The sequence below is a fragment of the Chitinophaga skermanii genome (assembly GCF_003259335.1).
GTDB classification, from domain to species: domain Bacteria; phylum Bacteroidota; class Bacteroidia; order Chitinophagales; family Chitinophagaceae; genus Chitinophaga; species Chitinophaga skermanii.
The window spans coordinates 57,672-115,342 of sequence record NZ_QLLL01000012.1 but is presented as its reverse complement, the minus strand read 5'-3'; the positions used below and the strand labels follow the sequence as shown (position 1 = coordinate 115,342).

The 57,671-nt window shown below is 42.3% G+C and carries 54 protein-coding genes (2 of these 54 cut by a window edge); 33 read left to right on the top strand and 21 right to left on the bottom strand.

Translation table 11 applies throughout. The features are described 5' to 3' along the window. From LX64_RS24000 to LX64_RS23930, 14 genes are all read left to right on the top strand, one after another. A protein-coding gene (locus LX64_RS24000; protein WP_111600245.1) for an NADH-quinone oxidoreductase subunit D crosses the window boundary here: on the top strand, window positions 1-444 show its 3' portion. Its footprint begins 774 nt before the window's first position; only the last 444 of its 1,218 coding nucleotides appear in the window; its start codon lies beyond the left edge, outside the window; its stop codon occupies window positions 442-444. Between the two features lie 60 nt (window positions 445-504). Next, window positions 505-999, top strand: a complete 495-nt coding sequence (locus tag LX64_RS23995) for an NADH-quinone oxidoreductase subunit NuoE family protein (RefSeq protein WP_111600244.1) — start codon at window positions 505-507, stop codon at window positions 997-999. 148 nt (window positions 1,000-1,147) lie between these two features. After that, window positions 1,148-2,512 carry an NADH-quinone oxidoreductase subunit NuoF gene (nuoF, locus tag LX64_RS23990; protein WP_111600243.1) on the top strand — a complete coding sequence of 455 codons (1,365 nt, stop codon included), beginning with the start codon at window positions 1,148-1,150 and terminating at the stop codon, window positions 2,510-2,512. A gap of 78 nt (window positions 2,513-2,590) precedes the next feature. Further along, window positions 2,591-3,679, top strand: a complete 1,089-nt coding sequence (locus LX64_RS23985) for a 2Fe-2S iron-sulfur cluster-binding protein (protein WP_111600242.1) — start codon at window positions 2,591-2,593, stop codon at window positions 3,677-3,679. 24 nt (window positions 3,680-3,703) lie between these two features. Next, on the top strand, window positions 3,704-4,771 hold the full coding sequence (gene nuoH / locus LX64_RS23980; protein WP_245952810.1) for an NADH-quinone oxidoreductase subunit NuoH: 1,068 nt from the start codon (window positions 3,704-3,706) through the stop codon (window positions 4,769-4,771). Continuing rightward, the gene (locus LX64_RS23975) at window positions 4,771-5,109 is read left to right on the top strand and encodes a cupin domain-containing protein (RefSeq protein WP_111600241.1); all 339 of its coding nucleotides are present in this window, start codon (window positions 4,771-4,773) and stop codon (window positions 5,107-5,109) included. Before nuoH ends, LX64_RS23975 begins: the two co-directional genes overlap by 1 nt. Before the next feature lie 51 nt (window positions 5,110-5,160). Further along, window positions 5,161-5,664 (top strand): NADH-quinone oxidoreductase subunit NuoI, encoded by a 504-nt coding sequence (gene nuoI / locus LX64_RS23970; RefSeq protein ID WP_111600240.1) that lies wholly within the window; start codon window positions 5,161-5,163, stop codon window positions 5,662-5,664. 49 nt (window positions 5,665-5,713) lie between these two features. Continuing rightward, entirely contained in the window at window positions 5,714-6,208 is a 495-nt protein-coding gene (locus LX64_RS23965; protein WP_111600239.1) for an NADH-quinone oxidoreductase subunit J family protein, read from the top strand. Window positions 6,209-6,231: 23 nt separating this feature from the next. Continuing rightward, complete coding sequence (gene nuoK, locus LX64_RS23960; protein WP_111600238.1) at window positions 6,232-6,549, top strand: NADH-quinone oxidoreductase subunit NuoK; 318 nt, start codon at window positions 6,232-6,234, stop codon at window positions 6,547-6,549. A 52-nt stretch (window positions 6,550-6,601) separates the two neighbouring features. Then, window positions 6,602-8,500 (top strand): NADH-quinone oxidoreductase subunit L, encoded by a 1,899-nt coding sequence (gene nuoL / locus LX64_RS23955; RefSeq protein WP_111600237.1) that lies wholly within the window; start codon window positions 6,602-6,604, stop codon window positions 8,498-8,500. Window positions 8,501-8,531: 31 nt separating this feature from the next. Next, complete coding sequence (locus tag LX64_RS23950) at window positions 8,532-9,962, top strand: complex I subunit 4 family protein (RefSeq protein ID WP_111600236.1); 1,431 nt, start codon at window positions 8,532-8,534, stop codon at window positions 9,960-9,962. 36 nt (window positions 9,963-9,998) lie between these two features. After that, window positions 9,999-11,375, top strand: a complete 1,377-nt coding sequence (locus tag LX64_RS23945) for an NADH-quinone oxidoreductase subunit N (protein ID WP_111600235.1) — start codon at window positions 9,999-10,001, stop codon at window positions 11,373-11,375. Between the two features lie 482 nt (window positions 11,376-11,857). Beyond that, complete coding sequence (locus tag LX64_RS23935) at window positions 11,858-13,135, top strand: ABC transporter permease (RefSeq protein ID WP_111600233.1); 1,278 nt, start codon at window positions 11,858-11,860, stop codon at window positions 13,133-13,135. Between the two features lie 35 nt (window positions 13,136-13,170). After that, window positions 13,171-14,484, top strand: coding sequence for a MutS-related protein (locus LX64_RS23930; protein WP_111600232.1), 1,314 nt, complete (start codon window positions 13,171-13,173; stop codon window positions 14,482-14,484). Here LX64_RS23930 and LX64_RS23925 read toward each other — a convergent pair. The 4 genes from LX64_RS23925 to rpsF all read right to left on the bottom strand — a co-directional run bounded on the left by LX64_RS23925 (window position 14,481) and on the right by rpsF (window position 16,221). Further along, complete coding sequence (locus LX64_RS23925; RefSeq protein ID WP_111600231.1) at window positions 14,481-14,870, bottom strand: hypothetical protein; 390 nt, start codon at window positions 14,868-14,870, stop codon at window positions 14,481-14,483. The genes LX64_RS23930 and LX64_RS23925 overlap by 4 nt on opposite strands. Before the next feature lie 125 nt (window positions 14,871-14,995). Further along, window positions 14,996-15,442 (bottom strand): 50S ribosomal protein L9, encoded by a 447-nt coding sequence (gene rplI / locus LX64_RS23920; RefSeq protein ID WP_111600230.1) that lies wholly within the window; start codon window positions 15,440-15,442, stop codon window positions 14,996-14,998. Between the two features lie 6 nt (window positions 15,443-15,448). After that, window positions 15,449-15,715 (bottom strand): 30S ribosomal protein S18, encoded by a 267-nt coding sequence (gene rpsR, locus LX64_RS23915; RefSeq protein WP_111600229.1) that lies wholly within the window; start codon window positions 15,713-15,715, stop codon window positions 15,449-15,451. A 5-nt stretch (window positions 15,716-15,720) separates the two neighbouring features. After that, window positions 15,721-16,221, bottom strand: coding sequence for a 30S ribosomal protein S6 (gene rpsF / locus LX64_RS23910; protein WP_245952808.1), 501 nt, complete (start codon window positions 16,219-16,221; stop codon window positions 15,721-15,723). 617 nt (window positions 16,222-16,838) lie between these two features. On the opposite strand from rpsF, the gene htpG reads away from it, so the two are divergent. The 3 genes from htpG to LX64_RS23895 all read left to right on the top strand — a co-directional run bounded on the left by htpG (window position 16,839) and on the right by LX64_RS23895 (window position 20,572). Beyond that, window positions 16,839-18,668 (top strand): molecular chaperone HtpG, encoded by a 1,830-nt coding sequence (gene htpG / locus LX64_RS23905; protein ID WP_211324883.1) that lies wholly within the window; start codon window positions 16,839-16,841, stop codon window positions 18,666-18,668. Between the two features lie 228 nt (window positions 18,669-18,896). After that, the gene (locus LX64_RS23900; protein WP_111600227.1) at window positions 18,897-19,751 is read left to right on the top strand and encodes a carboxylesterase family protein; all 855 of its coding nucleotides are present in this window, start codon (window positions 18,897-18,899) and stop codon (window positions 19,749-19,751) included. Window positions 19,752-19,813: 62 nt separating this feature from the next. Continuing rightward, window positions 19,814-20,572 (top strand): carboxylesterase family protein, encoded by a 759-nt coding sequence (locus LX64_RS23895; RefSeq protein ID WP_111600226.1) that lies wholly within the window; start codon window positions 19,814-19,816, stop codon window positions 20,570-20,572. 59 nt (window positions 20,573-20,631) lie between these two features. Here the strand turns inward: LX64_RS23895 and recJ are convergent, their stop codons facing one another. Beyond that, entirely contained in the window at window positions 20,632-22,341 is a 1,710-nt protein-coding gene (gene recJ / locus LX64_RS23890; RefSeq protein WP_111600225.1) for a single-stranded-DNA-specific exonuclease RecJ, read from the bottom strand. A 15-nt stretch (window positions 22,342-22,356) separates the two neighbouring features. Further along, window positions 22,357-23,322 carry a polyprenyl synthetase family protein gene (locus LX64_RS23885; RefSeq protein ID WP_111600224.1) on the bottom strand — a complete coding sequence of 322 codons (966 nt, stop codon included), beginning with the start codon at window positions 23,320-23,322 and terminating at the stop codon, window positions 22,357-22,359. Between the two features lie 261 nt (window positions 23,323-23,583). On the opposite strand from LX64_RS23885, the gene LX64_RS23880 reads away from it, so the two are divergent. The 5 genes from LX64_RS23880 (at window position 23,584) to LX64_RS23860 (ending at window position 30,564) form a co-directional block, all read left to right on the top strand. Next, window positions 23,584-25,131 carry an OmpA family protein gene (locus LX64_RS23880; protein ID WP_111600223.1) on the top strand — a complete coding sequence of 516 codons (1,548 nt, stop codon included), beginning with the start codon at window positions 23,584-23,586 and terminating at the stop codon, window positions 25,129-25,131. 231 nt (window positions 25,132-25,362) lie between these two features. After that, window positions 25,363-27,324 carry a KUP/HAK/KT family potassium transporter gene (locus LX64_RS23875; protein ID WP_111600222.1) on the top strand — a complete coding sequence of 654 codons (1,962 nt, stop codon included), beginning with the start codon at window positions 25,363-25,365 and terminating at the stop codon, window positions 27,322-27,324. Between the two features lie 159 nt (window positions 27,325-27,483). Further along, on the top strand, window positions 27,484-28,050 hold the full coding sequence (locus LX64_RS23870; protein WP_148707439.1) for a hypothetical protein: 567 nt from the start codon (window positions 27,484-27,486) through the stop codon (window positions 28,048-28,050). 121 nt (window positions 28,051-28,171) lie between these two features. Further along, a complete protein-coding gene (locus tag LX64_RS23865) occupies window positions 28,172-28,669 on the top strand; it encodes a hypothetical protein (RefSeq protein WP_111600220.1) in 498 nt (165 codons plus the stop codon). Between the two features lie 143 nt (window positions 28,670-28,812). Beyond that, window positions 28,813-30,564 (top strand): DUF4091 domain-containing protein, encoded by a 1,752-nt coding sequence (locus tag LX64_RS23860; protein WP_111600219.1) that lies wholly within the window; start codon window positions 28,813-28,815, stop codon window positions 30,562-30,564. 110 nt (window positions 30,565-30,674) lie between these two features. Here the strand turns inward: LX64_RS23860 and ftsZ are convergent, their stop codons facing one another. The 13 genes from ftsZ to mraZ form a co-directional block, all read right to left on the bottom strand. After that, entirely contained in the window at window positions 30,675-32,360 is a 1,686-nt protein-coding gene (gene ftsZ / locus LX64_RS23855; RefSeq protein ID WP_111600218.1) for a cell division protein FtsZ, read from the bottom strand. Window positions 32,361-32,603: 243 nt separating this feature from the next. Next, complete coding sequence (gene ftsA / locus LX64_RS23850; protein ID WP_111600217.1) at window positions 32,604-34,019, bottom strand: cell division protein FtsA; 1,416 nt, start codon at window positions 34,017-34,019, stop codon at window positions 32,604-32,606. 31 nt (window positions 34,020-34,050) lie between these two features. Continuing rightward, on the bottom strand, window positions 34,051-35,076 hold the full coding sequence (locus LX64_RS23845) for a cell division protein FtsQ/DivIB (protein ID WP_111600216.1): 1,026 nt from the start codon (window positions 35,074-35,076) through the stop codon (window positions 34,051-34,053). A 7-nt stretch (window positions 35,077-35,083) separates the two neighbouring features. Further along, window positions 35,084-36,442 carry a UDP-N-acetylmuramate--L-alanine ligase gene (murC, locus tag LX64_RS23840; protein ID WP_111600215.1) on the bottom strand — a complete coding sequence of 453 codons (1,359 nt, stop codon included), beginning with the start codon at window positions 36,440-36,442 and terminating at the stop codon, window positions 35,084-35,086. A gap of 27 nt (window positions 36,443-36,469) precedes the next feature. Beyond that, the gene (gene murG / locus LX64_RS23835) at window positions 36,470-37,567 is read right to left on the bottom strand and encodes an undecaprenyldiphospho-muramoylpentapeptide beta-N-acetylglucosaminyltransferase (RefSeq protein WP_111600214.1); all 1,098 of its coding nucleotides are present in this window, start codon (window positions 37,565-37,567) and stop codon (window positions 36,470-36,472) included. Between the two features lie 39 nt (window positions 37,568-37,606). Then, complete coding sequence (locus LX64_RS23830) at window positions 37,607-38,815, bottom strand: FtsW/RodA/SpoVE family cell cycle protein (RefSeq protein WP_111600213.1); 1,209 nt, start codon at window positions 38,813-38,815, stop codon at window positions 37,607-37,609. A 29-nt stretch (window positions 38,816-38,844) separates the two neighbouring features. Further along, on the bottom strand, window positions 38,845-40,218 hold the full coding sequence (gene murD, locus LX64_RS23825) for a UDP-N-acetylmuramoyl-L-alanine--D-glutamate ligase (RefSeq protein WP_111600212.1): 1,374 nt from the start codon (window positions 40,216-40,218) through the stop codon (window positions 38,845-38,847). A gap of 23 nt (window positions 40,219-40,241) precedes the next feature. Beyond that, entirely contained in the window at window positions 40,242-41,492 is a 1,251-nt protein-coding gene (gene mraY, locus LX64_RS23820) for a phospho-N-acetylmuramoyl-pentapeptide-transferase (protein WP_111600211.1), read from the bottom strand. Window positions 41,493-41,525: 33 nt separating this feature from the next. Further along, window positions 41,526-42,992 (bottom strand): UDP-N-acetylmuramoyl-L-alanyl-D-glutamate--2,6-diaminopimelate ligase, encoded by a 1,467-nt coding sequence (locus LX64_RS23815; protein WP_111600210.1) that lies wholly within the window; start codon window positions 42,990-42,992, stop codon window positions 41,526-41,528. Beyond that, complete coding sequence (locus LX64_RS23810; protein WP_245952807.1) at window positions 42,992-45,046, bottom strand: penicillin-binding protein; 2,055 nt, start codon at window positions 45,044-45,046, stop codon at window positions 42,992-42,994. Before LX64_RS23810 ends, LX64_RS23815 begins: the two co-directional genes overlap by 1 nt. Window positions 45,047-45,255: 209 nt before the next feature. Beyond that, window positions 45,256-45,615 carry an FtsL-like putative cell division protein gene (locus tag LX64_RS23805; RefSeq protein ID WP_245952805.1) on the bottom strand — a complete coding sequence of 120 codons (360 nt, stop codon included), beginning with the start codon at window positions 45,613-45,615 and terminating at the stop codon, window positions 45,256-45,258. An 89-nt stretch (window positions 45,616-45,704) separates the two neighbouring features. After that, window positions 45,705-46,616, bottom strand: a complete 912-nt coding sequence (rsmH, locus tag LX64_RS23800) for a 16S rRNA (cytosine(1402)-N(4))-methyltransferase RsmH (protein ID WP_111600264.1) — start codon at window positions 46,614-46,616, stop codon at window positions 45,705-45,707. 13 nt (window positions 46,617-46,629) lie between these two features. After that, window positions 46,630-47,100: a division/cell wall cluster transcriptional repressor MraZ gene (gene mraZ, locus LX64_RS23795; RefSeq protein WP_111600208.1), complete on the bottom strand. Its 471-nt coding sequence runs from the start codon at window positions 47,098-47,100 to the stop codon at window positions 46,630-46,632. 408 nt (window positions 47,101-47,508) lie between these two features. Here mraZ and LX64_RS23790 point away from each other — a divergent pair, with 408 nt between their 5' ends. From LX64_RS23790 to LX64_RS23750, 9 genes are all read left to right on the top strand, one after another. After that, the gene (locus LX64_RS23790; protein WP_111600207.1) at window positions 47,509-48,339 is read left to right on the top strand and encodes an outer membrane protein assembly factor BamD; all 831 of its coding nucleotides are present in this window, start codon (window positions 47,509-47,511) and stop codon (window positions 48,337-48,339) included. Next, entirely contained in the window at window positions 48,308-48,649 is a 342-nt protein-coding gene (locus LX64_RS23785; protein WP_111600206.1) for a DNA-directed RNA polymerase subunit omega, read from the top strand. The genes LX64_RS23790 and LX64_RS23785 overlap by 32 nt, the downstream gene beginning before the upstream one ends. An 83-nt stretch (window positions 48,650-48,732) precedes the next feature. Then, window positions 48,733-49,941 (top strand): bifunctional phosphopantothenoylcysteine decarboxylase/phosphopantothenate--cysteine ligase CoaBC, encoded by a 1,209-nt coding sequence (coaBC, locus tag LX64_RS23780; protein WP_111600205.1) that lies wholly within the window; start codon window positions 48,733-48,735, stop codon window positions 49,939-49,941. Next, a complete protein-coding gene (porD, locus tag LX64_RS23775; protein ID WP_111600204.1) occupies window positions 49,934-50,869 on the top strand; it encodes a type IX secretion system protein PorD in 936 nt (311 codons plus the stop codon). Before coaBC ends, porD begins: the two co-directional genes overlap by 8 nt. A 56-nt stretch (window positions 50,870-50,925) precedes the next feature. Beyond that, window positions 50,926-51,588, top strand: coding sequence for a DUF4296 domain-containing protein (locus LX64_RS23770; protein WP_111600203.1), 663 nt, complete (start codon window positions 50,926-50,928; stop codon window positions 51,586-51,588). Between the two features lie 162 nt (window positions 51,589-51,750). Beyond that, window positions 51,751-52,443 carry a CoA transferase subunit A gene (locus tag LX64_RS23765; protein WP_111600202.1) on the top strand — a complete coding sequence of 231 codons (693 nt, stop codon included), beginning with the start codon at window positions 51,751-51,753 and terminating at the stop codon, window positions 52,441-52,443. A gap of 3 nt (window positions 52,444-52,446) precedes the next feature. After that, complete coding sequence (locus LX64_RS23760; RefSeq protein ID WP_111600201.1) at window positions 52,447-53,103, top strand: 3-oxoacid CoA-transferase subunit B; 657 nt, start codon at window positions 52,447-52,449, stop codon at window positions 53,101-53,103. 63 nt (window positions 53,104-53,166) lie between these two features. After that, a complete protein-coding gene (locus LX64_RS23755) occupies window positions 53,167-53,997 on the top strand; it encodes an aminotransferase class IV (RefSeq protein ID WP_111600200.1) in 831 nt (276 codons plus the stop codon). Between the two features lie 32 nt (window positions 53,998-54,029). Next, a complete protein-coding gene (locus tag LX64_RS23750; protein WP_111600199.1) occupies window positions 54,030-55,325 on the top strand; it encodes a cryptochrome/photolyase family protein in 1,296 nt (431 codons plus the stop codon). A 1-nt stretch (window position 55,326) separates the two neighbouring features. Here the strand turns inward: LX64_RS23750 and LX64_RS23745 are convergent, their stop codons facing one another. Further along, window positions 55,327-56,112, bottom strand: coding sequence for a 1,4-dihydroxy-6-naphthoate synthase (locus LX64_RS23745; RefSeq protein ID WP_111600198.1), 786 nt, complete (start codon window positions 56,110-56,112; stop codon window positions 55,327-55,329). Window positions 56,113-56,154: 42 nt separating this feature from the next. Continuing rightward, window positions 56,155-56,823, bottom strand: coding sequence for a futalosine hydrolase (gene mqnB, locus LX64_RS23740; RefSeq protein WP_158538726.1), 669 nt, complete (start codon window positions 56,821-56,823; stop codon window positions 56,155-56,157). A 147-nt stretch (window positions 56,824-56,970) separates the two neighbouring features. Here mqnB and LX64_RS23735 point away from each other — a divergent pair, with 147 nt between their 5' ends. Together LX64_RS23735 and folE are read left to right on the top strand one after the other, a co-directional pair. Beyond that, window positions 56,971-57,384: a 6-pyruvoyl trahydropterin synthase family protein gene (locus LX64_RS23735; protein ID WP_111600196.1), complete on the top strand. Its 414-nt coding sequence runs from the start codon at window positions 56,971-56,973 to the stop codon at window positions 57,382-57,384. Between the two features lie 68 nt (window positions 57,385-57,452). Next, a protein-coding gene (gene folE / locus LX64_RS23730; protein WP_111600195.1) for a GTP cyclohydrolase I FolE crosses the window boundary here: on the top strand, window positions 57,453-57,671 show its 5' end (the start). It continues 378 nt past the right edge of the window; 219 of the gene's 597 nt are visible here — the first part of the coding sequence; the start codon lies at window positions 57,453-57,455; its stop codon lies beyond the right edge, outside the window.

The following is a 57,671-nucleotide window of genomic DNA, read 5'->3' as shown; positions in this document are numbered from 1 at the left end:
GTAGGTACAACCGGCGATGTATACGACCGTTTCTTGGTGCGTAACGCCGAAATGTGGGAATCGCTTAGCATCATTAAACAAGCAATGGAAAAATTGAAAGATTTGCCATCTGATGTTTACCATGCTGATGTGCCAGCCTACTACTTACCTGAAAAAGACGACGTATATACAAAGATGGAAGCCTTAATCTATCACTTTAAAATTGTGATGGGTGAAACGGATATTTTACCGGGCGAAATCTACAACGCGATTGAAGGTGCAAATGGCGAATTGGGGTATTACTTGATCTCCGATGGTGGTCGTAGCCCTTACCGCTTACACTTCCGTCGTCCTTGCTTTATTTACTACCAAGCTTACCCAGAAATTATCAAAGGATCGATGTTGAGTGATGCCATCTTAACGATGAGTAGCATGAACTTGATTGCGGGTGAGTTGGATGCGTAATAAACGCTGGAAGCACAAGAGAGAAAACAAAGCATTAACGAACAAAAATCTAATATAGCCGTGGCTCAATTTTCGGAAGAGAAACTGCAAAAAGTAAATGAAATCATCGCGCGTTACCCGCAAGGGAAACAAAAGAGCGCATTGATACCGGTATTGCACCTGGCGCAAGAACAATTTGATGGCTGGTTAAGCGCAGAAACCATGGATTACGTGGCTTCGCTCTTGCAATTAACATCCATCGAAGTGTACGAGGTGGCTACTTTCTATAGCATGTTCAACTTAAAACCTGTTGGGAAATACATCTTCGAAGTATGCCATACAGGCCCATGCATGCTAAATGGTTCTGATAACATCGTTGATTACATCAAGAATAAATTGGGTATTAGCGTTGGCGAAACCACGCCAGATGGTATGTTCACATTGAAAACAGTGGAATGCTTAGGTGCTTGTGGTTATGCCCCGATGATGCAACTCGGCAAATTCTACAGGGAACATTTAACCCCTGCGAAAGTAGATGCTATTATCGACGAATGTAGAAAAGCACAAGGCAACTAAAACGCCGAAGTGTGCGACGCAACAGAAGTTCGTCGAGCATTCAACAGCTCAGTTCAACAGAAAGAATCCGCAAACCCAACAGGTTTGTATCAAGATAAATAACGCTAACGGCTATACGACAGCATAGCACAAAGCAAAACGCTCAACAATGGGACGTAAATTATTACTCGACAAAGCGCATATTGAAGGAATCAGGTATTATAAAACTTACCGTGAAAACGGTGGTTATGCCGCTGCTGAAAAGGTGTTTAAAACCATGAAGCCCGACGAAGTTACCGAGGAAGTGAAGAAGAGTGGTTTAAGAGGCCGTGGTGGTGCGGGTTTCCCTACCGGTTTGAAATGGAGTTTCTTAGCAAAACCAGAAGGTGTTCCTCGTTACCTCGTTTGTAATGCCGATGAATCTGAGCCAGGTACGTTTAAAGATCGTTACTTGATGGAGTTTCTTCCACACCTGCTCATCGAAGGTTTATTGATCTCGAGTTATGCACTAGGTGCAAATACAACTTACATCTATATCCGTGGTGAATACGCCTGGATCCCAGATATTTTAGAAGAAGCCATCAGGGACGCAAAAGCTGCCGGCTGGTTAGGTAAAAACATCCAAGGTTCTGGTTTCGACTTAGAAATCTACGTACAACGTGGTGCCGGTGCTTATATCTGTGGTGAAGAAACGGCTTTACTTGAATCGTTGGAAGGTAAACGCGGTACGCCTCGTATTAAACCTCCATTCCCAGCGGTAAAAGGTTTATACCAATGTCCTACGGTAGTAAACAACGTGGAAACGTTGGCTACTGTAGTGCCGATTATCAACATCGGTGGCGAAGAATACGCTAAATACGGTACAGGCAAGTCAACCGGTACAAAATTGATTTCTGCATGTGGTAATATCAACAAACCAGGTGTATATGAAATTGAAATGAATATTTCGGTGGAAGAATTTATTTATTCTGAAGAATACTGTGGCGGTATTCCAAACGGTAAACGTTTGAAAGCCTGCATCCCGGGTGGTTCTTCAGTACCAATTGTTCCAGCGAACTTGTTACTCACTACAGCAAAAGGTGAGAAACGTATGATGACCTACGAAAGCTTGAGCGATGGTGGTTTCCAAACAGGTACCATGATGGGTTCGGGTGGTTTCATTGTATTGGATGAAGACCAATGCGTAGTACGTCATACGCTTACATTAGCACGTTTCTACCACCACGAAAGCTGCGGCCAATGCAGCCCTTGCCGTGAAGGTACAGGTTGGATGGAGAAAGTGTTGAAAAACATCGAGAATGGTAAAGGTAAAATGAGTGATATCGACTTGTTATGGGATATCCAACGCAGGATCGAGGGTAACACTATTTGCCCATTAGGTGATGCTGCAGCTTGGCCTGTAGCAGCGGCTATCCGCCATTTCCGCGATGAATTCGAATGGCACGTAAATAATCCTAGCGAAGCATTAACGCGCAATTTTGGTTTAGCTCATTACGCTGATCCATTACCGGTTCCTGCTCCTGCTGCTGTATAAAAAATTTTTTCTTGCTCCCCGGCTTGCACGTTTTCACTAAAAGCCTTGGCGCAATGGAATAGCTAAGTTGTTATAACAATGTCTGAAGAGAAAAAATTATTCAAGGTTAAGATCGACAACATCACCGTTGAGGTGGAGCCAGGTACTACCATTTTGAACGCTGCTCGTCAAATCGGTGGCGAGGTGGTGCCTCCTGCTATGTGCTACTACTCTAAGTTGCAAGGCAGCGGCGGTAAATGTCGTACTTGCTTGGTGAAAGTAAGTAAAGGTTCTGATGCAGATCCTCGCCCAATGCCGAAACTCGTTGCTAGCTGTAGAACTACAGTGATGGACGGTATGGAAGTGGCGAACATCACTTCTCCAGAAGTGTTGGATGCACGTAAAGGTGTTGTTGAATTCTTGTTACTCAACCACCCGCTCGATTGCCCAATCTGCGACCAAGCCGGTGAGTGCGATTTGCAAAACCTTAGCTACGAACACGGTGCAGATGCTACCCGCTACGAATTCAAACGTAGAACGTTCGATAAAATCGATATCGGCGATAAGATCCAATTACACATGACGCGTTGTATCCTTTGCTACCGTTGCGTTTTCACAGCGGATCAATTGACCAACAAACGCGAACACGGTATATTAGGTCGTGGCGATGTTTCCGAAATCAGTACCTACATTCATAAAAACCTCGACAACGACTTCATCGGTAATGTTATCGATGTATGTCCTGTTGGCGCGTTAACTGATAAAACATTCCGTTTCAAAAACCGTGTATGGTTCTTGAAACCTGTGGATGCACATTGCAAATGCGATAAATGTTCTGGTAAAGTGGCATTGTGGATGCGCGGTAACGAAGTGTTCCGTGTAACTGCTCGTAAAGATAAATACGGTGAAGTAGAAGAGTTTATCTGTGATACTTGTCGTTTTGATCGTAAAGACGTGAAAGATTGGGTAATTGAAGGTCCACGTAATATCGACCGTCATAGCGTTATCTCTCAAGGCCATTACGTAGGTGTTCAACAGCCGAAAGAAACCTTTAAAGCAGTAATGGACGGTCGCGATCCTAAGTTACTGATGGATATTCACGCGGTGAGCGAGGTGAACAGGCCGGATGTTGATTTGAGCAAGATTGAAGGGCCGGCACATTCTAACGATTTCGATAAAAAGCAATAGAGTTAAATAATTAGGAACGTAAAAATGATGTTATTAGATCTTAACATAGATTGGGCATTTCTCTTAGAGAAAATATTGCTTATTTCGGCCGTATTAGCCGTTTCATTGGTAATTGCCATGTACGAAACTTGGGCTGAACGTAAAGTGGCGGCTTGGATTCAAGATCGTCGCGGTCCGAGTAGAGCGGGTCCATTGGGGCTTTTCCAGCCTTTGGCAGATGGTGGTAAATTGTTCTTTAAAGAAGAAATTATCCCTGCTAATTCGAATCGTTTCTTGTTCGTACTAGGTCCTTCCTTGGCGATGTTAGTAGCTTGTTTAACAGGCGCTGTTATTCCTTGGGGTGATACATTGGAGATGTTTGGTCGCCAAGTATCCTTACAAGTAACCGATGTGAACGTAGGTGTATTGTACATCTTCGCGATTGTGAGCTTTGGTGTATACGGTATCATGTTAGGCGGTTGGGCATCGAACAACAAGTTCTCCTTGTTGGCAGCTATCCGTGGTGCATCTCAAATCATCTCTTACGAATTAGCATTGGGTCTTTCTTTGATCGCTTTGTTGATGGTAACAGGTACGTTGAGTTTGAAAGAGATCGTTGAACAACAAGTGGATCAAGGTTTCTGGAACGTATTCAAACAACCACTAGGTTTCTTGATCTTCTTGATCTGTGCGTTCGCAGAATGTAACCGTGCTCCTTTCGATTTACCAGAAGCAGAAAACGAATTGAACGGTGGTTACCACTTGGAATACTCTTCCATGAAATTGGGTTTCTTCTTGTTCGCTGAATATATTAACATGTTCATCAGCTCGGCGTTGATGGCAACATTGTACTTCGGTGGTTACAGCATTCCATTCCAACATGCCTTGCATTTGGATACGATGTTGAGCCCGAATATGTTGACACTCCTCGGTATGTTGTTCATGTTCTTGAAAACGTTTGGTTTCATCTTCTTCTTCATGTGGGTTCGTTGGACATTACCACGTTTCCGTTACGATCAATTAATGCGTATTGGTTGGAAAGTGTTAATTCCATTAGCGATCTTCAACATGTTGGCAACAGGTGGTGCCATCCTTGCTTGGTTCAATAAGTAATGAAGAAAACGTTAGCAAACGTAGTGTACTATAATTGGGGTGAAGCCTGTGAAGGTTGGCGCCTTGTGGATACACCAGGGTTATCGGTGATACACGAAGCCATGCCGCCGGGCACTTCAGAAGCACTACACTACCACGAAAAGGCGCAACAGTTCTTTTACATTTTACAAGGAAGCGCAACTTTCGAAATAGAGGGAGAGAAAACCGTGGTGTTTGCAGGTGAAGGAATACACATCCTTCCAACCCTTCAACACCGCATTATCAATCACACCGAAGAAAAGATATTTTTCACGGTAACCTCGCAACCGAATACAAGTGGCGACCGGGTGAATTGCTAAACAAAAACAAAAAATCGCTCTACCTAGTAGAGACTCAATAAAATTTGCCGTATGCAAAATTTAACTAACAGGGCAGCTGCAGTAGATAGAAGGCCGATGAACTTCGCGGAAAGACTTTACCTTCCTGCGATCGGTAAAGGGCTTGGTATTACCATCAAGCACCTTTTCAAGAAAAAAGTAACCGTTTCTTTCCCAGAAGAAAAAAGAGCATTCTCGCCGGTATTCCGCGGTTTACACATTTTGAACCGTGATGAAGAAGGTCGTGAAAGATGTACAGCTTGCGGTTTGTGTGCCGTAGCTTGTCCTGCTGAAGCGATTACCATGGAAGCGGCAGAACGCAAGCCGGGTGAAGAGCATTTGTACCGTGAAGAGAAATATGCAGCGCGCTATGAAATCAACATGTTGCGTTGTATTTTCTGTGGATTCTGTGAAGAAGCTTGTCCTAAGCAAGCTATTTATTTAACTGAAACGTTTGCACCATCTCATTACAAACGTTCAGGATTCATTTATGGAAAAGATGATTTGTTGATTCCTGAAGTTCCAACCAAAGGATAATTAACATTAAACCTGTAACAGCGTATACATTTCAAAATAGAAGAAGGGAATGGATTTACAACTTATACTTTTCATACTGCTTTCAGCCGTTGCCATTATTTCGGCATTAGGGGTTGTTTTCAGCAAGAACCCGGTTAGCAGCGTATTGTGCCTTATTGTTACGTTTATTGCAATAGCCGGCCACTACATTTTGCTCAACGCGCAATTCTTAGCCGTAGTGCATATCATTGTGTATACCGGTGCCATCATGGTATTGTTCCTTTTCGTGATCATGCTCATGAATTTGAATGCCGATATTGAACCACAGAAACGCAACTGGATGAAATATGCCGGTGTTATTAGTGGTGGTGTGATGTTCTTAGTATTATTAGCAGCTGTACGCGATGCGAATATGCCTGCATTAAGTACTACATCAACCGACATCGGGTTAATTGAGAACTTGGGTAAAACCCTGTTCACCACCTACGTAGTACCGTTCGAAATTTCGAGCATACTGTTCTTAAGCGCTATGGTGGGTGCAGTAATCATTGGTAAAAAGGATTAATCAACAAAGAAAATATTGAGCATATGCCTATTCAATACTATATATTTTTAAGCATAGCACTGTTCTGCATAGGTATCATGGGTGTGTTGATGCGTAGAAACGCCATCATCATCTTCATGTGCATCGAGATGATGTTGAACGCTGTGAACTTGTTATTGGTGTCCTTCTCGAAAATGTGGGCCGATGCAGGCAGGGTAGATGCAGGTTCCGCCCAAATATTCGTATTCTTTATTATGGTGGTAGCCGCGGCAGAAGTAGCTGTAGGACTTGCTATTATCGTGATGATGTATCGTAATTCTCACTCGGTGGATGTAAATCTCCTCAGCCGTTTGAAAAACTAATACTGTACATCCGTTTAAATAATTATCAAGCAATAATTCTAATAGAAGATCAATGATAAATCTCGTTTGGCTGGTACCATTATTACCATTGTTAGGATTCCTGGTCAATGGATTGGGCAGGAAGGTTTTATCTAAAGGCCTCGTAGGTGTAATTGGCAGTGGTACTGTGCTCGCCGGTTTTGTAGTCAGCTTACTCATTTTCTTAGAAGTAAGAACAGAAGGTTTCAATCAGCAGATTGTGCATTTGTTCGACTTCATCAGCGTGGGTTCGCTTAAAATTCCTTTCGCATTCCAAGTAGATCGCTTGAGTGCGTTATTCCTATTAGTGATCACGGGCGTTGGTTCGTTGATTCACATATACTCTACCTCCTACATGCACGATGAGAGCAATGAAGGCTTCGCACGTTATTTCGCGTACCTCAACCTCTTCGTGTTCTCCATGTTGCTCTTAGTACTCGGTGCCAACTACGTGATGATGTTCATTGGTTGGGAAGGTGTAGGTTTATGTTCTTACTTATTGATCGGTTTCTGGTTTAAAAACCCAGCCTATAATAAAGCCGCTAACAAAGCGTTCATCATGAACCGTATAGGTGACCTTGGGTTCCTGCTCGGTATTTTCTTGATGATCACGCAATTCGGCTCTGTTTCCTTTAACGATGTATTCAGCCAAGTGCCTGCACTCGGTTCTAATGCTGGTGTATTGGTAGCGATCGCTATGTTACTCTTCGTAGGTGCGATGGGTAAATCGGCGCAGTTGCCTTTATACACATGGTTACCAGACGCGATGGCGGGTCCAACCCCGGTATCTGCCCTTATCCACGCGGCAACGATGGTAACAGCGGGTATTTACATGATTGCCCGCAGCAACGTTATCTACACCCTCGCTCCATCTATTCAAATGGTAGTAGCGATCGTAGGTTTAGCTACAGCGGTATTCGCTGCAAGCATCGCGTTGAAACAAAATGATATTAAGAAAGTGTTGGCTTATTCAACCGTGAGCCAACTCGGTTATATGTTCTTAGCATTGGGCGTTGGTGCTTACACCGCGGCCGTGTTCCACGTAATGACGCACGCTTTCTTCAAAGCGTTGTTGTTCCTAGGTTCTGGTTCAGTTATCCACGCAATGGGTGGCGAACAAGATATTCGCAAAATGGGTGGCTTGAAAAAGTACATGCCTATCACGAACATCACGTTCCTCATTGGTTGCTTGGCTATTGCCGGTATCCCAGGTTTCGCGGGCTTCTTCTCTAAAGATGAAATCTTAGCGAATGCATTCGTTTCTAGCCCTGTGTTCTACGCGGTAGGTTTATTCGGCGCGTTAATGACAGCCTTCTATATGTTCCGCTTGTACTACATGACATTCTCTGGTACATTCCGCGGCACACACGAACAAGAACATCACTTACACGAAAGTCCTGCTGCCATTACTTTCCCATTAATCGTATTAGCGATATTAAGTATCGTTGGCGGTTGGGTAGGCATGCCGGAAGTATTCCATGTGAAAAACTTCTTAGCAGCATACTTAGCACCGATCTTCGCACCATCTGCACCATATTTACACGAACATCATTTAAGTCACAGCATGGAATGGATCCTGATGGGTATCTCTACCGTGTTAGTTATTGTGATGATCTTCTGGGCACGTGCTAAATACGTGGCATGGAAAGATGAAGGAGTTGAGAATACCGGTTTAGCAAAAGTGTTGGAAAACAAATGGTATGTAGATGAGTTGTACGATGCTATTATCGTGAAACCATTGTATTCATTATCTAAGTTCTTCCAAGACGGTATTGAGAAATCGGGTATCGATGCCTTGGTAAATGGCGTAGGCAAAGGCGTACAATGGGGAAGCCAACAAATTCGCTTGTTACAAAGCGGCCAAGTAGGTTTCTACATCTTTGCCATGGTGATAGGTATGATCGTGTTGTTGTTGATTAGTTTGTTCATTTAATAGAAGCGGATTCTACAGATAAGATAAAATTATGTTGACAGTTTTATTCATATTGATTCCTTTAGTTGCGGGCCTTATCTCGTTTGGCCTTAAAGGATCGGGACCAAAAGTGCTGAGCATTATTTCGGCTTTAGCCACTTTGGCGGTAACAGTTGCAGCGTGGTGCCAATTTAAAACTGCGCCCGAAGCATTGCAGTTTACTGCGAGTTGGATACCACAACTAGGAAGTAGTTTTAGCCTGGGCTTAGATGGCATGGCAGTAATGTTGTGCTTATTAACAGCTATTTCTTTTCCGCTCATTTTCATTACTATCTTCAATAAGAACTACGAAAACGCGAATAGCTTCTACGGCTTAATGTTGTTATCACAAGCCGGTTTGATGGGTGTTTTCACTTCTTATGATGCATTATTATTCTACGTATTTTGGGAGTTAGCATTGATTCCTGTTTACTTCTTGTGCTCTATGTGGGGTGGCGAGAAGCGGATTCCGGTTACTTTCAAATTCTTCGTATACACGTTCGCTGGTTCGTTGTTGATGTTGGTTGGTTTGATCTACATCTACACCCAAACAAGCGATCATTCCTTCTCTTATAGCACATTCACTAGTTTAGCATTGGCGCCAAACGAACAGGCTTGGTTATTCTGGTTATTCTTCATCGCTTTCGCGATCAAGATGCCGGTATTCCCTTTCCACACTTGGCAGCCAGATACTTACGAACAATCACCTACCCCGGTTACCATGGTACTGTCTGGTATTATGGTGAAAATGGGTTTATTTGGTGTAATTCGCTGGGTATTGCCGGTGTTACCATTAGGGGCAGATATGTGGGCTGAAGTTGCGATTGTATTATCTATCATCGGTATCGTTTACGCATCGTGCATTGCCATCTTGCAAAACGATATTAAGCGCATGATTGCTTACTCTTCCATTGCGCACATTGGCTTAATGGCTGCAGCTATATTCGTTAAGAACGAACAAAGCTTAGATGGTGTGATGTTGCAAATGTTCAACCACGGTATCAACATTATTGGTTTGTGGATGATTGTAGAAGTGATTGAAAGCCGTTTGAAAGTGAAAACGATGAGCGACCTGGGCGGTTTAGCATCGTATGCACCGAAAATGAGCATCTTCTTAGTAATTATCAGCTTAGCTAACATTGCCTTACCATTAACGAATGGTTTCGTGGGTGAGTTCTTAATGTTCAGCGGCTTGTTCCAATATAACTATTGGTTTATGGCAATTGCGGGATTGGGTATTATCCTCGCAGCGGTTTACATGTTGAACATGATTCAACGCGTGATCTTCGGCGAAGCCAACCCATTAACGCAAACATTTACCGACTTAAGCACAGGTGAATTTGTAGCCTTGAGTGTTGTAGTACTCATCATTTTCGTGTTGGGTGTACACCCTCAACCAATGCTCGATCTCGTACACAATACAACGGCAGCATTGTTGAAATAAACCAATATTCTATCAGATTTTTTGTAACGCAATAATATGAACGCATTAATTACAACGGCTTTACTGGGAGTTGTCCTGATGTTTACCGGGTTGTTTGTAAAGAACAAGCAGCAAATAAAGTACATTGCTATTTTGGGTGCATTATTGGCATTCGTCGCTAATATCGTCGACTTGCAAACGATCTCCGGTGGTGGTAGCAAGGTGTTGTTTGGCATGTTGGAAGTAAGCCATTTTTCTATCCTTTTTAATGCGATAGCAATTGGCGCCACATTACTGTACTTCATCTTATGCGGTAGCGCATTCGAAAAAGTAGGAGAGCACGTAGCAGATTATTTCGCCCTTATATTCTTTATCCTCGCGGGTATTACTATGACGGGTGCATTTAGCAACTTGTTGATTCTTTTCATCTCCATCGAAATTTTATCTATCCCGCAATACATCTTAGCAGGTGCCGATAAACAAAACTTGAAAAGTAACGAAGCATCTTTGAAGTACTTCTTGATGGGTTCTTTCTCTACAGGTATTTTATTGATGGGTATCGCGTTGATCTATGGTGCTACAGGTACCTTCAACGTAACAGAAATGGCTTTGGGTACAGGAGAATTGAACCCAATGGCGCTGATCGGCATCACCTTACTTGGTTTTGCATTATCCTTCAAAGTATCTGCAGCTCCTTTCCACTTTTGGACACCGGATGTATACGATGGTTCACCCACCGTATTCACAGCCTTCATGGCAACCGTTGTAAAAGCAGCAGGTTTCATCGCATTCTTACGTTTGTTCCATGTAACTTTCAATGGTGGAAACATGAGCAGTCACTGGCAATTAGTGTTAGCGATCATTACAGCCGCTACATTAATCATCGGTAACTTCACCGCTGTTTTCCAAATCAGTGTAAAGCGCATGTTAGCATATTCTTCTATTGCGCAAGCAGGCTTCATGTTGTTCGGTGTTATTTCCCTGAACCAATTAGCCGTGCAAGGTATCATGTTATATGCTATCGCTTATAGTGTAGGCACCATTGGTATCTTCGCCATCTTGCTCAAAATGAAAGATTACACCTTCGACGGTTTCAATGGCCTTGCTAAAAAGCAACCATTTGTAGCTTGCGTAGCCACTATCTTCTTAATGTCTTTAGCAGGTATCCCGCTTACAGCAGGTTTCTTCGCTAAATACTTGGTACTATCTGCCGCTATCCAACAAGGCAATCTCTTGTGGTTAGTGATCATCGCCGTATTATGCGCCGCTGTCAGCGCCTACTACTATTTCCGCGTGATCATCGCTATGTACTTTAAACAAGGCGACGCTAACGTAGAAAACGTAACACCAGGCTTCAAAGTAGCCCTCTTCGTTACCGCCGCTATCGTTATCATCTTGGGTATCTTCCCAGGCCTCCTATTACAACTGATCTAATTCAAGTTTTCAATAAGTAAAGAACGTCGACCAAAAGTCGGCGTTTTTTATTGCCCCCAACTTTCATTGATATATCAATATTCGCCCCCTCGATAACTTTTTTGTCGTCAACATTTATCTTCTTCCTCAACTTTCCCTTCACCTCTCCACAAAAAAACACAACACCATCTCCTCCACCAATAAAGCACCCCAACGCCCGGCAGCACAGTACCCCCATCGCCCAATCAACGCTCCGATAAAACGCCCCCGCCGTTCACGGGGCGTTTTTCGCCTTTCTTTGGTTACTTGCTTTGGCGAGCAAAGAAAGTAACAATTAGAATAAAAGATAAATTAGTATGCCCGCTATTCCCCCAAAGAATCACTTTAAAAATCTTCCCCAAATCTCCTTTAAAACACCCTCCTCACACCCCTTATTAAACCTTTCATCCACAATAAGTATAAGTAGTAAAGAATTTTATTAACTTTAGTACGAACCGGTTATTATGAACTTTCGCGATATATTCTCTCTAGCCTTTAGATCCGTTACCGCAAGTCGTTTGCGTACCTCGCTTACTGTTGCTATTATAGCATTGGGTATCACTGCCATAGTAGGTATTTTCACCGCCATCGACAGTTTGAAAAATGGTATTTTCGATAGTTTCTCGGCCATGGGTGCGAATGGTTTTATGATCCGTAACCGTGAAATGAACGTGCGTATCGGCGGCGGCGGAGGTAGTGGTGCTACGAAAGGAACCGCTTCTAAAAAAAGAGTCAAAACTTCCAATAAAAATAAAGTCATCACCTTCCAAGAAGCCATGGATTTCAAAAAGCGTTTTGATTTTCCTTCGATGGTAAGCATTTGGTATAGGCCGGGGTCGGTAACCGTGTATAGCGGTTCAAAGAAAACGAATCCCAATATCGCCGTTATTGGCGGTGATGAGAATTACCTCAAATACACGAATTACGATCTCCAAGCCGGCCGCGATTTCAACGAAGCCGATATGGAATCGGCCCGCAACGTAGCCATCATAGGGCCAGATATTGCGAAGAAGTTATTTGGTGAAGAAATGCGCAACGTAGTAGGTTCGCCGATTAGGTTGGGTAACGTGCGTTACCGCGTAATTGGAGTGTTAACATCCAAAGGCTCCAGCAATTTATTTTCGCCTGATAATATCGTTATTACAACAGTAACAAACGTACGACGCGTATTTAACCGCCCGAATGCATCGTACAACATCAACGTATCGATCAACGATCCGAAAATGATGGATGCCGGTATTGGTGAAGCAACTGGCTTATTACGTATTATCCGTCATATTGGGATGGACGAGGAAAGTAATTTTTATATCACGAAGAACGATAGCATCGCCGAGATGCTTTTTAATAGCTTAGCCTTTGTAACCATTGCGGCCATTGTAATTGGGGCTATTACCCTTATTGGATCGGCGATTGGATTAATGAATATCATGTTGGTATCGGTAGCAGAGCGTACCCGTGAGATTGGGGTGAGCAAGGCTTTAGGTGCCACCTCCAAAACAATCCGTACACAATTCTTGTACGAAGCCATTATCATCAGCGTACTGGGCGGCTTTGTAGGCGTCTTCTTTGGTATGTTGGTGGGCAACGTAGTTTCCCTGATTTTAAAAACCAGCTTTGTTGTTCCTTGGTTATGGATCGGCATTGGCGTTGGTTTGTGCGCAATCGTGGGACTATTATCGGGTATTTTACCGGCGATTAAAGCGTCGAAACTCGATCCTATCCAAGCTTTGCGCTTCGAATAACGCGACCCATATATTTACTAACACCACCCATTTTTATGCTCGATAAGCATAGTTTGTTCGACCTAGGTATTTTTAACCGAAATGACCCGGCTGCCGCTATATTTGCCATCGTAGATCATACGAAAACCCAAAACGGCCGAGATCAATTGCGCACACGCATGCAATCGCCCATCGGCGATTACAATACCCTGCAAGCCACGCAAGCAGCCATCCGCTTTATTGCGGGTAACTTGGCCGCATGCGACCTGCATGTAGCGGAAGACCAAGTGTATTACCTACAACACTACCTCAAAAGCGGAGATCCCATCCTGTACAGCGATGATAAGCTACGCTTCTATACCCGGTTCAGCTGGTATAAAATTGCTAAAAACAATACCTACACCCGCATTATTGATGCGGCCCGTAGAACCTTGTATACGCTCGATAACGTAGCCAAATGGATCGATCGCATGCATGCGAAGAACCCGCCACAGCTCGTATTACAATACATCCAAGAAGTACAAGATATGCTCGCCACCTTCTCGGTGCGGAAGTTTGCGCTCGACGAATCACTGCCACAACAGCATTACTTCTTCATCGATCACCTGGTGCGTGTTAAACATACAAAGGCGGTAGAACGACTGCTTACGATACTGGCAGATTGGGATGCCTTGTATGCCCTTGCTACTTTTACAGCCGAGCGCCAATTGGTATTCCCCAAAATAAGCCTCGAGCCCGGTGCTGCCCTTAAATTGGAGCGGGTGTACCATGTACAATTGAAGCAACCGGTAAAAAACGACTTCTCCTTGCAAGCCCCCGCGCAGTCGATGTTTTTAACAGGCGCGAATATGACGGGGAAATCGACTCTTTTACGGGCCGTTAGCCAAGCAATATACTTTGCCCACCTTGGGATGGGCGTGCCCGCTATGGCCGCTCAAATACCGTTTATCGACCATCTATACATCGCCATCAATAAAACGGATGATCTACAGAAGGGATACAGTCATTTTATGCAGGAAATCCAGCGGGTAAAAGAAGTAATTGCCATTGTGAAGGAAGGCAAGCGCGTGATGGCGGTATTTGATGAATTATTTTCCGGTACTAACCAGGACGATGCCCAGAAGTGTTTGCAAACAGTATTGCAGGGACTATCGGGGCGAAAGAATGGGTATTTTATCTTCTCTAGTCATCTTACTTCCTTATTCTCCAGTGTATCGGCCATGCCGGAGGTGAGTTGTTATTATATGGACGCCTTGGTGCAAGACGAGCAGGTGAAATGTAATTACATCTTACAGCAAGGCGTTGCCAAGCAGCAATTGGGCTGGCAGATATTGGTGAACGAGGGAATTCCCGCGATGTTAACTACTTAAAAGAATAGGACGGCGAGTAAGGCCGTGGTAGTTTTAGGCTTCAATCCTAGCATTTTCGAATATTGGCGAATGGTCATAGTTCGCTTCATTTTCTTGAACATTTTGTTTTGATTGGAGGCATTTTGCTTTTTATAGCTGGTGGGATTGAGGGTTTTGAGGCCATTGTAGGAGTTTTTTTGTGTAAGGTAGGAGGAAACGGCGCTTTGTACTTCCTCGGCTTGTTGATTGTTGAGATCAAGCGTTGGGGTAAGTTCGGCCATAATGGCGGCGGTGGTTGAATCAACAGCAATGGTATTTGGAGGGGGTGTTTCGGTTTCTTGTTGTTGTGCGAAAGAGAGGAGTGGTGCGATACAACATACAACGAAAAGGAAGAATAACTTCTGCATAATCAAATGGTTAAGGAATAGTGAGCGAATACAAATACAACAGGTGTGGAGGAGGAATTGTTTTTTGGGGGCATAAAAAAGGCCTCACCGAGGTGAAGCCTTTTAAAAATGTATTCAGAGGAAGCTTATTCAGCAACAACTTCGAATTCCAATTCAGTTTCGTTGCCTTTACCGAAATCGATTTTCGCTTTGTAAGCACCCAATTCTTTAACATCATCAAGGATGTGAATACGACGACGGTCGATTTCATAACCTTTTTGTTCTTTAATAGCGCGAGCGATTTGAACGCTAGTAACGCTACCGAAGATTTTACCAGAAGTACCGGTTTTAGCACCGATTTTTACTGGAGATGCTTTTAACACTTCTACCACTTTCGCGATTTCAGCTAACATCTTCTCTTCTTTTACCTTTTTAACTTTCAAACGCTCTTCAAGCAATTTCAAGTTAGTTTGGCTTGCTTCAACAGCAAATTTTTGTGGGATCAAGAAGTTCCTAGCGTAACCGTTTTTCACAGCAACGAGTTCATTCTTTTGACCCAAATTATCAACGTCTTGTATTAAGATTACTTGCATTGCTTCTTACTTTAAAAGGTCAGTTACATAAGGCAATAACGCCATTTGACGCGCTTTTTTGATCGCTTGAGATACCTTGCGCTGGAACTTCAAAGAGTTACCTGTGATACGACGAGGTAACATTTTACCTTGTTCGTTCAAGAATTTCTTCAGAAACTCGGCGTCTTTGTAATCTACATACTTAATACCCATTTTCTTGAAACGGCAGTATTTCTTCTGGCGTTTCTCGGTTTTTACGGCTGTTAAGTATTTAATTTCTTGTTTTACTGCCATAACTATTAAGCTTCTGTGGTTTTAGATTCAGCATTCAAGGCACCTCTTTTCTTAGCATTGTACTCAGCTGCGTACTTATCTATAGAAGTAACCATGTAACGCAATACATTTTCATCGCGATTAAGCTGGATTTTCAGCTTCTCATTGAGGTCGGTTGGCGCACTGTATTCCACAACAACATACATACCTGTTGTTTTCTTTTGGATTGGGTACGCCAGTGATCTTAATCCCCAGGGATTTTCGTGCACAATCTGTCCGCCGTTATCTTTAATGATATCAACGAACTTTTTCTGAGCAGCTTTAAAGTCTTCTTCAGAAAGCACAGGGGTAAAGATCACCATCAATTCGTAGTTTGACATAAATTCCCTGTTTATTGATTTGTTTAAAAAAATTAAGGATTGCAAAGATAGGTGGTTTCCTGGGATAATCGGCAATATTTCTTCGCCTTTAACAAATAAAAAGGCCCTAGTAATACCAGGACCTTTCCCTTGCATGGTTTTCTTCAAAAGATGAGTGGTTAACTAAAGTTTCTTTTTCATCATCTGCCTAAAAATGAACTACTTATACATTTTCATCATTTCTACAGCAAATATTTATGATATATAATGAATAATTCTATTTGTATTCGCTTGACGCAAATTACATTCTTTTCAACTTTTTCTATTCCCCTTTTCAACTTTTTCCCGGCTTTTTCTCATTTAGCCACCTTGTAGTGTGAAAAAACACCCTTTATGGGGGCTATTTGGATTTTTCTTCCCCCATTCAAACCAGTCATCTACCCCGGTTAAGAATGTACCGAGCCTTTGAAAAGCCTTTAACTTGCCTTTGACAACCCTTTGAAATGCCTTTGACGACCCTTTAAAAGACTTTAACCTGCCTTTGAAAGACTTTGACTTGCCTTTGAAAATAGCTACCGAATATATCCAAGATATAGGTGGAATATATCTCCATATAGCAACGACGCATGTTTACCATTAGAAGAACATTAAACTAACATTGGGAGATATTATAAAATGCCGTATTACTGCATTTTGTCAACCCAATCGTCAAGAAATTGTCAACTTGTCACACTCTTACCTGGTGGCACACACTTTGAACCCCATCCCTCAAAAAAAATATTATTATGCAGAAAGGTGCCATTCGCGTACAAACAGAGAATATTTTCCCCATCATTAAGAAATTCCTGTACTCAGATCACGAAATCTTCATTCGCGAGCTCGTTAGTAATGCCGTTGATGCTACCCAAAAATTAAAAACGCTTGCCAGAACAGGCGAATTCAAAGAAGAATTGGGCGACATCGCCATCGAAGTTATCCTCGATAAAGAAAACAAAACCATTACGATCAGCGACCGTGGTATTGGTATGACGGCTGAAGAAGTGGATAAATATATCAACCAAGTTGCCTTCTCGGGCGCTGAAGAGTTCTTGAACAAGTATAAAGGTCAAGGCGAAAACGTGAACATCATCGGCCATTTTGGCCTTGGTTTCTATTCTTCATTCATGGTAAGTAAACAAGTTGACATACTTACGAAGTCGTGGAAACCCGGCACGCAAGCCGTTAAATGGGAATGTGATGGTTCTCCAGAATTCACGATCACCGATATCGAAAAACCAACACGTGGAACAGATATCGTGATGCACATCAATGAAGAAAGCGAAGAATTCCTCGACGATACCCGTATTGGCGCTATTTTACAGAAGTTCTGTAAGTTCTTGCCGGTACCTATCAAGTACAACGGTAGCCAAATTAATAACCCTACCCCGGCGTGGACAAAGAAACCATCGGAATTAACAGCAGAAGATTATCAAAATTTCTATAAAGAATTATACCCATTCGCGGAAGCACCGTTGTTCTGGATTCACTTGAATGTTGACTTCCCGTTCAATTTGACAGGTATCCTGTACTTCCCGAAAATTTCTAAAACACACGAAATTCAGAAAGACAAGATCAACCTTTACAGCAACCAAGTATATGTTACGGATGAAGTGAAAGACATTGTACCTGAATTCTTGATGTTGTTACATGGTGTAATTGATTCGCCGGATATTCCGTTGAACGTTAGCCGTAGTTACTTGCAAGGCGATCCAAACGTGCGAAAAATCAATGCCCACATCACGAAGAAAGTGGCCGATAAGTTGGACGAAATGTTCCGCAACGACCGTCCTTCTTTCGAAGAAAAATGGGAAAGCATTGGTTTGTTCGTGAAATACGGTATGATTACCGACGATAAATTCTTAGACAAAGCCAACAAATTCCACCTCATGGAAGACGTGGATGGCGGTAAGTTTTACACGGTAGAAGAATACAAAGCGGAAACAGCTGCTCTTCAAACCAATAAAGAAGGCAAGCAAGTGATTTTGTATGCTACCGCCCCGGTGCAACAGGATAGCTACATCCAAGCAGCCAAAGCGAAAGGATTCAAAATTGTAAAATTCGAAACCATTATCGATGCCGCGTTTATCAACACCATTGAAACGAAATGGGAGAATGTACAATTTACCCGCGTAGATGCCGATATCGCCGATCATTTGATTGATACAGAAGATAAAAAGGACAGTGTATTAACGGCAGACCAAGAGAAGAGCTTAACCGATCTGTTTGGTACACAAATCACGCAGTCGAACATCAAAGTAACCTTGCAAGGTTTAAGTGCCGATGCACAACCTGTGATTGTTACCCGCTCGGAATTTATGCGCCGTATGAAAGATATGGCATCCGTTGGTGGTGCAGCTGCAGCGTGGTATGCTAATATGCCAGATGAAATTACCATGACGGTGAACGCGAATCACCCGATTTACTTGAATATCCTGGAACAAGGCAATGTAGAGAAACAACAAAAGCTCGTTCGCAACTTAGCCGATTTGGCTTTGTTATCGCAAAATCTTTTAACAGGAGCCGACCTTACTGCTTTTGTAAATAGGAGCGTAGAGTTGATGGGAACAGAAAAATAACCCTCTTTTTATAGCATTGGGAGAAGGTCGTCGTATGACGACCTTTTTTCATTTATAAACTTTATACATGCGATTAAAATATATATAAATACATTATCAATCGTTTACGCTGAAACGCAATATTGACGTGCATTAGCGGCATTTTATTTGTTCAAAAAATTATAGACGGGAGCGTATGAAATGCACCGTAGTTTATTATTTTTAACCATATAATTGAATTGCCGACTTATGTTTTTAGCCACCTCGCAAATGCGTAGATATGCGCGTTTTACCAGCTTTATTATGGCCTGTGCTGCTGCTTTTACCTTACTGGTTAGTTGCGGGAAAAGTGAAACATCCACTATTATTGATGAAGGGAACCCTCCTAAAACAGATACGACTGTTAACAACGGGGGTGGAGGAAACAGCAATCCCCCGAAAGATACTACTGTGCGTACGTTGGGTATTACTACTCAACAGGTTGTAAATGCCGGTAGTGGATTGAACCAATTTGTACTATTCCTGCCAAAGAATTACAACACGCAAAAAACGAAACGTTGGCCGGTGATTATCGCCTTGCATGGTATTGGTGAACGTGGTAGTAACATCAACATCATTAAAAACACGCCGGTGCCTCAATACGCCGCGAAGAATGCCGACTTTGGGTATATAGTGGTAGCGCCACAATGTAAAGACAATACATGGTGGGATGTGCCAAGTTTAAGAGTGTTGTACGATCAAATTATGTCGCAATACAATGTTGATTCATCGCGCGTTTATTTAACCGGTTTAAGCATGGGTGGTTACGGTGTATGGGATTGGGCGCAGAAAGACCCGGGCAAGTTTGCAGCTATTGTGCCTATTTGTGGGGGCGGTACGCCGAATAAAGCGTGTCCATTGAAAAGTAAGCCTATTTGGGTTTTCCATAATGCCGATGATCCCACTGTAAACGTGAACGAATCGCGTACGATGGTGAAAGCGGTGAAAGATTGTGGAAATACGATTATCAAGTATACGGAGAACACAACTGGTGGTCATGACGCATGGACCAAAGCCTACAATAGTGCTGCTTTATACGAATGGTTAAACCAACAACATTTATAATTAGCATCATCGTTTAGACATTACCGTTAGATTGATTTTTAGAATAACAGAAAAATTTTCCTATGCCCTTCAAACAATTGCTCCTAGCAGCTTTCTTATTGCTCAACTTGCGGGTATTAGCTGCCGATACAACGGCTGCTGATATTCCAATAACCGATGAATTACCTGCAGCTGGTTTTACCGTGAAGAAGATTGAAAGGCCAGGTGCTTACGTGGATCAGTACATGGTGTTTATGCCCAGTACAAAGTTCAAGCGTAAAGGCAACGTAGACAAATGGCCGGTATTGTTTTTCTTACATGGAAAAGGCGAACGAGGCGATAACATATCGTTGGTGCAAAACATGGGTATCCCGCATATGTTGAAAGGTAGGCCACAGTTCCCGTTTATCGTGATAGCACCGCAATGTAAGGGCACAACGAAAACGTGGGATGTGGAAAGTTTGAATGCTTTGTATAAAGAAGTGATGGAGAAGTACCCGGTAGATACTTCGCGTATTTACTTAACGGGGTTAAGCATGGGGGGCAATGGTACTTGGAAATGGGCGATGAGTAACCCCGAGAAGTTTACGGCAATTGCACCAATTTGTGGATATGGAAAGCCGGTAAACCCATGTGGTTTAAGGAACGTGGCGATTTGGGCATTTCATAATGCCGATGATGATACAATACCTGTAAGTGCGTCGCGCACCTTGGTAAACGCCGTTAGAAGTTGTGGAAACGAAAAAGTAATTTATACTGAATCGGCCACGGGTGGCCACGATGCATGGGGGTATGCATATTATGAATCCAAATTATTTGAATGGTTCTTAGAACAACAATAAAACAAAAAAGGGAAGAAAATATTTCTTCCCTTTTTTTATGTTGATACTTTTTCTCTCCTTTAAGAAGCCTGGTGCGGGCGGATGTCTACCACTTTTAATTGAAGGCTAACAGTACCGTTCCATTCATTTTCATCTACCGTAAAAGCAATATCGAAAGGTTGTTGATTACTGATAATGGCGTATTTGTCTTTCATGAAAAAGCCGATGCCGCTAAAGATATTGGAATTGTCTTGTTTCACGGAAAGTTTCAAATGTTCATCTTTTACAATCCTTGAGTAACCTGTATCAACCACATTTTTAGCCACGAAAACGGGGCGGAGGTTATCGGGACCAAGTGGTTCGAATTGTTTTAGCTTTTTGAAGAAAGCGGGGGTAATGTCGTTGAGATGAATTTCGGTATCGATAATAATTTGCGGTGTAAGCATATCGGGGCCGATGGTATTGGCTACGATGAGCTCGAACTTCTCTTTGAAAGCTTCTACGTTTTCGGGTTTCATGGTCATACCCGCAGCATAGAAGTGTCCACCATAGTTTTCGAGTAAATCCCGGCATTGGTGAATAGCTTCGTATACATTAAAGCCCATAACGCTACGCGCAGATCCGGCCACTTTATCGTTTGATTGTGTGAGGATAACGGTAGGCCTGTAGTAATGTTTATCGATTAACCGGGAGGCTACGATACCTACTACACCTTTATGCCAGTGAGGTTGGAAGAGAACAGTTGTTTTCTTTTCCAGCCCGGCATGGTCGTTTTTAATGATATCGATGGCTTCATTGGTAATTGTAAGGTCGATTTCTTTCCGACCTGAATTATCTTCTGTTAGTTTTTGTGCGTATTGAATAGCCGTATCAAGGTCTTTCTCGAGGAAAAGCTGCACAGCTTTACGGGCATCGTCCATTCTGCCGGCGGCATTTACGCGTGGGGCAATAACGAAGACGAGGTTGCTGGTGGTGAGTTTTTCTTTGAGTTTACTTAATTCGATCAGTGCCTTAATACCTGGGTTCGGGTGGGCGTTTACTTGTTCCAAGCCGTAGTAGGTCATAATTCTATTTTCCCCGCTCATTGGAACGATATCTGCCGCGATGCTGGTGGCAACGAGGTCGAGATACGGGTAAACTGTTTCCATGGCGATACCTCGTTTTTGAGCGAGGGCGCAGATGAGTTTGAAGCCGATGCCACAGCCACTAAGTTCTTTGTAGGGGTATGGGCAATCGTGCTGTTTGGGGTTGAGAATAGCCACAGCCGGGGGTAAAACATCATCGGGCAGGTGGTGATCACAAATTATAAAATCGATATTGTATGTTTTAGCTTCTGCAATGAGGCTGGCGGATTTGATGCCGCAATCGAGGGCGATGACGAGGTTAAAGTCGTTATCGCGTGCGTATTCGATCCCTTGTTGAGAAATGCCATACCCTTCGCGGTAGCGGTGGGGAACATAGAATTCGATTTGTTTGTAGAGTGTTGATAAGAAAGAGAAGACGGTTGCTACAGCCGTGGTACCATCTACATCATAGTCGCCGTAAACGAGTATTTTTTCACCTTTAAAGAAAGCCTCTTCGATGCGGGAGATAGCTTTTCCCATGTCTTTCATTAGCCATGGGTCGTGTAAATCTTGTAGGGATGGATGAAAAAAGTGTTTAACATCTTCTGCACGGGTAATGCCCCGTTGCACCAGTAACCGGCATAACAGTGGATGTAGATGAATAGCTTGTTGCAAGCGCTGCTCTACGGAAGGTTGATATTTTTTTACTGTCCAGCGTTTATCCATTAGAGAGCATACGTGTTAAAACGTGCGATCGGTAGTGTACCGCACGAGCGTTTCCAGCCCATTTCGAATATCGTTGGCGGGAAACTGGTGTAGAATTTCCAGCGCTTCATCGCGGTATTGTATCATTTTTTCTTTGGCATATTGAATACCGCCACTTTTCTGCACGATGTCGATCACTTCGGCGACTTTATCTTTATCGGTATTGTGGTTTTTAACGATGTTGATAATTCGTTTGCGTGTATCTACAGGTGCGTGTTGTAAAGTATAGATAAGAGGTAAGGTCATTTTTTTCTCGCGGATATCGATACCGGTAGGTTTGCCCACATTGGCGGTGCCATAATCGAAGAGGTCGTCTTTGATTTGGAAGGCGATCCCTACTTTTTCCCCGAATTTTTGCATGAGTTGGGTGGTATCATCGTTGCCGGTAACGCTCCAAGCGCCGGCTGCACATGCGGCGGCGAGTAGGGAGGCGGTTTTGCGGCGGATGATTTCGAAGTATATATCTTCTTTAATATCGAGTTTCCGGGTTTTTTCTATTTGGAGGAGTTCCCCTTCACTCATTTCCTTTACAGCTTCCGCGAGAATTTGCAGGGTGCGGAAATCTTTATTGTTAAGGGAGAGGAGGAGGCCTTTGGAAAGGAGGTAATCGCCTACGAGTACGGCGATTTTATTTTTCCAGAGGGCATTGATAGAGAAAAAGCCACGGCGTTCGTAGGCATCATCCACTACATCGTCGTGCACTAGGGTAGCGGTGTGTAAAAGTTCTACGAGGGCGGCGGCGCGGTAGGTACCTTCTTCTATAGTAGGAGCAAACAACTTAGCAGAAAGGATGACGAACATGGGGCGAATTTGCTTGCCTTTTCTCTTCACGATATAATGCATGATCCTGTCGAGCAGGGGTACATGACTTTTCACTGCGTCGGCAAATTTGAATTCAAAATCCCGCAATTCCTTACTGATCAGTTGTTTAATTTCATCCATTGGTTATAAATGCAAAAGGATTGCTAAGCTAAACTAAAAAACTAGATTTTAACAATTTGGCCCCGAATTTGTATATATTCTGTTAAAATTGGGAATGCTATCAAATATAGAAGCTTTTGTATACGCTTTAGTTTTGAAGCACTTATCAATGAAAATAAAATCGTAAGAAAAATTTGTATATTCATTATTGCTTTTTACCTTTGCTTGGTAAAAAACGAGTTAATAGTAAATTTTTAACAGTTTTTAAATAAAAAAACAATTATGGCAAGCAAAAAGTACTTACTACTGGCAGGTGCTATGAGTCTACTAGCATCTACTGGTTTTGCGCAAGTTAAGCCCTCATATGATGCCCTAGATTCTTCTAAAGTTCCAGCATCAAGAATGGCGCAATTTAACAGCTTCAAGAACAACCAATCTGATTACCCAGCTAAGCCAAGAGACATGTGGGAACTCGGTCTTCACGGTGGTCTTATGATGATCAAAGGTGATGTACACGGTAAACCAGGTTTTGGTGGTGGTGTTTCTTTAAGAAAAGCTTTAGGCCACACTTTCTCTTTGAGAGCTGAGTACACTGGTTCTTACGCTTATGGTCAGGACTATTCTTTGAAACCGACTATTATCGCGAATGGTAACCCTTGGGCTCAAACAGCAGCGTTGAACGGTGGTAGAATCGTTCCTAACTACAAAACTGCTTCACACCAAGTTTCTTTGGATATGATCGCTTCTTTGAGCAATATCATGTTCTATAAATCTCAACCAAAAGTTAACTGGTACGTATTGGCTGGTTATAGCTTGTTATTAGCTGACGTTGACGTTGATGCGTTAAACGGTAGCGGTGCTGGTTATGACTACTCTGGTATCAGCTTCACTGGTAAGAGAAAAGACATCTTGGATGCATTGAAAAATCTTCAAGATAAAAAATACGAGCAAAACGCTCCATCTCAAGGTAACAGAACTCAAATCGGTCGTAAAGACGACAACCAATTACTTCGTCATGCTTTGAACGTAGGTACTGGTATCGGTTTCAAAGTTTCTAAACGCTTCAATATCGCTATTGAAGAGAAATTAACTTTACCATTTGACGATTATTTGGACGGTTACACTGCAGGTGCTTACGACGGTAGCAAAGACTTCATGTACTACACTAACGTTCGTTTCAACTTCAACTTAGGTAATGCTAACAAACGCGTTGAACCACTTTGGTGGGTTAACCCAATGGATTTCGCATACAACGAGCTTAACAGCCCACGTCGTATGAAACTTCCTACTCCAGTATTACCTGATTCTGATGGTGATGGTGTTACTGACCAATTCGATCGCGAACCAAACACACCAGCTGGTGCTCCAGTTGACGTAAACGGTGTTGCTCGTGATACTGATGGTGACGGTGTACCTGACTACAAAGACAAGCAATTGATCACACCTACATACTGCTTCCCAGTAGATGCTGACGGTGTTGGTAAATGCCCAGATCCAGAATGCTGCAAAGACAGAGTTAAAGCTACTGATTGTTCTACATTAGTATTGCCTTCTGTTTCTTTCAAAGGTTCTTCTACTAAAGTATCTTCTGATAACGAAGCTATTTTAGCTAGCGTAGCAGCTTCTTTACGTTCTAACCCAGCTTGTAACGTTTTAGTAACTGGCCACGCTGGTGCTAAAGCTAAAAAAGGTGGTGTTGACTTATCTTCAAGAAGAGTTGATGCAGTTATCGATTACTTAGCTGAAAAACAAGGTATCGATCGCGGTCGCTTCATCAAACAAAACACTCCTGGCGACGCTGGTACAGTTGATTTAGCTCCTGCTAACTAATACTTACCACCTCGTTTGGTTAAATAAATTGAAAACCTCCCGTATACACTACGGGAGGTTTTTTTTGGCCCAAAGTTTATTTCCAATATCAGCCTATAACTCGTTACCTCCCGGTTTCCCGACCAAACTCGACGCTTTGGCCAACCGCCTGGCAGCAAGAGGTTATTCGTTGCTATTTCAAATATTCCTCCTAAATTTGATCTGCCTTTTATATCATTTATAGTTTTTAGCGTGGGAAAAAACTTCAATAAAGTATCCGCCGCCGGGCTTATTATCGCACTAGGTATCATCTATGGCGATATCGGTACTTCTCCTCTGTACGTTTTTAAAGCCATTATCGGTCGAAATTATATCGACGAAATGCTGGTGATCGGTGGTATATCGTGCGTTATCTGGACACTAACGCTCCAAACAACCGTTAAATATGTTATTCTTACCCTTAAAGCCGATAATAAAGGTGAAGGGGGCATTTTCTCATTATATGCACTCGTTAGGCGGCACGCAAAGTGGACCGTTATTTTCGGGATGATTGGTGGTGCCGCGCTTTTAGCCGATGGTATCATTACCCCACCTATTACCGTAAGTTCCGCGATCGAGGGTTTACGTACCTTACCTGTATTAAAAGATTTAGGCCAGGATACGATTGTGAAAATTGTATTGGCTATTATCACCTTGTTGTTCTTCATGCAGCAATTCGGTACGCATAGTATCGGGCGTATGTTTGGGCCTATTATGTTCATCTGGTTCTCCATGTTGGCCATTTTAGGGGTTAGCCATATTGCCGACGATTTATCGGTTTTAAAGGCTTTTAACCCGTATTACGCGATCCAATTATTAACCAGTGAAAAGGATGCCTTCATTATCCTAGGTGCCGTGTTCCTTTGTACGACGGGTGCTGAGGCACTTTATTCGGATTTAGGGCACTGCGGACGTGGTAATATCCGCGTATCTTGGATGTTTGTGAAAGCAGCATTGATTTTGAACTACTTAGGTCAGGGCGCTTGGTTGTTATCTAAGCGTGGAACGATGTTGGATAAAGACGCCAACCCGTTCTTTATGATCATGCCCGAGTGGTTTGTGATTTTTGGGGTTATTATTGCTACAATAGCCTCCGTAATTGCCAGCCAAGCATTGATTTCCGGCTCATTTACCCTCATTTCAGAGGCGATGCGCTTGAACCTATGGCCGAAGTTGAAAATCAATTATCCCACTGAATTAAGGGGCCAATTATTCATCCCGGGCATCAATATTATGTTGTATGTGGGTTGTGTGGCTATTGTACTTATTTTCCAAGAATCGGGCAGAATGGAAGCCGCGTACGGGTTGTCGATTACAATTTGTATGCTCATGACTTCCTGCCTGTTTGCCTTCTATTTATATACCCGGCGAGTCAAACTCATGTGGATATGGCTGTACCTAGCCGTCTATCTCACGATAGAATTCTCGTTCTTATTCGCGAACCTCGTGAAATTCATGCACGGTGGTTACGTAACGGTAATTGTTGCCGGCGGATTATTCCTCGTGATGTTCGTATGGTTCAAGAGTCGTAAGATTAAGAACCGTTATGTAGAGTTTGTGAAATTGGAGGATTACCTGCCGATTTTACAGGAGCTCAGTAACGATACCATGATTCCTAAATATGCTACGCACTTGATTTACATGAGTAGTGCCGATAACCCGAAGGAAATCGAGCATAAAATCATGTATTCCATCCTCAATAAGAAGCCTAAACGCGCTGATATTTATTGGTTTGTGCACGTAGATGTAGTAGATGAGCCTTACCTCAGCGAATACTCTGTACAAACGATCATCCCGAACGAGGTGATTAGGGTAGAATTTAGGCTTGGGTTTAGAGTGGAACAGCGGATTAACCTGATGTTCCGCATGGTGGTAGAAGACATGGTACGCAACAAAGAAGTGAACATTACCAGCCGGTATGAATCGTTAAGTAAGAACAATGTAGTAGGTGATTTCTCTTTCATTGTAATGGAGAAATTCTTATCACACGATAATGATTTGCCATTGCACGAGCGTTTGGTGATGAGAATGTACTTTATCTTGAAGAAGATTGGGTTATCGGAAGAAAGGGGCTTTGGTTTAGATTCGAGCTATGTGACAATTGAGAAATTCCCATTGGTGGTAGCACCGGTGACGAACTTGACCTTGAAGCGTGTAGCAGATCGATCTTATTAAAATATAATAGGTTATAAGCTGACCGGGATGTGGTTTTCAACAAGAAAACTACATCCCGGTTTTTTTTATATGCATTTATGGAAAAAGGTATGCTCAACTCATCATGTAGGAAATGCGCTACCGGTGGTGCTATCACCTCTCAACCAAAATTATGTAAGTATGAAGCAAATTCTTCGATTTGTTTGGCTATTACTGCCCATTACATTTGTAATGAATGGGTGTTTGGATATGCACCACGATCATCTCACGTATTTAAATGAGCACTTTTTAGACCGCGATTTAAAGGGAACTATCACCTTGGAAATAGATGGGAAACCGGTAACGATTGTACCTCAACAATGGTTTCGTTTGAATATGGTACGATCACAAGATGTACCTACCAAGCGGTTCGATATTATTATTATTTATGGAAGTCAAGGCTTGGGCACTGTATTTAAATTATCTTTCCCAGAAGATAAGTTACTAGGTAAAGATCCTGTGCAAGACTTTGAGTTTACCTATGTTTTCAACGCAAAAACGCTCCAAGATACAACGATAACCTACAGTAAAGAGTTAGGCAAACTAACCGGTAAATTTACCGTTATAAAATATGATTACAGTAAAGCCAAGATGAAATTAGATTTCGAATGTACAGCTGACAAAAGATTTATAAGTGCTACTGGTGAAAACATTCGAACCGTAAAAGGACATTTAGATGTATTGTATATTGCTGGAACACCTGACTGATGGAATATAATTTAATCACTATAAAATGCATGTTTACAGCCAAAATCAAATCGTTATGACTAAGAAACCCATGTATTGTTTTTTCCTGCTTTTTATTGCCGCTTTTTCGTTAAACGGGTGCATGAAGCACGATAACAAAACCTACTTAAGCGATGAGTTTAAGGTATATTCTGTGAGAGGTACCATTCAATTTGAAGTGGACGGGAAGAGTTATACTTTCCAAAATTCTGGTACTAATGTTACAACAATGTATAGGATGGAAGATGCTGCTACAAAGGAGCGTACAATAGAAGTAAAAGTGACTGATACACTCCAAAGAACAGACGTTTTTAAAGTTGTTTTTCCAGAAAGCGAGTTAAGTAATGCGAAGCCAAATTTTAAGTTTATGCATTTCATTCCCAAACGGGCGAGTAATGATACCTCTTTTACGATTGTTAAAACTCTAGCCACGCAACCTGCTGTATCAAAAGTAGTTCGTTATAACTTGCAAAAAGGACAATTAAGGATGGAATTCGAAGCAGAAGTAGATAAAACTTACTTATCAGCAACGGGTCCTAATTTGAAAACGGTGAAAGGAAAAATTGATGTGCTGGATAAAATTCGTACTTGGGAAGATTAAATGCTATTAGCTTTCGAGAGAATAATATAGAAATGTCAACCGAAAAAACGCCGTGCAATAATGTGCGGCGTTTTTTATGTAGGAAAGTTTGAAAACTCGCTGAGTGGGTTTATTTTTAATTATCATAACCTAATCAACTCACGATGGTGAAGAAAATCCTATTAGCTACCTTTTGCATGGCGATGTATGCTACTGCATGGTCGCAAAACGCCAAGTTTGGTGCTTACACAGAATTGACCGACCCAGTGAAACCTAGCCGCGAGGCTTGGGACACTGTAATTAGCGGTACGCATGTTGTTTATGGAACAACAGATGTGCGTTATTCCAAAACACTTCCCCCGCAGGAAAGAGCGCAAGGCTGGCATGCCGTGGCTTGGAAGGGTGAAAAAGTGCATACACAAATACTTGTGTATGGCACAGAACCTTTGAAAGACTTAAGCGTGGAATTGGGTGATTTGGCTGATGAGAAAGGTAATAAGATTCCCCGTACGAATATCAAAGCAGGATTTTTACGGTATGTTTTAACAGATGGTTTGAATCCAGATGGATCGGGATGTGGTCATCGCCCGGATCATAGCAAATTTGATTCGTCGTTAGTGGCGGATGGGATTGATTATTCGGAATCGATCTTCGTGAATGCGAATGAAACTCAACCGATCTGGTTAAGCGTGGAAGTGCCTGCTAATACGGCACCTGGTAAATACGCAGGAAGTTTGCGTATTAAGTATGCAGAGCGTTATTACCCCGAATTTATTAACTACACCATCGAGGTGTTGAACCGTACGTTGCCAAATTCGAAGAATTGGAGTTTCCATCTCGATTTATGGCAAAGCCCGGAAGCGATAGCGCGTTTATACGAGGTAGAACCTTGGAGCCAGGCACACTTCGATGCTATGCGCCCTTATATGAAGAAATTGGCTAGCGCCGGTCAGAAAGTAATCACAGCGGCCATTATTCATGATCCATGGAATAGCCAAACGTTGGATATTTTTGGTTCAACAGTGAAGTGGACAAAGAAAAAGAACGGCACTTGGCAGTACGACTATACTGTGTTTGATAAATGGGTGAAGTTTATGATGGATTGCGGGGTGAATAAGCAAATTAACTGCTATAGTATGATCCCTTGGAACCTCAAATTCTATTATTACGATGAGGCCATGGCGAAAGATACGTTTATTGTAGCTAAGCCTGGTACAGCGGAGTTTAACAACCATTGGCGCCCAATGTTACAAGACTTTGTAAAGCATCTTAAAGTAAAAGGGTGGTTTAACATCACGAATATTTCCATGGATGAGCGAAAAATGGAAGACATGTTAGCTGCGCTTCAGTTAATACGTAGTGTGAGTAAAGACTTCAAAGTATCGTTAGCCGGTACTTACCATAAAGAATTGGTGAACGAGATGTATGATTATTCAATAGGCTCTGCGCAGGTGATGCCGCGTGAAGAGGTGGATATGCGATTGAAGAAAGGCTGGCCAACAACGAACTACACTTGTTGTTCGGAGGGGTACCCTAATACTTTCACATTTTCGCCACCGGCGGAAGCAACATGGCTGCCTTGGTATTCGGCGGCGAAGGGATATAATGGTTACTTACGTTGGGCTTACAATAACTGGGTGGAACAGCCTTTGCTAGATTCGCGTTTCAGAACGTGGGCGGCGGGAGATTGCTACTTGGTGTATCCAGGCGTACGCACATCTATTCGATTTGAGCGATTGATTGAGGGTATCCAGGATTATGAAAAGATAATGGTATTGAAGGCGGCGGCTAAAGGAGATGCTACGAAGTTGAAAGCAATTGAGAATATGTTGGCGCCGTTTGAGATCAGCAAATTGCCAACGGAATCGGCGGCAGTGATGTTGCAAAAGGCGAAAGTAACATTGAATAGTTTATAAGAGAGATATACAACTTGTATGATATAAAAAACTCCCCTGAGGAATCAGAGGAGTTTTTTTTAACACAACTAAAAAACAATCAAACGTCCAATTTATATGGAATTGGTTCGTCAATCTGGCTTTTTCCCATCTAAAAATGTGTTGATCGTATTAATTTCAGCGGGATTATTTTCGCCGTTATTAGATACTGAGTAACCGGAATAGAATTGTTCTGCGGAACCTGCGCCATTTTCCAAGGAAACATTCCTACGGATATAGGCTGGTACGCTTTCTATTTCCATGTTAGAATCCATATTTTTCACATTAAAGCTGATGCTGCGCAACTTCGCGATTCTTTCGGCTTGTTTGCGTTTTTGTTCTTCCAATTCTTCCATGGCCGCGCGGTGAGCGAGGTCTTCTGCAGAAGGATTGGCATCATCTCTAATGATCATTTTCATTTCTGGCACATCATCACCGGGCGCATTGGGCTCGATGTAGATGTTTGTTGGCCTAGTTAAGTAACCGCCTGCTGTAGTCGAATTATTGGTAGCATTTGGTTGAATAACGTTGATGTTATTCACTGGCGTGCTAGCTGGTTCGGGGTTCAGCGGGAATGTTTGTTTTTCTTCGTGCTGTGGTTGCTGTGCGTAATAAGAAGGTGTAATAGGTTGCGCAACGACAGGTTCTACTAAGCGCGGGGTCATGGCATCAGTAGGCTCTTCTATTGGAGCAGCTGTTGACATTTTCTTTTCATCTCCTTCGCGACCTAATTGCATAACAATTTTAGGTTCGCCTGACGCTGATGGCGCTTGTGCCTCCCCCAGTGAGGAAGGTTTTACTTGTTGAATCGGTTTTTGTTCGAAGCCGGTAGCGATAACAGTAACACCGAGTTTACGATCTAACTCTGTATCATATCCCACACCGAGGATGACGTCGCAATCCTCTCCGGCTTGACTTTGTACGTAAGCTTGAATGATATCCATTTCATCGAGGGTGTGTTCGAATTCACCTTCAGAAGAAGAGATATTTAATAAGATCCATTTAGCACCACGGATATCGTTATCGTTCAACAATGGTGATGTTAACGCTTCTTCGATAGCACGTTGTGCGCGGTCTTCACCTTCAGCGGTAGCGGCACCTAAGATGGCCACACCACCGTTACGCATTACGGTACAAACATCCGCGAAATCGACGTTGATCTGACCCGTAGAGTTGATCACGTCTGTTATACATTTAGCAGCAGTAGCTAACACGTTATCCGCTTTTTCGAACGCGGCTTTGAATTTAAGGTCGCCGAATTTTTGGCGAAGTTTATCGTTCGAGATAATGAGAAGTGTATCAACATATTCTTTGAGGCGGTTGATACCTTCTTCAGCTTGTAGCATGCGTTTCTTTCCTTCGTAAGAAAAGGGGGTTGTAACAATACCAACGGTGAGGATACCGAGCTCTTTACAGATACGTGCAACGATAGGAGCGCCGCCTGTACCAGTACCACCGCCCATACCGGCAGTGATGAAGGCCATTTTAGTGTTTACCTCCAGTATTTTTTTAATTTCTTCGAACGATTCTTCCGTTGCTTGTTTCCCGATTTCGGGGTTAGCACCGGCACCTAAGCCTTGTGTTAAATGCGGGCCGAGCTGTACCTTGTTAGGCACAGGGCTGTTCGCGATAGCTTGTGCATCTGTGTTACAGATAATGAAATTCACACCATCGATGCGCTGGCTAAACATATGATTTACCGCGTTGTTTCCACCACCACCAATGCCGATCACCTTGATGATGGATGATTTTTCTTTGGGAAGATCAAAATGTATCATGACTCTTTCTCTTTAAATGGGTTAGTAGTTTGTTTTTGTTGTGTGTATTCGAAATTGTTGTGTATAACTGTTAAAAAAAATTGATGCGTCTGTTTTTGTTTACAAATCATGCGGTGTAAATAATTTGCTGTGCACTGGTATTAATCTTTACTGGTTTCAATCCTATGTTACTATTTTATAAGTGTTTTCTGCTCAACGTTTTTTATTATACACGTTATACAACAACCAGTACCAACAATACAATTATAATTTTGCGTCCTCTTCTTCAGTGAACATATCAATGATCTTTGTTTTCATTCTGTCGAGGAATCCTTTTAAAGACGCATTTCTTTCTTTGATTTTGCGTTCGTGAACTTCCTGTGCTGATGGTCCTTGGCTTGCCTCCTCTGGCATCGTTTCAACGGGTTGTTCTGTTTCGCGCGCTGTCGCTTGTTCTTTAGATAAATAACTTGTGTTGATTTTCACGAAGTTCTCATCTAATGCCCTGCGATCGTTTTCCCAATCATTATAACCTTTTAAAATTAGACCGATACAAGTAGAGTACATTGGTTTAGTTAATTCATCAATGTGCCCAGTGGCCAAGTGTTCGTTCGGGAACCCGATGCGAGCGCTTACACCAGTAGTGTATTCGGTTAATTGAATCAAGTGTTTTAATTGAGAGCCGCCACCGGTTAAGATGATTCCACCGTTCAACATCTTGTTATCCATGCCAATCTGTTTCAAATGGTATACCACAAAATCCATGATCTCGCTCATTCTAGCTTGGATGATGTGGGCTAAATTCTTCACAGATATTTCTTTGGGGCCTTGTCCACGTAATCCAGGAATCGTGATGTAGGCATTACTTTTTGCTTCATCGGCCAACGCATAACCGAATTGCACTTTCATTTGTTCAGCTTGTGTTTTTAATACACCTAAGCCATTTTTAATATCGTTCGTAATGTTTTCCCCACCATAAGGAATTACGGCCGTATGTTTCAAAATGCCTTCATAAAACACAGCTAAATCTGTAGTACCACCACCAATATCCACGATAGCAACGCCCGCTTCAAAATCCATATCGCACATAACCGCCGCTGCCGACGCCAATGGTTGCAATACCAAATCTTTTATGCGCAAACCCGATTTCTCAACACTCCTGTTAATGTTGCGAATCGCGTTCTTGTCGCCCGTGATAATATGGAAGTTTGCTCCAACTTTTACCCCCGACATACCAATTGGGTAAACGATATTTTGCAAACTGTCCACGATATATTGTTGTGGAATTACGTCAATAATTTGATCGCTTGCCGGGATCACCGTTTTATATTGATCATTGATCAATTGATCGATATCTTTCGGTGAAATTTCCGCATCTGTATCGTTACGCACGATATCGCCACGTGTTTGCAAGCTTTTTATATGATGTCCTGCTATGCCTACATATACCTCGTTAATTTCGAGGTCGGGGTTAGAGGCATAACAATTCTCCAGCGCTTGGCGGATGGCTTTTATTGTTTGGTCGATGTTCAACACCATACCGTGTTGTACACCAAAAGATGGGGCTTTACCGAATCCCAGGATTTCCAATTTCCCGTATTCATTCTTCCGTCCTGCTATGGCAGCAATCTTCGTAGTGCCTATGTCGAGACCTACAATGATAGGAGCTTCCTGATTCATGGTGTTTATGTTTTTTTTGTTGCGTTACTTTTTAATGTCTTGGTTGATATACTGCTTTGGGTTTCGCGCCGCTCTTTGCCGCGCTTTTCGCCATGCCTTTTGCCGGTTTAGCGGCTGTTGCTACAGTAATCTTCCTGTCGTCTTTTTTCGGAGTTGCTGATGTCGAATCATCTTCATCATCATCTCTTTCCATTGTTGTTTCTATTCCGCCCGAATTTTCTATTTGTGCCAGTTGCACGGTTGTGTCAACCGTAGGCACCAATCCTTTTTTACCATCCTTCTTCAACGCGTACACCTCGTTTTCATATGCTACATTGATGCGTGAATAAGTATTCCAACCCACTTTATTCAAGGCTTCTTTATAGAATATTAATAGCTTTTTGAATTTTGCTTCCGTATTTGTACCATCTCCAAATTCTATCACATGCTCACCCAGTTTCGGCGTCATTTCGAATTTCTTCGTTTTGGTAATCTGCACTTGTTCTATCTGCGCATTCCAAAATGTATCGGCCTTAATGTAGTTTGCTACGGTGATGATATAACTTGTCAATAAACTATCACTCTTACTTAATTTTTTCGTGTCGGCATCCGATGGGAAACTTGTAAATACAGGCACTAGGGCTGAGTATTTACTTGATACCGGGATACGTTCACCTTCTTCATCCAAATAATAACTTTTGCCGCTGAAGGTAAAGATGCGAGCCACGGGTTCTCTTTCTGTAACAGCAACATTCAACATCTTGTTATTATCGATGTAAATTTCTGCTGAACGAATCCATGGATCTCGTTTCACGATTTGTTCGATTGTTAGCGTATTGATATCGCCGAGGGCTTTCCCAACGGGGTTATTGTTTTTCGTGATGAGGGCTTTCACATCTTTCGGTTCCACGAAAAAGGTTTTATGATCACCTTTTATGTTCACCACGATTCCTTTACAAACGCTGTTATTTTTTCCTTGCACAGCAACTGTTACCAGCACGATCACCCCGGCAATCACACTCATCCATAATAGGATGGTGCCGATGCGTTTCAAGGATGTTTTCGTTTTGGGTTGCATAGTGCTCTTATTGTTTGTTTAATATTTCTTTTAAAGGTTCTCTTAGCAGATCGATATCACCTGCGCCTGCTGTAATAATTAGCTCTTGCGGGTTTTCGGCGACCCATTTCGACACATCATCGCGGTTCATGATGGTCACTTTTTTGTTTTTAATCTTCCCGGCGATCATTTCACTTGTTACACCTTCAATAGGTAATTCGCGTGCCGGGTAGATTGGTAATAAGATGATTTCATCGGCTAGTGCGAGGCTTTCCGCGAAGCCATCTGCAAAGTCGCGTGTTCTTGAAAACAAGTGTGGTTGGAAAATAACCGTGCTATGTTTTCCTGCGAACAGGCTAGTAGCGCCGTGTATCAAGGCTTTTAGTTCTTCGGGATGATGTGCATAATCATCGATGTATACCACTTCATCCTTCTTTACCATGTATTCAAATCTTCTCTTGATACCTTTGAAATCCGCTACAGCCGCACGAATTTTATCGTTGCTTATTCCCAATAAATGTGCCACTGTTATCGCAGCCACCGCATTTTCTACATTATGTAGTCCGCCAATATGCAAAGCGATGTTTTCAATTGACCATTCTTGTTGCTTTACATCAAACGTATAACCACCATTTACCATTGTTATGTTGGTCGCATAACTATCAGCTGCAACATTCTGCAAACTGTAGTGAAGCTTGTGATCTGCCACCAGTGCATCATCACGGTGAAGTCCCTGCTTTACCAATAATGTGCCATTTGGTTTAATGTTCTGGCTATATTGTATAAATGCTTCTTCTATCGCTTCCACTGTGCCATAAATATCCAAATGGTCTGCATCTATGGCAGTAAGCAAAGCTATATCAGGACTCAATTTTAAAAAAGAACGATCGTACTCATCTGCTTCAATCACCGCTACTTGTTTATCACTACTCCAGAAATTTTTGTCGTAGTTAACGCTGATACCACCTAAGAATGCATTACATCCGTAACCTGTATGGCGTAATAAATGCGCGATCATTGTTGATACAGTAGTTTTGCCGTGTGTACCTGCAACTGTAATAGCATACATCGTGCGGGTAATTTCTTGCAACACATCGCTTCTCTTAACTACTTCAAAATTATGCTCGCGGTAATACACGAGTTCTGTTTGTGTAGCGGGAATCGCTGGTGTATATACGACTAAATCTGCGTTTTGGTCGAGCAGGTTCACATCGTCGGTATAATGAATGTCGATACCTTCAGCTTCTAACTGCCTCGTTAGTATGGTGGCTGTTCGATCGTAGCCGCTCACCTTCACGCCTTTTTCATTGAAAAAACGTGCGATAGCGCTCATCCCGATTCCGCCAATACCTATAAAATATACTCTCTTTAATGCGTCCAGTTTCATATACCGTGTGCCTACTTTGAGTAGGCTTTATTTCTTAATTATTTCTAACACTGTTTTGGCAATTGTCATGTCGGCATGCGTATTGCCTAGCGGTGTAATATTTTTTTCTAATTGTTCTACGAGTGCATTGTTTTGCAAAAGACTGAATACTTCGTTGGTCAATTGTATGCGCACATCGTTGTCTTTAATCATCAATGCAGCTTTTTTATTTACCAAGTTCATGGCGTTTGCTGTTTGATGATCTTCTGCGGCGAAAGGATACGGAACAAAGATGACCGGTTTTTTCGCTACACATAATTCCGCGATGGCTAATGCACCGGCGCGGGAAATTACCACGTCGGCAGCTTTATAAGCGAAGTCCATCACGTTAATGAATTCAAAGACCTTTACATGTGAAGCGAACGGTTTCGCTGCTTCTAGTGCTGTTTGGTAGAACGGTTTCCCGGTTTGCCAGATCAGCTGTACATCTTTTGCCACGAATGTTTGCAAATGTGGTAAAAGAGCTTCGTTGATAGATTTTGCGCCCAAGCTACCACCTACGGAGAACACGGTTTTTTTGCCGTTTACGAGGTCGAAGTATTTGAGTGCATCTTCTTTAGTAACATCGCTTTGGGTGATGTTACTGCGAACTGGGTTGCCTGTTTGTATAATTTTCGCCGCTGGAAAAAATTGTTCCATCCCGTCGTATCCTACACAAACTTTTACTGCTTTCTTCGCAAGTATTTTATTGCTTTTACCTGCATAAGAATTTTGTTCTTGGATCAGTGTAGGTATTCCCATTTTTTGTGCGGCACGTAGAATTGGAAAGCTAGCAAAACCGCCAACCCCTACAGCAACATCCGGTTTAAATTCACGGATAATGCTACGTGCTTTACGTAAACTTTTAAAGAGCTTAAATGGTAGCAACAAGTTTTTAAATATGTTACTCCTATTGAACCCCACAATTTCTAACCCTTCAATTTTGTAACCCGCTTGTGGTACTTTCTCCATTTCCATCTTTCCAACGGCACCTACAAACAAGATTTCTATACCTGGTTCTATCTTTTTCAATGCATTTGCAATGGCTATAGCAGGAAATATATGTCCTCCTGTTCCTCCGCCTGCTATGATAACTTTATGTGCCATTGTATATGTAAATCCTTTTCTTTTTTGTTTGATATTTTTTTATGCTACCGCTTGAATTTGATCTGTGGCAGGAGGTGGAATATCTTCTTCTGATTCCTTCTTCTCTTTCTTCGCTCCTTCTATATTTTCCACGTTTCTACTCACACTCAAAATAATACCAATAGCCAAACTAGTAAATATTACACTAGAACCACCCATGCTCACCAACGGTAGGGTTAAACCTGTTACCGGGAAGAGCCCAACATTCACCGCCATATGGGCAAGGGCTTGTATGACAAGTGTCACGCTCAATCCCAAGGCTAAAAAGGCGCCGAATGCGTACGGGCAATTCTTGAATATCCGTATGCTTCTCAATAGTAAAACCAAGTAAGCCATTAATATCAAAGCCGCGCCAAACATCCCGTATTCTTCGATAATGATCGAATAGATATAATCGGAATAGGGGTGTGGCAAGAAATTTTTTGCCGTGCTATTACCCGGACCTTTACCAATTACACCACCGCCTGCAATGGCGATGTTGGCTTGCTGTACTTGGTAAGGCATATCATCGTGCTCTTTTGCGGTAACGAAATTCTCGATACGGTTGATCCATGTTTGAATCCTACCTTCAAAACCCACAGCTTTCGCTATTACAAAGAACATCACTAACCCCAAGATGCCCAATCCTATGAGCGACAGCAAATATTTAATAGGTACGCGCCCCATGAATAATAATGTCATACAACTCAACCCCAACAACAGCGCTGTACTCATATTTGCCGGCATAATCAACATGCAGATAATACCGATTGGAATAATCATCGGCAGAAATCCCTTCTTGAAATCGTTAATCACGTGTTGCTTTTTCGACAGCATCCTCGCTACGTACATGAACAAAGCGAGCTTTGCAATATCTGAAGTTTGGAAGGTGAGGTTGATGATCGGGATTTTGATCCACCTGCTAGCGTCGTTCACATTCGAACCAAATACGAGTGTGTACATAAGAAGCGGGATGGAAATCAAGAACCCAATTTGCGCTACCCTCGAGTAAATCGTATAATTCACCCGGTGTGCGAAATATATAATCAGCAATCCTAAACCAAGTACTACGAGCTGTTTTATTAAAACGAACTCGGTGTTACCGTTATATCGCCTATATGCCAAAGAACCAATTGAGCTATATACCGCCAATAAGCTTACTACCGACAGGAAAATCACTATCGACCAAATCACTTTATCACCCTGGGTTTTACGTAGTAACTTATTCATGGCTCAATTTTTTATCGTGATAAAAATTGCTACAATTCGCGTACAGCTAGTTTGAATTGCTTACCTCTTTCTTCATAGTTTTTGAAAAGATCGAAGCTTGCGCATGCAGGAGAAAGCAATACAACATCACCTTTAGCAGCGAGTTTAAATGCTTTTTCAACAGCATCTTTCATCGATAAAGTATCTTCCATTACATCAACATATTCTGCTAATGAGTCGTGAATAGGCTTATTATCGATACCTAAACATACAATGGCTTTTACTTTTTCTTGAACGAGCTCTTTCACCGCGTTGTAATCATTGCCTTTATCAACACCACCCATGATTAGCACAACTGGACTTTCCATGCTTTCCAGTGCAAACCAGAGTGAGTTTACATTAGTGGCTTTGCTATCATTAATAAACTCTACACCACGCACCGTAGATACATGTTCCATACGGTGTTCTAAGCTCTTGAAACTAACTAAGCTTTCGCGGACCTTTTCATTTCTAATATTCATAGTTCTACCCGCGATGCCTGCGGCCATCGAATTATATAAATTATGTTTACCTTTTAAAGCTAAGTCGTACATCGATACGATCTCTGCTTCCATACCATCCTTCAATTGAATTTTCAATTGATTGTTTTCTATAAAGCCGCCTTCTTTCAGTGGTTCCATAATAGTAAATGGTATTAATGTTGAAATAATGGGTTTCGCTTTCAAGTGTTCCATTATCTCCGGGTCGTCTAAACAGAATACGAAGTAATCTTCGGCTGTTTGATTCATGGCGATACGGAACTTTGATGCCACGTAGTTCTCCATCTTGTATTCATACCTGTCGAGATGATCGGGTGTGATATTCAAAAGGATTGCCACGTTGGGCTTAAACGTGATGATATCGTCTAGCTGGAAACTGCTTATCTCAATTACGTAATACTCCGCAGGTGCCGTAGCAACTTGCTTTGCATAACTTACTCCAATATTACCTACCATGGCCACGTCGAGGCCTGCGCGCTTAAATATGTCGTATGTAAGCGCGGTAGTGGTACTTTTCCCGTTGCTACCGGTGATCGCGATTATTTTGCTTTCTTTGCTATAACGATATGCAAATTCAATTTCAGAAATAACTTGGATGCCTTTTGCCCGGATTTGCTTCATGATGTCGGCTTTCTCTGGGATACCTGGGCTTTTCACAATTTCATCAGCACCTAAAATCACGTCCATCGAATGTTGCAACTCTTCAAATGGAATGTTGTTAACTGCTAACTCTTGTTTATAGATATCCTTAATAGCACCGCCATCCGAAACAAAAACTTCGTAACCTTTTTGCTTGCCTAAAATAGCCGCACCGATACCGCTTTCGCCGGCACCGAGTACGATTAATTTCGTCTTTGTTGGATGATATGTTTGATTATTTTCCAATTCAATCTTTCTTTTTGGGATGATTATCTCATTTTCAACGTTGCAATAGATACAGCCGCACACATAATCGTTACAATCCAGAAACGCACGCTGATCTTACTTTCGTGGTATCCCAATTTTTGATAGTGGTGATGTAAAGGCGACATTTTCAAGAGTCTTCTTCCTTCACCATATTTCTTTTTTGTATACTTGAAGTAACTAACCTGGATCATCACGCTCAAACTTTCCACCAAAAACACACCACAGAAAATAGGTACTAACAATTCTTTTCTTACAATAATAGCCAACGATGCAATGATACCGCCTAATGCTAAACTACCCGTATCACCCATGAAAACCTGTGCAGGATAAGCATTATACCACAAGAAGCCAACACACGCACCTACAAACGCTGCAATAAAAATGGACAATTCACCCAAGTTGGGGATGTACATAATATTTAAATACTCAGCGAACTGGATGTTACCCGATACATACGCAAATATCCCCAAACAGACCCCAATTACAGCCGACACGCCCGTTGCCAATCCGTCTAACCCATCAGTTAGGTTTGCCCCATTGGATACAGCAGTGATAATGATAATCACAGCTAGGATGTAGATGACGAACGTATATTTTTCACCACCTGGGATCCAAGAAATCAATTTCGAATAGTTGAATTCGTGGTTTTTTACGAACGGGATCGTTGTAATGGGAGTTTTCACATCAACGAAACGGTGCCCGTCTTTCGTCACCCTTTCTTCTTTGCTGATTACTTGTTCTGTAGGTGCTAACTTTTTACCGTTCATTACTTCGCGGCTGATCACCACGTTTTCATTGAAGTATAAAGTTGTTCCTACAATCAAGCCTAATCCCACTTGGCCAAGAATTTTAAATCTTCCTGCCAAACCTTCTTTATTCTTTTTAAATACTTTGATATAGTCATCAATAAACCCTATCAATCCTAACCAAATTGTACATAACAAGATTAATAGGATGTACACGTTCATCACGCGGGCGAAAAGGATGGTTGGGATGATGATGGCCGCCAAAATGATCAAGCCACCCATCGTTGGTGTTCCTTTCTTTGTATTTTCACCGGCTAAACCCAAATCACGGATGGTTTCGCCAATTTGTTTTTTCTGTAAATACCTTACGATTCTCTTTCCAAGCAACAATGAAATAACAAGCGATAACAGCAATGCCATAGTCACGCGGAAGGTAATGAACTGGAACATACCCGATCCGCTAATGTTGAAGTGTTCTTTTAAGTAATTGAATAAATAGTATAACATATTTGTTAACTGTTACGCGCTTATATTTTTTGTTTATTTTCCTAGTAATTGAAACATTTCTTCGAGTACTTTTTTGTCATCGAACGGGTGTTTTACCCCGTGAATTTCTTGGTATTTCTCGTGCCCTTTTCCTGCCACTAGCACAATATCATCTTTCCCAGCTAAGCTAATCGCCGTTTTAATGGCTTCTTTGCGATCTTGGATCGAGATTGTTTTCTTCCTAAGATGAGCGGCTACACCGACTTCCATTTCACGTATAATTTCTGCCGGGTCTTCACTACGAGGGTTGTCGGATGTGAAAATTACTTTGTCACTATGCTCCGCCGACACTTCTGCCATTATTGGGCGTTTCGTTTTATCCCTATCGCCACCGCAACCAACTACTGTGATGATTTGCTCATGACCTTGACGTAGATTTTTAATCGTAGCCAACACATTTAGCAAAGCATCAGGGGTATGTGCATAATCTACGATACCGATAATCTTATCCTTAGCGGAAACGATATATTCGAATCTACCTTCAGCACCTTGTACATCACTTAAAATGCGCAGTACTTCATCTTTGCTTTTACCCAGTAATATAGCTGCTCCATAAACCGCCAACAGGTTGTACGCGTTAAATTCGCCTATCAACCTGAAGTGTACTTCGCTTTCACCAATCTGCATGAACAAGCCTGTTAGGCCATTCTCTAAGATTTTGCCTTTGAAATCGGCCAAGGTGCGTAAACTGTAACTGGCTTTCCGCGCCTTGGTGTTTTGAAGCATCACGTTTCCGCGTTTATCATCGATGTTTGTTAAAGCAAACGCGTTGCTTGGTAAACTATCGAAGAAAGATTTCTTCACGCGGATATATTCGTCGAACGTTTTATGATAGTCGAGATGATCGTGTGTAATATTTGAGAAAATTCCACCAGCAAATTGTAATCCCGCGATACGTTGTTGATGAATCGCGTGGGAGCTTACTTCCATGAAAGCATACAAACATCCTTCTTCCACCATTTTCGCCAACAAAGCGTTTAAGCTAATAGCATCTGGCGTAGTGTGTGTACTAGGAATGATTTCATCGCCGATTTGATTTTGTACGGTAGAAATCAGCCCACAATGGTATCCCATTTTCGAAAACAATCGGAAGAGGATAGTAGCAATGGTAGTTTTGCCGTTCGTTCCTGTTACGCCTACTAATTGTAGTTGTTTCGATGGATTATTGTAAAAGTTGCTTGCCATAATACCACAAGCAGCATGACTGTTACTCACTTGCACGTAGCATACGCCGTCTTGTAGTTCTGCTGGTAAATCTTCACACACAATTGCCGTTGCGCCTAATGAAATAGCTTTGGTAATGTATGCATGTCCATCTGCCGCTACTCCTTTGATGGCAATAAACGCATCGCCTTGTGCGATGTGCCTAGAGTCGATACTTAGCGCATGCACTTCGATATTGTTATCACCATGGATGGAAACAATATTGACGTTATATAATATGTCTCTTAAAACCTTCATTAGCTCAACTCTATAACAATCGTTTTATCGTTACCAATAGCAGTTCCGCCTGGCAACGATTGTGTAACTACTTTACCGGCTCCTTTAATAACTACACGGAGGCCGGCATTTTCTAACAAGTATAATGCATCCTTTAAGCCCATTCCTTTAACGTTTGGCACGGTAGTGCCACCGGGTTGAACGAGCGGTTGGAACGCAAATTTTTGTTCATTAATGGAGGCATCAACCCAGTTATTATTGGTGAGCGTGCCTTTCCAAGGAAGTTGTAAAGTGTTGACAATACTTCTCCAATCGCTGCCTTTCCCGCTTTTTACAGCAAGGAGGGTATCAATTTGAGCGGTGCCTTCCATGGGTTTGTGCTTATCGACTGCAATGGCGAAGAGTTTATCGGAAACTTCTCTAAACACTGGACCTGCAACGGTTGCACCATAAATTTTAGCGGCGTGGGATTTGTTTTTAATCACCACTACGCAAGTATATTGTGGATCGTCGGCAGGGAAATAACCTGCAAACGATGATTGATAGATCTTCGCAGCGTAACCTCTATGTTGATCGGCAACTAGGGCAGTACCCGTTTTGCCGGCAATTTTGTAATAAGGGCTAAATAAAGCTCTACCTGTACCTGATATCATTACACCTTCTAGCATACTTTTTATTTGTTTCAAAGTATGTTGGCTACATATGCTATCCATCACAACTTGTGGTGAAAACGTTTTAATTGGTTCGCCGAATTCCATTACGGAGTTCACCAAGTAAGGACGCATCATTTTGCCGTTGTTGGCCACTGCATTGTATAACATGGCGGTTTGGAGTGGCGATTGTAACACTTCATAACCAAAGGCCATCCAAGGTAAACTGGTGGCGCTCCACGTTTTTGATGCCGTGTTTTTAATAACAGGGCGACCTTCACCTTTCAAATCGATTCCTGTTACAGAATCGAGACGTAATGCTTGTAAGTGCTTTACGAAAGCATTGGGTTGGCCTTTATAATATTGTTGCACCAACTTCGCCATCGCTACGTTCGAACTTCTTTCGAATGCATGTTTGATGGTGACGTTAGTGAGATGATGTGGCTCAGAATCGTACACGGTTCTTTTGCCTACTTTCCACGATCCATAGTTCAAGTCAACTTGATCTTCAGGCGTGATATATTTATCTTCTAACAGGGCGATCATGGTGGCCAATTTGAAAGTTGACCCGGGCTCGCCTGCTTGCAAAGCATAGTTGTAATCTTCCGTATAGCTACCATCTGGTTGACGACCCAAATTTGCAATGGCCTTGATCTTACCGGTTTTTACTTCCATTAAGATACAAGCTCCATGCTCACATTCATTCTGGATCATCATACGCATCAGCGCTGTTTCCACGATGTCTTGCATGTTTACGTCGAGGGTTGTTACGATGTCTTTACCATTTTCTGGTTCGATATCGTACCCATCCATTGGAACGTAAGTACCACCAGCAATACGGCGCATTAGACGTTTACCTGTTACACCGCGAAGGTCGCTGTCGTATGTGTTTTCCAACCCTACGTTTTGTGCATTATCCCTTGCCAAACCGATCGTACGATTAGCCAAGAGTTTAAATGGATTGATGCGTTTATTCTTCGTCTCAGCAATCAAACCACCTTTGTTTCTTCCTAGTTTAAACATAGGAAACTCCCGCAACGCTTGGAATTGGGAGAAGTTGATATTTCTCTTCAACAAGAAATATCTATCGCGACTTTTATACCCTTCTTTTAGGAGGGTCTTATATGCATTAACCGATTTGTCTTGAAACAAACCGGCTAACGCTATAGAAAGACTATCTAAATTATCAGTGAATATTTTCCCGTTATCTTTTCTCAATCCATCCGCGGCAAAGTCAATCCGTATGTCGAAGTATGGAACAGAAGTGGAAAGCATTCGACCTTCTTCTGAGTAAATTGTCCCCCGGTCGGCGTCGAGTGTTACATATTGTGTTTGTAAACTGTCGGCAAAGCTTTTCCATTTGGCCCCTTGTACGTTTTGAATGACGAACACTTTGGCCAAAATAGCCACAGCGAATATCACCATGCCTATAAAGCACAGATATACTCGCCATAGTATGTCTTTTTTAATTTCCAACGTTTGAGGGTTAGTTTATATTCTCGTTTTCATTTCACCTTTTTCGTATATACGTTTCCGATAGTTATGTATAAATGAACCGTATGATATGTTGGGGTAAAATGATCTTGTCTTTTTCCAGGTAATTAGTTTAGTTTGTTTTGGTGCAGATGAATGTTTTATTTTTCATCTTTTACCACGATTTTCTGTGGCGGGGCGTTTAGCTCTTTCAGTCCCGTTCCTTCAACCGTTTTGCTCACTTCGCTCATTTTGCTTTGAAACATCAGTTCGCTCTTCACATTTAAGTACTGGTACTTTAGTTCTTTAATCTCTTTTCCGAGTTTATTGATCCTCCGGATTTTTTTCTCGGCTAGGTGGCTATTCGCAATGTAAACGAGCGCCAAAGCTGCCAAGAACAGGATGAATGGAATGTTTTGTACCATCAGCCTGTAATTGATGCGAAGATGCCAACCTTGTTTTGCGGTAGGCGTTTCTTCACGCTCTTCTTGTTGAATGATATTTGCTTCTTCCTGCAACACGTTTAACTATACTGCTTTTACAATAATTATTAAATGTTTACTTACATAAGCTAGGGAAGGGAAGGATAGGTGCGCGCCAAGCTTGCTCTTTACGCTAACTTTTCTGCCACACGTAATTTGGCGCTCCTCGACCTGGAGTTATTTTTCAGCTCAACTTCTCCTGCTGTTACCGGTTTTTTAGTAACAGGTTGAAAAATCTTTGGGGGTGTTTCGAAGGCAAACGGATTGTCGTCTTGCATTTCTAATAAACCGTTTTTAATATAATTTTTCACCAGTCTATCTTCTAGGGAGTGAAAGGTGATAATTGCCATTCGGCCGCCCGGTTTTAATACTTCCGTGGCTTGTTGCAATAAATCTTTCAATGCACCCAGTTCATCGTTTACTTCTATTCGCAAGGCTTGAAACACTTGGGCTAAGTACTTGGCAGGATTGCCTTTTACAACCGGCTGAATTAACGCTTTAAACTCGTTAATTGTGCGCACCGGGTGTGCCTTCCGCAAGGTTACAATAGTGTTGGCCAGTGTTTTCGCGTTGGTCACTTCCCCAAAATCTTGGAACAACTGTTGTAATCGTTGCTCTGAATAAGTTTTAAGAATTTGTGCCGCCGTTAGTTCAGAACGCTGGTCCATCCGCATATCAAGGTCGCCATCGAAACGGGTACTAAACCCACGTTCACCGGTGTCAAATTGGTGGGAAGAAACCCCCAAATCAGCCAAAACACCGTCGACTGGTATTGCTTTATGCAGTCGCAAAAACCTTTGCAAATGCCTAAAATTATGTTGTACAAATGTTACCCTAGGATCGTCGATACGGTTATTATACGCATCTTCATCCTGGTCGAATACGATTAATCGCCCGTTTTCATTCAAATGCGATAAGATGGCTCTTGAATGGCCACCTCCGCCGAATGTAGCATCTACATAGATGCCATCTGGCTTTATTTGTAAAAGTTCAATTACTTCGTGTAAAAGAACTGGTAAATGATATTCCGATGCTCCCATATGCTTCATTTTTTTAAATAGACGGCAGGTTGTCGTTGCCGCCGCCCATCACCTGCTGTGCCAGGCTACTGAAGGCTTCTGGTGAGAAATTTTCAAAGAACTCTTGGTACTTAATTTTATCCCAGATCTCTATCTTCTTGCTCGCCGCCGATAACACAATGTCTTTTTCCAATCCCGCATGCGCCATTAGGTTCTTCGGTAACAATAACCTTCCCGCTGTGTCTAGCTCTAAAACGGTAGCCCCGTTTAAAAAGTAACGACGGAATTCCCTAACTTTCGGATCAAAATCGTTTAACGCACTGATCTTCTCAAAAATCGGCTGCCACTCGTTCATGGGATATAATGTCAAACATTTTTCAAAGCCACGGTTGATTACGAACTGACCGGCCGCACTTTCTGAGACCTGCTTTTTGAAACCGGCAGGTAACAGGAAGCGTCCTTTAGCATCCAGCGTTGCTTCGTATTCTCCTAAAAAACCCGTCATGCTTGAGAAATGTACTTTAATTCCATTTTCTAACACAAAATAACACTTTTCCCCACTTTTAAACGAAAAAATGGATTAAAAATTTTTTCCACAGGGTTACTATGCCTAAAATCAACCGTTTATAGCGGTTTTCAGGTACTAGTGTGTGGATAAAAATATTTTAACTGTTGAAAAAGTGTTTATTGTGCTAGTATTGATGTGATTTAAAGGCTAAAAAAGGTGCATCAACGGCCAAATGGCCCAATTCGTCGATTTTCAACGGTGTATTTTATTTGTATTTTTTGGTAGAAAATATTATTATATCGCGCCCAGGTTATTAACTGGTGTGGGTTTTGGCAAAATTTTAACTACTCCCAATGGCAGGCTACCTTATATTTACATTTAATTCGTAACTTTGCGATTCTTTTTATGCGGAAAATTTTCATTTTAGCGAGCCTCGTGGCTTTAGTCGGTATGTCTGCCTGCAACATGGAGTTGCGGAAAATCGAGAGAACCAATAACGTGGAACAAAAGTTAGCGTATGCCGACCGGATGTACGAAAAAAAGAAGTACAACATGGCGCAAACGCTGTACGATGAACTTATTCCCGTATATAAAGGCACCGAAAAATTTGAAGGGTTATATTATCGCTACGCGTATTGTTCTTATTATTTGAAGGACTATCAGCAAGCAACTTTCCACTTCAAAAATTACTTGGATGCCTTTCCAAACAGCCCTAGGGCCATGGAAATAGACTATATGCAGTCGTATAGCTATTACAAACTGTCGCCCAAAGTGCCGTTAGATCAAGCGAATACAATGAAAGCTATCGCAGCAATGCAAACTTTCATTAATACGTATCCTAATTCCGACAAAGTTTCAGAAGCCAATATGGTAATTGAACTCTGCCGTAAGAAACTGGAGAAAAAAGAGTACAACGCTTGTGAACTTTATTACAACTTGGGGCATTATAAAGCTGCAGGAGTGTCTTTTACGAACCTCATGCGCAATTACCCCGATTCGGACAGGAGCGACGATTACAAGTACTTGGCTATTAAAAGCTACTACCTTTATGCTAAAAATAGTATCTGGGAAAAGCAGAAAGAGCGCTACGAACGCGTAGTTACAGAGTATTTGGAGTTTACAGACCGTTACCCTAACAGTAAATTGAAGGGCGATGCCGAAAAATATTATAACTTAGCTAAAAACAATATTAAATCCCTCGAAAATGAGCAAAATAAAGCGAAGCTTAACCAGTAGTTTAAACCCTTGGGTTGAAACTAAAAACACCACCGATATTAAAAACAGGACTGGTAACCTGTACGAGTCAATTGCCATTATCGCTAAAAGGGCTAACCAGATCAATATTTCTGTAAAGGAAGAGTTGCACTCTAAATTAGAAGAGTTCGCTAGCCATACCGATAATTTGGAAGAAGTTCACGAGAACAAAGAGCAAATCGAAATCTCTCGCTTCTACGAAAGAATGGCTAATTCGCCTATCCAAGCTACACAAGAGTTCTTGGATAACAAGATCTATTTCCGTAAAAATGACGACGATTTGTTTAGTTAATCACAACTAAGCATACAGTTATTATAAAAATACTAACTTCATAGCGGCAGAATAATTGCATTCTGCCGCTTTTATTTTGTTACATGCTACAAGGAAAGAAAATTCTACTCGGCGTTTCCGGCAGTATCGCAGCTTATAAAGCTGCTACACTCGTGCGTTTACTCGTGAAAGCAGGCGCCGAAGTAAAAGTGCTGATGACATCCTCGGCTACCCAATTCATTACCCCCCTCACTTTATCCACCCTTTCTAAAAACGAAGTAGGTTTACATATCAGCGAAAATGGCTCCTGGAGTAACCATGTCATGCTAGGTCGATGGGCCGATGCCATGCTTATTGCACCCGCTTCAGCCAATACACTCGCCAAAATGGCAAATGGCCTTTGCGATAATATTCTGCTCGCTGTGTATCTATCCGCCACTTGCCCCGTAATGTTCGCACCGGCGATGGATGAAGATATGTGGATTCACCCTGCCACTAAGGCCAACGTAGATAAACTGAAATCTTTCGGTCATATACAGTTGCCTGTGAATAAAGGTGAGTTAGCCAGCGGTTTATTTGGGGAAGGAAGGATGAGTGAGCCTGAAGATATTGTGACGTTCCTTGATCATTATTTCGCACAAAAAGCCGCCAAGTCTGGTGCACTCGCCGGTAAAAAAGCATTGGTAACTGCTGGCCCAACAGTAGAACCGCTTGATCCTGTGCGCTTTATTAGTAATCATTCTAGCGGGAAAATGGGGATTGCTATCGCGGAAGCTTTAGCCAATAACGGGGCAGAGGTTGAACTAGTATTAGGTCCAACGAACCTCGGAACTACGCATCCCATGATTCAAACAACCCGTGTGCAAACCGCGCAACAAATGTTCGATGCATGTATCCAGCGTTTCGATGCCGCTAATATAGCCGTGCTCGCCGCCGCTGTTGCCGATTATAGACCAGCACAGGTGGCAGATGTAAAGATCAAGAAGAAGGATGAAGGCCTGCATATCGACCTGGAAAAAACAAAAGATATTCTAAAAACGCTCGGCACTCAAAAGAAAGACAGCCAAGTGTTAGTAGGGTTTTCTTTAGAAACCAATAATGAACGCGAATTTGCGTTAAAGAAATTGACAGACAAGAACCTCGATCTCGTTGTACTCAACTCGTTGAATGATGCCGGCGCGGGTTTCAACTATGATACCAACAAAGTGTATTTATTCACAAAAGGAGGCAAAGAAACAGCGCTTCCTCTAAAGTCGAAAACAGCGATCGCCAACGATATTGTATCTGCTATAATCGAATTGCAACATGCATAAAAAAGCCCTATCATTACTCATTATCCTATGCGTTAGCGCACTGTACAATTATGCAACTGCGCAAGAAATTCGCGCAAACGTAAGTGTTGTAGCTAACCAAATTTCAGGTGCTACAGATAAAAGGATTTTTAATACTTTACAATCTGCCCTCACCGAGTTTATCAATGGTCGGAAATGGAGTGATGATGGCTTCACCACTGCAGAAAGAATTGATTGCAATTTCATGCTCAATATTAACCAGGACCTTGGTAGTAATATGTACCGTGCCAGTTTAACGGTGCAAGCCACACGCCCTGTATATAACTCCGGGTATCTTACCAGTATTTTGAATACGATGGATGCCAATGTAGCTTTTAAATACGTGGAATTCCAACCATTAGAGTTTAGTGAAAACCGCGTTGCCGGTAACGATGCTATGGTGTCAAACCTTACAGCAACAGTCGCATTCTACGTGTACATTGTGCTAGGTTTGGATTATGATTCATTTTCTCCCCGTGGTGGCGACAATTTCTTCAAGAAAGCCCAAAATATCGTTAATAACGCACCCGATGGTAAAGATATCAGCGGCTGGAAAGCTTTCGAAGGAACAAACAACCGCTACTGGCTCCAAGATAACTTATTGAATGCGCGCTTCAGCAGGTTCCACGACGTGGTATACCAATATCACCGGAATGGTTTAGATGTGATGTACGACGATATGATTAAAGGTCGTGCCGCTATACTCAACTGCCTGAACCTTATGCAAGCCATCTACCAAGATAATCCCAATAATATCCTCCTTCAAATGTTCTTCCGCTCCAAAGCCGACGAACTACAAAAGATTTATTCCAAAGCTCCTCCACAAGAAAAAGCCCGCGCAGTAGAGATACTATCGCAAATCGATGTGCCAAATGCAGCGCGCTACCAGGCTTTGAAAACAGCGAAATAAAACGCTGTTAAAATCCACTGTTTATTAATACAATCGTAGTATTTTTGACAACTATTATGCGCAAATTATTTTTCGTTTTGACGGCAGCCATCACTTTAGCTGCTTGTGGTGATAAGGGGAAAGTTCCAAGCAACATCATCCAACAAGATAAAATGTCGAAAATATTATTCGATATGAACTTGGCGGATGTGAACTCGCGCGAACAAGAACTGGGGGTAATTATCCACAGCGATTCTGTACGTGACCTTACCTTGAAAACGGATTACTTGCACATCTTGCAAATTCACAATGTAAGTGTAGAAGAGTTCATGGAGAGCTACCGCTATTACGAATCGCATGCCGATAAATTACGTGAAGTATACGATACAATGCTAGTAGTAGTAAAACGTGAACGTTTGTTGGCCGATTCTTTGGAAGCGAAGCGGCAAGAAGCGTTACGTAAAGCCGAAGATGATTTGCGTAAAAAGAAAGTAGATTCGGTGAAGAAAATATATGGTGATAAAATCAATGCAGATTCCATCATCAATAAACGCGCTGATTCCATTCAGCAAATAACCTTTAAGAAAACAGCCGATTCCCTTCGCGCTGCATCCTTAAAAGATGCGATCGATAAGAAGAAGCAATTGAACCAACAGAAAGATTCTGTTAATAAGAGATTAAGAAACCTTCCGCTTGAACGTGGAAGAGGTAAATATGAACCACCTGTTCGCGTTTCCTAAGTGTATGTAATTGTGACGTTTGAACCAACCAAGGAAACCCCAACACGTTAGCAAAACAATCGTATGTAAACCTGTGCAACTCATTGTGCACTACGATATAGTAACCAAAACATTACGGTATGCTCGCCATTGGCGTGCTAAAGCCGTTAAATCAATCCTCGTATGAATAAAGTTGTTTCTAATGCAGATGAGGCCATTCACGATATTGCCGATAACGCCACGCTTATGCTAGGCGGCTTCGGATTGTGCGGCATTCCAGAAAATACCATCGCTGCCCTCGTACGCAAGGGCGTCAAAAATCTAACTTGTATTTCCAATAATGCCGGGGTCGACGATTTCGGGCTGGGTTTGCTTTTACAAACTAGGCAAATCAAGAAAATGATGTCGTCGTATGTGGGGGAAAATGCAACGTTCGAAAAACAATTATTGTCTGGTGAATTGGAGGTAGATCTAATTCCACAAGGTACACTCGCCACGCGTATACAAATGGCCGGCATGGGTATTCCTGCCTTTTTTACGCCAGCTGGGGTGGGTACCGAAATCGCCGAAGGCAAAGAGGTACGTCATTTTAATGGAAAAGATTACTTGATGGAGTTGGCCCTGCACGCCGATTTTGCAATTGTAAAAGCTTGGAAAGGCGACACCATGGGTAACCTCGTATTCAGGAAAACGACGCGCAATTTTAGTACGTCTATGGCAAAAGCAGGCAATATCACTATCGTGGAAGTAGAGCATTTAGTGCAGCCTGGTGAATTAGATCCAGATCAAATCCATGTGCCAGGCATATATGTGCACCGCATCTTCCAAGGCGCGAATTATGAGAACAGAATTGAAAGACGTACCGTTAAAATGTAAACTATGGCCCTCGATAAATTTGGTATCGCAAAAAGAATTGCACAAGAATTACAAGATGGAATGTATGTGAACCTCGGGATCGGTATCCCAACGCTCGTGTCGAACTTTGTTCCGGCCGGAATTTCCATTATGCTACAATCTGAAAACGGGATGCTCGGCATGGGGCCGTACCCAAACGAAGAAGATATCGACGCCGATCTCATTAACGCCGGTAAAGAAACCGTTACCGTATTACCCGGCGGCGTATTCTTCGATTCTGCTGAAAGCTTCGGTATGATCCGCGCTGGAAAGGTAGATTTAACAGTACTCGGTGCTATGGAAGTATCCGATAATGGAGATATCGCCAACTGGAAAATCCCTGGTAAAATGGTAAAAGGCATGGGCGGCGCGATGGATCTTGTAGCGTCTGCTAAAAATATTATCGTGGCTATGATGCACACCAACCCCAAAGGCGAAAGTAAATTACTCCCCGCCTGTACTTTGCCGCTAACAGGTGTACATTGCGTTAAAAAAATTGTGACAGAACTCGCCGTTTTAGATGTTACACCCAATGGGTTTTACCTTTTAGAACGTGCACCAGGTGTAACTGTAGAAGAAATTCAAGCCAAAACCGCCGGTAGGTTAGTGGTGCCAGCAGATGTGCCGGAAATGAAGCTCTAGTGAACAGAAAGGCACGTGAACTGTTTTATCTAAACACTGTGATTAATCGTAGTACCTTGTAGTATGCAATTGTGTTATAATGGTTCATTCCTGGCTGCAGATAAGCCAGTGTTTACAGCGGATAACCGCTCCTTTAGATACGGTGATGGTTGCTTCGAAACAATGCGAGTTTACCAAGGACAAATTATGTTGGCCGACTTACATTTCGAACGCCTCTTTACAAGCCTACGTATCTTGCATTTCAACGTGCCAACACATTTCACGAAAACATACCTTACTAAATTTATATTGGAATTATGTCACCTGAATAACGTTAGCAATTTAGCACGTGTTAGGGTGACTGTATTCCGTGGAGGTGGCGGATTGTATGCACCTGAAGACAATACGCCACATTTCCTCATTCAATGTTGGGAATTACAAAGGCAAGTATTCGAATTAAACATACAAGGCCTCACCTTGGATATATATGCCGATGCGCGCAAATCAGCCGATAAAATCGGGAATGTAAAATCCAATAACTGCCTTCCTTATATCCTCGCTTCGCAATACGCCAAGCAGCATCAATTCAATGAAGTGGTATTACTTAACCAATACGGCAGAGTAGCCGATACCACTATTGCAAACATTTTCGTCGTTAAGCAACAAACCATTTATACACCTCCCCTCAGCGAAGGCTGCGTGTGCGGTGTAATGCGGAAACATTTGCTGAAAGGAGAGTCGCCTTTTAAAATTAAAGAGCAACCCTTATCGATCGACGATTTAGAAAATGCAGATGAAATATTTTTATCCAATGCTATCTTTGGCATTCGCTGGGTAGGAGCATTCCGCGACAGCAGCTATGGAAACGCCACAGCCGCAATATTGCACGATCTTGTGCATGAAGGCATGTTGTAATTGATCAATTTCTTTTTACTATTATTTTGAAGATGAATATTTGGTGGATTCGTCGTGATATTAGGCTGGAAGACAATGCCGCCCTGTATTACGCATTAAAACAAAATATCCCGGTGCAGCCGGTTTTTATTTTCGATACAAACATCCTCAACGATCTGCCCAGTAAAGCCGATAAACGCGTCGTGTTCATTCACCGTGCATTGCACACATTGGATCAACAACTTCGCAAACTCGGTAGCAGTTTATACGTGTACCATGGTACGCCTACAGCCGCATTCGAACATATCACGCAAACATTCGCTGTAAAAGCTGTGCATACTAACCGCGATTATGAACCTTATGCAAGGCAGCGTGATAACGATATTCACCGGTTATTAGCAGAAAAAGGCATTGCTTTTCATACTTATAAAGACCAAGTTATTTTCGAACAAAACGAAGTATTGAAAGACAATAACGAACCTTACACCATCTTCACGCCGTATTCAAAGAAATGGAAGTCGCATGTAACGCCCTTTCATTTAAAAGCATATCCAACCGGGCAATACTTTTTCAACCTGCATCAAACAGCGCCACATAGCTTGCCAACCTTGGCAGATATTGGTTTTGAAGAGATGAACGAAGTAGCGTTTCCTTCGGAAGAAGTGGAAGATGCACTCATTCAACATTATAATGAAACGCGCGATTTTCCTTCGCAAGATGGCACGTCGAGGTTGAGCGTACACTTACGTTTTGGTACAATAAGTATTCGTGCATTGGCCCGCCGGGCAAAGGAATTGAATGAAGTATTCTTGAATGAATTGATCTGGCGCGACTTTTACCACATGATTTTATGGCATTTCCCATATGTAGTAGGACATGCTTTCAAAAAAGAATACGACGCAATTATTTGGCGTAATAATGAACGGGAATACGAAGCATGGAAATCCGGTCAAACCGGCTACCCAATTGTAGATGCGGGTATGCGCGAGTTAAATGAAACCGGCTTCATGCATAACCGGGTACGCATGATTGTAGCCAGCTTTTTAACGAAGCATTTACTGATCGATTGGCGTTGGGGAGAAGCGTATTTTGCTGAGAAGTTGCTCGACTATGACTTAGCAGCTAACAATGGTGGCTGGCAATGGGCCGCAGGTTGTGGATGTGATGCAGCACCCTATTTCCGGGTATTCAATCCCAGCTTGCAAACAGAAAAGTTCGACAAGCAGTTAAAGTATATTCGTAAATGGGTGCCGGAATTGGATGAATTAACATATCCTCGCCCTATCGTTGTACACGAGCAAGCCCGCAAACGTGTGCTGGAGGCATATGCAAAGGCTCTGAAGAAGTAAACTATAAAGCAGCCTGCTTTAAGCGTTCTACCGCTTTCAGCCCTTCTTCACCTAAATTCAAACTAAAATCATTCACATATAAATCAATGTGCTGGCGCATCACAGATTCTTCCATTTCTTGTGCATGCGCTTTCACATACTCGCTTAAGGTTGGATATTGCGCAAAAGCCAATTTCAAACTATCGTGAATCAAACGGTCGATGTCGGCTTTTACCGCTGTAGGCAACGATTTACGTACGAAAATGCCGCCCAATGGGATAGGATGACCGGTTGTTTTCTCCCAGAAATCGCCTAAATCATTCAATTTCACTAAGCCTTTCTGTTGGTAAGTGAAACGGTTTTCGTGGATAATAACACCCGCCGCTACTGTTCCATCTAATACCGCGTTTTCAATCTCTGAAAACAACATCACTTTTTTATTCTTAGCATTCGGGTACGCGATGGAAAACAACAAGTTAGCCGTGGTGTTTTCGCCAGGGATGGCAATAGGCCCTTCGTTGATTTCCGTTTCTGTTAACGTCTTTTTCGCGATCACCAATGGTCCGCATCCCCTGCCTAATGCGCTGCCGCTGTTCAACAATTCATATTTATCTGCTACTTTCAAGCCCATCGCGAAACTAAGTTTCGTAATATCAAGTTTACCTTGCATCGCCCATTGGTTAAGCGTTTCAACGTCTTCTAGCTCAGTAGTAAACTTGTATTGTTCATTGGGCAACCCATGATTCACCAATGCATCGAAGATGAAAGTATCGTTCGGGCAGGGTGAAAATCCTAATGTCAATTGCATAATCTTCTTTTTGTTGCTGCGAACAGCATATATCTAAGGAATCTATAATTGGTCGATAAAGCCGGTAAGGGCTTTATTAAGTGATTGTACGGCCAAGGGAATGTTCCATTTGCTTTTATCGCGGATTTCTACATAATTGGAGATGCTGCGGAGCTGAACGAATGGTACTTGCTCTTGGATACATACATAATGGAATGCGGCACCTTCCATGCTTTCAATGCTTGGTTGGTATGCCTTTTCTAATCTTTCTATGGTAGGAATCGAGCCGGAAACGAGGTTTACGGTAACGCCTTTTACGCCCGGGAAGTTGAAGTAGGGGAGTTGATGGGGATTGATGAGTTGGTTACCGGTGAAAGGGGCTTCATTTTCCTTCAGCAACCCAATTTCAAACATATCTTTCACCACTAAATTATCCTCTACCCCTAAATCGCCCAGTGTTTCGCTGGTGATCTGTACCACGTCGCCCAGTTGGAGATTTCGATCAAAACTACCCGCTATGCCGGCCTGTATAACCAATTGCGGCTGATACATAATGATTTCTTTCCCTACGTTGTACGCGGTGGCCATCATGCCCACGCCGCCGATAACTACCTTTACGGTGTGGTGCTTGATGGAGTATTCATGGCCGGTAATAAGATCGGCCACAGTAGCGAGGTGCTCCACTAAGGGTTTAATTTCCAGTAGTGTAGCGGCAGTAATAATGACTTTCATCGGCTGTAAAATTACGACTAATTGCTTTTCATGTGTTGTAACATTTGATGAAAAGGTTGTGTTTTTTTGTAAAACAACTATCATGATTAAGTTCAGGCCTCGTGTTAAGTTTATATGGCGTATTTTTGCGAAAATTTTGAGTAAACAATGATTTATTTAACACGCGTGGAGCATTTTAATGCGGCCCACAAGTTGAGTAACCCGGGTTGGAGCAAAGAGGAAAACAAAGAAGTATTCGGGAAATGTGCGAATGAAAATTGGCACGGGCATAACTACGAATTACACGTAACCGTTAAAGGTGAACCTCATCCAGAAACGGGTTTTGTGTTTAATGCAAAAACTTTAGGGACTTTAATTCACGATGTCATCATAGAACAAGTTGATCACCGCAACTTGAATGTCGACGTACCATTTATGGCTGGCAAATTCACGTCGGCCGAGAACTTCGCGATCGCGATTTGGGAGCAATTAGAGCAGCATTTACCGGAAGGCGCGGCTTTACATTGCATTAAATTGTACGAAACACCTAAGATTTACGTAGAATATTACGGCGGAAAATAAATCCCGCTCGAGCCAAACTGCGTAAATACTAGCCCGGTTTTTAAGATTGTTGATATAAAATAATTGTAATGGCATATAACAAAATAGAATCATACGACGAGCATGTTACCGCCAGTTTGATGCAACATTACCGTGAGAGCATTGCATTATTGGGAGAAGACCCAGACCGTGAAGGTTTGGTTAAAACCCCGGAAAGAATGGCGAAAGCCATGCAAGTGCTCACGCAAGGTTACCAGCAAGATGCAAGAGCAATCTTGAATTCTGCGAAATTTACCGAAGCATATAGC

What these genes read in the sequence shown, in the direction of transcription:
- nuoF (WP_111600243.1), top strand. Translation starts at nt 1,148, where the DNA reads ATGGGACGTAAATTATTACTCGACAAAGCGCATATTGAAGGAATCAGG.
- LX64_RS23985 (WP_111600242.1), top strand. Translation starts at nt 2,591, where the DNA reads ATGTCTGAAGAGAAAAAATTATTCAAGGTTAAGATCGACAACATCACC.
- nuoH (WP_245952810.1), top strand. Translation starts at nt 3,704, where the DNA reads ATGATGTTATTAGATCTTAACATAGATTGGGCATTTCTCTTAGAGAAA.
- LX64_RS23975 (WP_111600241.1), top strand. Translation starts at nt 4,771, where the DNA reads ATGAAGAAAACGTTAGCAAACGTAGTGTACTATAATTGGGGTGAAGCC.
- nuoI (WP_111600240.1), top strand. Translation starts at nt 5,161, where the DNA reads ATGCAAAATTTAACTAACAGGGCAGCTGCAGTAGATAGAAGGCCGATG.
- LX64_RS23965 (WP_111600239.1), top strand. Translation starts at nt 5,714, where the DNA reads ATGGATTTACAACTTATACTTTTCATACTGCTTTCAGCCGTTGCCATT.
- nuoK (WP_111600238.1), top strand. Translation starts at nt 6,232, where the DNA reads ATGCCTATTCAATACTATATATTTTTAAGCATAGCACTGTTCTGCATA.
- nuoL (WP_111600237.1), top strand. Translation starts at nt 6,602, where the DNA reads ATGATAAATCTCGTTTGGCTGGTACCATTATTACCATTGTTAGGATTC.
- LX64_RS23950 (WP_111600236.1), top strand. Translation starts at nt 8,532, where the DNA reads ATGTTGACAGTTTTATTCATATTGATTCCTTTAGTTGCGGGCCTTATC.
- LX64_RS23945 (WP_111600235.1), top strand. Translation starts at nt 9,999, where the DNA reads ATGAACGCATTAATTACAACGGCTTTACTGGGAGTTGTCCTGATGTTT.
- LX64_RS23935 (WP_111600233.1), top strand. Translation starts at nt 11,858, where the DNA reads ATGAACTTTCGCGATATATTCTCTCTAGCCTTTAGATCCGTTACCGCA.
- LX64_RS23930 (WP_111600232.1), top strand. Translation starts at nt 13,171, where the DNA reads ATGCTCGATAAGCATAGTTTGTTCGACCTAGGTATTTTTAACCGAAAT.
- LX64_RS23925 (WP_111600231.1), bottom strand. Translation starts at nt 14,870, where the DNA reads ATGCAGAAGTTATTCTTCCTTTTCGTTGTATGTTGTATCGCACCACTC.
- rplI (WP_111600230.1), bottom strand. Translation starts at nt 15,442, where the DNA reads ATGCAAGTAATCTTAATACAAGACGTTGATAATTTGGGTCAAAAGAAT.
- rpsR (WP_111600229.1), bottom strand. Translation starts at nt 15,715, where the DNA reads ATGGCAGTAAAACAAGAAATTAAATACTTAACAGCCGTAAAAACCGAG.
- htpG (WP_211324883.1), top strand. Translation starts at nt 16,839, where the DNA reads ATGCAGAAAGGTGCCATTCGCGTACAAACAGAGAATATTTTCCCCATC.
- LX64_RS23900 (WP_111600227.1), top strand. Translation starts at nt 18,897, where the DNA reads ATGTTTTTAGCCACCTCGCAAATGCGTAGATATGCGCGTTTTACCAGC.
- LX64_RS23895 (WP_111600226.1), top strand. Translation starts at nt 19,814, where the DNA reads ATGCCCTTCAAACAATTGCTCCTAGCAGCTTTCTTATTGCTCAACTTG.
- recJ (WP_111600225.1), bottom strand. Translation starts at nt 22,341, where the DNA reads ATGGATAAACGCTGGACAGTAAAAAAATATCAACCTTCCGTAGAGCAG.
- LX64_RS23885 (WP_111600224.1), bottom strand. Translation starts at nt 23,322, where the DNA reads ATGGATGAAATTAAACAACTGATCAGTAAGGAATTGCGGGATTTTGAA.
- LX64_RS23880 (WP_111600223.1), top strand. Translation starts at nt 23,584, where the DNA reads ATGGCAAGCAAAAAGTACTTACTACTGGCAGGTGCTATGAGTCTACTA.
- LX64_RS23870 (WP_148707439.1), top strand. Translation starts at nt 27,484, where the DNA reads ATGAAGCAAATTCTTCGATTTGTTTGGCTATTACTGCCCATTACATTT.
- LX64_RS23865 (WP_111600220.1), top strand. Translation starts at nt 28,172, where the DNA reads ATGAAGCACGATAACAAAACCTACTTAAGCGATGAGTTTAAGGTATAT.
- LX64_RS23860 (WP_111600219.1), top strand. Translation starts at nt 28,813, where the DNA reads ATGGTGAAGAAAATCCTATTAGCTACCTTTTGCATGGCGATGTATGCT.
- ftsZ (WP_111600218.1), bottom strand. Translation starts at nt 32,360, where the DNA reads ATGATACATTTTGATCTTCCCAAAGAAAAATCATCCATCATCAAGGTG.
- ftsA (WP_111600217.1), bottom strand. Translation starts at nt 34,019, where the DNA reads ATGAATCAGGAAGCTCCTATCATTGTAGGTCTCGACATAGGCACTACG.
- LX64_RS23845 (WP_111600216.1), bottom strand. Translation starts at nt 35,076, where the DNA reads ATGCAACCCAAAACGAAAACATCCTTGAAACGCATCGGCACCATCCTA.
- murC (WP_111600215.1), bottom strand. Translation starts at nt 36,442, where the DNA reads ATGAAACTGGACGCATTAAAGAGAGTATATTTTATAGGTATTGGCGGA.
- murG (WP_111600214.1), bottom strand. Translation starts at nt 37,567, where the DNA reads ATGGCACATAAAGTTATCATAGCAGGCGGAGGAACAGGAGGACATATA.
- LX64_RS23830 (WP_111600213.1), bottom strand. Translation starts at nt 38,815, where the DNA reads ATGAATAAGTTACTACGTAAAACCCAGGGTGATAAAGTGATTTGGTCG.
- mraY (WP_111600211.1), bottom strand. Translation starts at nt 41,492, where the DNA reads ATGTTATACTATTTATTCAATTACTTAAAAGAACACTTCAACATTAGC.
- LX64_RS23815 (WP_111600210.1), bottom strand. Translation starts at nt 42,992, where the DNA reads ATGAAGGTTTTAAGAGACATATTATATAACGTCAATATTGTTTCCATC.
- LX64_RS23810 (WP_245952807.1), bottom strand. Translation starts at nt 45,046, where the DNA reads ATGGTGATATTCGCTGTGGCTATTTTGGCCAAAGTGTTCGTCATTCAA.
- rsmH (WP_111600264.1), bottom strand. Translation starts at nt 46,616, where the DNA reads ATGGGAGCATCGGAATATCATTTACCAGTTCTTTTACACGAAGTAATT.
- mraZ (WP_111600208.1), bottom strand. Translation starts at nt 47,100, where the DNA reads ATGACGGGTTTTTTAGGAGAATACGAAGCAACGCTGGATGCTAAAGGA.
- LX64_RS23790 (WP_111600207.1), top strand. Translation starts at nt 47,509, where the DNA reads ATGCGGAAAATTTTCATTTTAGCGAGCCTCGTGGCTTTAGTCGGTATG.
- LX64_RS23785 (WP_111600206.1), top strand. Translation starts at nt 48,308, where the DNA reads ATGAGCAAAATAAAGCGAAGCTTAACCAGTAGTTTAAACCCTTGGGTT.
- coaBC (WP_111600205.1), top strand. Translation starts at nt 48,733, where the DNA reads ATGCTACAAGGAAAGAAAATTCTACTCGGCGTTTCCGGCAGTATCGCA.
- porD (WP_111600204.1), top strand. Translation starts at nt 49,934, where the DNA reads ATGCATAAAAAAGCCCTATCATTACTCATTATCCTATGCGTTAGCGCA.
- LX64_RS23770 (WP_111600203.1), top strand. Translation starts at nt 50,926, where the DNA reads ATGCGCAAATTATTTTTCGTTTTGACGGCAGCCATCACTTTAGCTGCT.
- LX64_RS23765 (WP_111600202.1), top strand. Translation starts at nt 51,751, where the DNA reads ATGAATAAAGTTGTTTCTAATGCAGATGAGGCCATTCACGATATTGCC.
- LX64_RS23760 (WP_111600201.1), top strand. Translation starts at nt 52,447, where the DNA reads ATGGCCCTCGATAAATTTGGTATCGCAAAAAGAATTGCACAAGAATTA.
- LX64_RS23755 (WP_111600200.1), top strand. Translation starts at nt 53,167, where the DNA reads ATGCAATTGTGTTATAATGGTTCATTCCTGGCTGCAGATAAGCCAGTG.
- LX64_RS23750 (WP_111600199.1), top strand. Translation starts at nt 54,030, where the DNA reads ATGAATATTTGGTGGATTCGTCGTGATATTAGGCTGGAAGACAATGCC.
- LX64_RS23745 (WP_111600198.1), bottom strand. Translation starts at nt 56,112, where the DNA reads ATGCAATTGACATTAGGATTTTCACCCTGCCCGAACGATACTTTCATC.
- mqnB (WP_158538726.1), bottom strand. Translation starts at nt 56,823, where the DNA reads ATGAAAGTCATTATTACTGCCGCTACACTACTGGAAATTAAACCCTTA.
- LX64_RS23735 (WP_111600196.1), top strand. Translation starts at nt 56,971, where the DNA reads ATGATTTATTTAACACGCGTGGAGCATTTTAATGCGGCCCACAAGTTG.